Below are 57,671 nucleotides of genomic sequence, written 5' to 3'. Positions count from 1 at the left end.
GTTAAACTCGCAAAAGCCTATTATTCAAATATTGAGGTATTGAGGTGAAAATACCTCAATATTTGAATCATAAAATAGTCAATATAGTTGCAATAACTTGAATTGAAGCTCTCCATCTGAACTTCTATGAACTTATCTGCAAGAAGTTAGAGATTTATGCAAATAACAAAAACTATTTAAATTTCGTTTTGTCCTGAAGTCTGCTGTCATAAGCTGCATCCCACTTTAGTAGCGATCGCGCGTCACAAGTTAAGCCTGTATGGTAGTTGTCAAGGGGATTTTAGAAGATGCTTGAAAGAAAAATGGGTCAGAGCCTCGCTGTTTTTCAGGGAAGGGTGCAACAATTAACTTAACATTCGGTTTTCGTTGCTGTTTAACAATTACGTAGCTCACAAAGTTATCTGGGTAGCATCCACGTTTGGAATAAACATAATTGTTTGGTGCTAGAAACCCTACTATATGGGTTGTCTAAAAAAGTCTATCTGCCAAAAGTGGATGCTCCCGTTATCTGTTTAGGCTGCGTGTAGGGTGTAAGAAAACTTTGGCGTTGCTGAATCAGAGTATGAATTGACATTTTTGGATATGGCTAAAGAACGATTCTTTGCGCCTTGGTGACGGCAGTAGCTTCAAGTCGGCAAACCCGCTGTTAGCGCCTGCCTAGCCTTGACGTGAGACTAATTCATACTTTCAATCAGGAACGCCGAAACTTTTATACTTTCACGCCTTCGATGATACTAATTGGAGATTGGGTTGGAATAATATTAGTGAGTTGGAAGCCAGCAGCGTCAAAGAGTTTTTTAAATTCGCTTGCGGTGCGTTCGCGTCCACCAGAACACAACACTAACATTTCAATGTCAAGAAATTTACCAAAAGTAGGTTTATTGGTATCTGGAATCACATTTTCTAGGATTAAAATCTTGCCATTTTCAGGTAGAGCACGATGGCAGTTTTTGAGAATTACGATACCGCTTTCATCATCCCAGTCGTGAATGATGTGTTGCATAATGTAGGCATCACCACCACTAGGTACGGATTCAAAGAAGTTTCCCCCAATAACTTTACATCGTCCATCTAATCCAGATGTTTCCAGATACTGCTTTGCACCCACAACTACATGAGGCTGATCGTAAATCATACCCTTGAGTGAGGGAAATGCTTTGAGAATGGTAGCAAGTAAACTGCCATGTCCACCCCCAACGTCAACTAAAGTTTTGATTGATGAAAAGTCATACCCAGATGCTATGGAGGCATTGTATCTGAACGAAGAACTGGTCATACAGGCGTCGAAGATAGCAGCAACTTCTGGGTTTTGACCAAGGTAGGGAAATAAAGACATTCCAAAAACATGGTCAAAAGCAGCTTCGCCAGTCTTGATACTGTAAAGAATATTCCCCCACGGTTTCCAATGCCAATCTTCACCGCCGCATGTAATAGCTATTGGTCTCAATGAACCTGGTACGTCAGTGCGGAGATATTCTGCAAGTGGTGTTAGCTGAAAATGGCGATTTTCGACTTCGAGGAATATACCAATACTGGATAAGGCACGCAGAACTCGATACAGAGATGGGGCGTCTACTTCTGTAGACTTTGCTAATTCTTCACAGCTTTTGGTGCTATCTTTGAGTAAGTCGGCAATGCCTAATTTGGCCGCTACGTAAATTGATTGTGTTACCCAAGCACCAAAAATCATTTGTAGCAGTTGTTCAGTTAGTGGTATTTGGGTAGTTTGATCGGGATTGTTTTGTTGAAATATCATAATTTTACCGTATTTTTTAAAACTTTACAGGGAATGACTCAAAACCTTTAAATGCCAAACTTGTGCGTTTTGGTACAGCAAATTTATCAGTATCAAAACTTATATTTGGCATTCTTCGCAGTAAGGTATTGAAACAAATTGTTAATTCCATTCGAGCTAAAACAGCGCCTAAACAAAAATGAATACCTTTGTTAAAACCAAGGTGTTCATTGGGTGAGCGTGTAATGTCAAACACTTCTGGTAATTCAAACTTTTCAGGGTCATGATTAGCAGCACCTAGTGCTATAGCAATGACACTACCAGCTTTTATCTCTTTACCACCAATAGTTAAATCTTCTTTGGAAACTCGAAATATCACCGGGACAGGAGGATCAAAACGAATCATTTCTTCTACAGCAGAATTGATAAGTTCCGGGTTGTCTTTAAGTTTCTGTAATTGTTCAGGATGTTTTAGCAGTAGATTTAATCCATTGGGAATTAAGTCAGTAGTTGTTACATGTCCTGCGTTTAATATTAATACGCATAAAGAGGGGAGTTCTTCAAGATTAATTTCATTTTGTTCAAAAGCAGCAATCAGTAAACTAATCATGTCATTCCCAGGTTGACGTCTTCTTTCCTCAACAATTCGTTTAATCAAGTTAGTAAATGATGCTGCTCCTATATCTGCTTTACGTGCTAATTCCTCAATATTTGGACTGCTTGGTGCTCCCCAAAAAGTTGCTATATCTGCTCCCCATTGAAGGAAGTTTTGTCTGTCCTCTTCTGGTACATCAAATATTTTAGAGATGATTAATGATGGCAATTGTGAGGACAAGTCAACAACAATATCCATGTTATGTCTATCTTGTACTTTATCTAACAAGCCATCGGTTGTTTCTTGTATAATTGATCGCCAACTCTCCAAAGCACTGATGGTAAATCCTTGAAGAGCTACTTTTCGCATTCTTGTATGTTCCGGCGGATCTTTATCAATTAACATCCGCTCTATTAATTGAAGGAAATTACTAACAATACTAATGTCTAAATTTTGTAACTGTCGTGCATATAATATCTTTAAATGTGAGCTTAAGCGTAAGTCATTTACCGCAGCTTCTACATCTTTATAACGAGTTAAAAACCAAAAGCCACCCTCTTCGTAAAAATAAACTGGATCTAATGAGCGTATTTGATTATAAAGTGGGTAGGGGTTTAACAAACTTTCTTTTGCAAATAAGTCATAGACTCTTTTTTCTTGTGAGGTTGTCATCTTTTCATCCTTTTTTTGAAAGTATACTTGATTGTCTGAAGCTGAACTTTCATTGTTCTTCGTTAGAAGGCAATCCCAGCATTAACTTTTGTCAATACTAAATTTCCAACCAGTTAACTTAAGACTTTTTGTAGCTTATCTCTAGTCAAATTAGGCAGATATTTGGTATAGCCAAAAAGTTTATAATCTAAGATTAAGTAGACCTATTTTAAAAGTCTAGTTTCATCTAGATAGCATTATTACTAATTAGGGTAGTCAGGTACCAAGAGGCTTGTAGCTCCTGACTACTTTTTCAACATACAAGCTTGTTTACTTTCAAGAAACACATTTTGGAATACCTATCCAGCAAAGCTTTCAGAGCAATCACAAAAATGTGTTTCTTTTTGTACATACTGTGCTTAGACTAGTTGCTTGCGTTTGCGCTTCAACATCATAGCTGCGCCTATAGCACTAGTTGCTAATAAACCTGCTGTAGAAGTGGGTTCAGGAACAGTTTTGATATCAAGCCTTACCACTTTCCCTGCACCTGGGAGATCAGCTCCAGTGGTGATATAGAAACTGCCATCTGGGGCAATAGTGAAGGCAGCGGCTGACTCTATGCCATTGCCACTCCAGAGAGTTGTGCGAGTCCCATCAGGTGCAAGTTGGATCAGAGAACCATCTGTGCTACCTTTCCAAGGAGACTCATTATTGTACTGCAAAGCATACAAGTTTCCGGCAGCATCGAAGTCTAAGTCAGTTAATTGCGTAAAGCCATCAGCGAAAACTGTTGGTTGATTATCATCCCCAAGTTTAAAGATACGTGCTATACCTTCTTGATAAGGATAACCAGTTAACTCGCTGACATATGCAGCGCCATCAGGGCCAATTGCAATAGCTGTGGGTACTGATTGAAGAACAAGCTCATCAGGTTGCTCGGAAGAGGGAATAGAAGGTGGGAAGTCAGGATTTTCTACGGTTTGATTAGGAAACTTAATTGGTGTCAAATTACTACCATCAAGTCCCACAGTATATACAATGTTTGCACCCGCTTCTGCTATGTAAGCTAGATCGCCGTTAATCGTTACAGAATAGGGATTACTAATCAAATCACCTTGATCGGGATTATTATTGAGTTCAAAATTTGCCAGATCAGCAATACTTGTCAATGAACCTGTGTTCAAATCTATTTTGTAGAATTGCCCCATTTCAGGAGCGTTTAATAGCGAATTACGCTTTCCTGGATCACCAGCGAAACCATAAACAAGATAAGCATTGCCTTTGGAATCAAATTTGATATCCTGAACGCCACTGGCCTCACTACCGATGGGTAGATATCCAAGAGAGTTGAACCCTGTCAGTATACGCTCTTGCTTACCATCCTTAATTCTGGTAATTGAACCACTTTTGCCAATACATAAAGGAGCTAATTGGGCACTAGGTGATGGTAAGCAAGCACCATTCCCCCCAATACCTGATTCAGTAATATACAGACTACCATCAGGCCCAAAACTGAGACCTCGTGGATTATCGAGACCATCGGCAACTACTGTCAGCGATGCAGCTTCAGCAGCTTTTGCTCCGAAAATAGCGGTAATACACAATGTCAGAAAGATAATAGGAAATTGCTTAACTTTCATATGTCCAAAAAACCAAAATTCTATCCAATACTTTACCCTAAGCTAATGCAGTTTTATCAAAAGAGAGTAGACCTTTAATTATCCAGATGGTTGTCATTTACGCCGACCTAATTACCTTGTTGTGCTGGATAATTTTCTTAAAGGTCTACTTTTATTAAGCAGGTTGTGGCAGTAATCGTGTTAAACGCCTCCAGTTAAAACATTGTCGGCATTGATTCGATGAGAAAGTTTCAAATCCCCACTAAGCTTTTGGTATATAACTTCTTCCACGGGCAAATGTATCCAAGTTGCCAGCTTTGGCTTCGAGCAAACGCTTGATATTTATGCTCTCAGACATAAAATCCTCAATCTGAAGTTTGCCATGAGGCAAAGGCTGGTCTACTTTCCAGAATGTGATCCGATGCTGGATGAAACCAGAAGCAGAAGGATCGCCAAAAGCATAAGCAGCGGGGATAAGCATCACAGGGGAGCGCTGAATAAATCCGTAGTCAGGATAGAAGTAGTCTTGTTCAAGCAAGTAGTATTTGTTCAGATTATGCAATTGCAGTGTGACTTTTACTTTCTGGTCGTATTCATCAAGAAACTCACCTGATTGGGGAGAAATCTCACCATGTGAATGCAGCAGATGTGACCATTCATCCATGTTCCGCAGGTTTGATAAGTATTCGACTCCCATTTCAATAGGAGCATCAATATAGATAGTTTCACTATCGATAAAGTTGCGCCCCACTACTGCTGCGGTATGACCAGCTTTGCGCTCCAAAATACCTTTGAGAGAACGACATTCAGAAGTATGTATCGTGCCAACTGCCTCGATCATCATCGGAGTCCGTCGCTTGGGATCGACAAAGCTTACCCAGTGGAAGTATACACCCTCCTCATCTGTTCCCGGTTCGATGTAGCTTGGAGGAAACAGCAGAACAGGGTACACTTGGAAGTACTTATTATATTCAAACCCGCAGTGCCACTCAATGCCGTAAAACAGAGGGTGTTCCAGCTTTTTAACGTGATAGTAGAGCTTGTTCTGATAGGCAGATGCAGTTCCAAGCCAGGTATCTTCGTCAATTTGCTCTTTCATCCGGCTAAAGAGTGTCCAATCATCCAAATTTTTTAAATTGCAAAGGTAATCGAAGGCATTTTCTGCTGAGGTGGCGATAAAAGCAGATGTCGCAAAGGTATTTTTTTCCATTGTTAACTCCTTGAATGTATTTTAGTAAAAAGTCATGGTTTTCTTAGTGAAAATCATATTGTCTTTTGATTTTCACCCTTTTTAATTCGTGCTTCTCCCAGTTGTTTAGAAGCTTCATTGGTAGTAATTTGCTGCTTTTGGGATATGTCAAAAATCTCTAGCAGGGTATCGTAGATATTATTTAGCTGCCTGAAAGCTTTTTCTTCATTGTAGCCAATCATTTCGTTGTAAACATTGATTAATCCTCCGGCATTAATTACATAATCGGGAGCATAAATAATCCCTTTTTCGGCAAGCATTCTGCCATGCACAATCTCATTTTCTAGCTGATTATTAGCAGCACCAGCAATAATTTTAGCTTGCAACAAAGGAATTGTTTGACTGTTGAGAATTCCTCCAAAGGCACAAGGAGAAAATACATCTACATTTAAAGAGTATATTTCATCAGCTTCCACAACAGTAGCACCAAACAAACATTTTACTTCCTCTGCTTTGTCGGGATTTATATCGCTAACAAACAGTTTTACACCATGTTCAGATAATTGACGACAGAGATTTTTGCCTACATTTCCTAAACCTTGAACTGCAACTTTGAGTCCATCAAATCCTTGGTTAGGTAAATGAAACTCTACAGCAGCTTTAATTCCTAAAAATACTCCCTGTGCGGTTATAGGGGCGGGACCACCGGACTTTTCTGATACTCCAACTACATATTTGGTTTCTTGACCTATTACTCGGACATCTTGCGGGGTTATATTCATATCTTGTCCAGTAATAAAACGTCCCTTAAGACTATCCACAAAACGCCCATATGCTCGGAGAAGTTCTTCTGTTTTATGTTCAGGTTTAGCAATAATGACCGCTTTTCCCCCACCAGCAGGAATATTAGCACAGGCAGCTTTGTAGGTCATACCATGACTTAGACGAAGAGCGTCTTTTAATGCAGCTTCCTCATTGACATAAGGGAATAGTCTTGTCGCGCCCATTGCTGGGCCTAAGTTAGTGTTATGGATGGCAATAATTACCTTAATATCTGGATTGGTGTCATTAAAAAATAGAACTTGCTCATGACCCATTTCTCTAACAGTTTCAAATAGCTTCATATTCGTCTCCCAATGATTGATTTTGAATTTTAGAGCCACTGCGTTGTTTGAGTTTTTAAAGTTGTAGCAAGTGGCGTGATTTTGGATTAATGATAATGCTAGAGGTTCAAACTAATGGAAATTTGTGAGACTCTTAACTGCACTTGATTGAACTCCTGGTGCTGTTAAAGTTTGATTACGTCCTTGAGAAGGTGCACTTCGACTGGGGTCAATTACTACATCGACTACAAAAGGAACAGTGGAGGCGATCGCTTGCTCTAGTGCTGCTTGCAAATCTGACTCTTTCTCGACTCTGATACCTTCTGCTCCCATACCACGAGCAATTAAGACGAAATCTGTCTGTGGAATTGTCGCATCTGCACCCTGAAATCCCAACGATGTCATACCTTGATGGCACATATTGTAATGACCATCGTTAAGTACAATCCAGACGGCAGGAATCTTGTATCTCACAGCTGTGCTAATTTCGTTATTCATCAGCATTGCCCCATCCCCAACAATAGCTACAGCTTTACCATTCCGCGCTAGTGCTGCACCTACAACTCCGGTGACGGCTTGACCCATTGCGGCGAATCCAGTGCTGACTCGGTAACGATTTGGTTGCGAAAATTGCAGTAGATGATTTGCCCAAATAAACGAATTACCCGCCTCTGATATAACTAGGGCATCACTACCCTCAACGATTACCTTTTGAATTTCCTCTATCAAAACTTCTGACCGTACTGGATAGCCTGCACTAGGCTCCATTACTTTGCGTTCTGGACGAGGTAGCGATAATGTTCTTGGACGAGAAGAAGCCTCTGGTAATTGCTTCAAGAGTTCCTCTAGGAAGGCTTTGATATCAGACTGAATAGGGAAAGTTTCGGCATATGGATAGGATACTCCTGGTACTTCTGGGTTGATGTCCACATGTACAAAGCCTCTTGGGGGAACCATGTCTTGACGCCAGAAAGAAGTCGGTTCACCAAGACGTGTTCCTAGTACGAGTATGCGTAAAGGAGTTTGCTCTTGCATATAAGTGATTACAGAAGCTTGACCACCCCAACCGGTGACACCCACAAACTGGGGATGATCTTCGGGAAAGATGCCTTTACCACGGGGTGAGCACATAACTGCTGCACCAGTTTTTTCGGCAAGTTGGCGGATTTCTTCTGCTGCATCACGGGCACCGAACCCGACCCAAATTGCAAAGGGCCCAGAAGATAATAATTCAACAGATTTAGCGATCGCTTTCGGGGAAGGTGTAATCCGATAACTGGAAAAATCAACCTGGGGCAAGGATATACGATCAACTAAAATTGACTGCACATCGTTAGGAATGCTCAAATGTGCAACAAACCCTCCTGGTTGTGCCAAACCAATAGCAAGTTGGCGAAAAATCTGTGGGAGTTGAGCAGCAGATTCAACTATGGTTGCATAGTTGAAGGGCATTCCTGGGCTAAAAATTCCTGCGCTGGGCAATGTCTCGATGGTGGTTTCCTGAATTGCGCGGCGTCCGCGCTGTGATGCTGAGGTGCTAGCCGACAAAAGAATGACCTTTGCACCTTCATTACGGGCAGCCAATAAGCCTGTGAGGGCGTTGCTGATGCCTGGGCCTGTTGTGGTGAATACTATATTAGGACTACCACTGGCAAAGTAAGCCTCAACTGCCGCAAAAGCAGCTCCTCCTTCATGACGAAAATTCAACACCTGCATATCACTATTCGATAGCGCTTTCCAAAGGTGGGCCATACCACCTCCCATGAGGCCAAAAGCGCGACGCACACCTAAACTTTCCAGCATTTGGATAATTGCATCTGCAACTGATATTTGTTGGGCTGTTTTTGATTCAGTCGTACTGATAGATGCAAAATTCTTGTATGACTCAGTACTACTTGCGTGTAAAAGAGTTTTGGAAATAGTCATATGCTCTCTCATTTAGATTTCAATACGAGATTTTGTTTTTTTGAATACTGCTTAGTCAAATCGGTTGTGACACCCGGAAACTTCACCTGCCGATTTGAACCTTTGTACTTTTATCAGGGGAAGACGTAAGATTTATGCAACTATCGGAAAATTTTTACGTTAACGGGTTACGTTACCTACTTTGCCTATCACTTTTACAAAGGCCAAATCAGCAAATCTGATATCTTACCCAAATGCTAAAAGGGAAAGCGTACTTTTGATTGGTTTAACGCTTTTTTATTACTTTTTCCAGATAAAAAAACAATAATTCTTGCTACACAAGACTTTCATGGACAAGAGATAATTTTAGCTATAATGTTAAAAAATAAAGCTCCAAACCTAGTTTATGTCTCTTCTTTAGTCAAGGGGCTTTTAAAAAATGCTTGAAAGAAATACTGATCTGAGCCTCACTGCTACTATTAACAATAAGTTAAGAATTCTGTCTGTTAACCCCATCTGTCGATAGTAGCTCTCTTGTGCGGTTATGGCTGGTAGTTACCTGGAATCTTATTGATAATAATCATATAAAGGTATGGGGAGAGAGACAATCGTTGCTTACCTCTCTCCCCACTATTAAAATTATCATTCTTATGCAGATTGATTTCTATACTTAGAGGTTGTTTTAAAAGTCCTGACAGGTGTAATTTTTCCCTTTTGATTTGGGTCAATTGCACAGAAAAATCAAGGTTCTCACCATGCACTAAGATTTTTTACCGCGATCATTATGAAAGAAAAATACACTTTTAAAACATCCTCTTAGACATATTAACAAAATCGACTCGCTTTAAACTTGTCACTAATGACACCAAGTACAAGATATTCTTGGCGCTTACGCTTCAGCATCTTAGATGCGAAAGCAGCAACCGCTAATAAGCCCATGACAGAAATGGGTTCTGGAACTTTCGCTACTATTGGAGCGAAGATTAGGTAGCCGGGTGACTTCAACCCACCGCTGCCAGGAGGTACAAAGTCAGAGATGAACTCTCCCGTAATACCGTTATACTCTTTGATACCTTTGTCTTCTCCAAAGCCCCCTACGAAGAGGTTACCGTTGGGGCTGTAAGTCAAGCCTAGGGGTAAATTTAACCCACTACTGCCAGAAGGCACGAAGTCTTTGACGAACTCCCCGGTAATTGCGTTGTACTGTTTGACACTATCAGTACCTCCTGAAGCGACGAAGAGGCTACCGTTGCGGAAGGCAAAGCCTATGGGCAAATTTAACCCGCCACCGCCGGAAGGCACGAAGTCTTTGACGAACTCTCCCGTAATTCCGTTGTACTCTTTGACACTGCTGTCACCAAAGGAAGTGGTGAAAAAGTTACCATTGGGGCCGAAAGTCACATCATCGGTTACACTCAGACCTCCGCTGCCGGAAGGTACAAAGTCTTTGACGAACTCCCCCGTAATTCCGTCGTAACGTTTTACACTATTATTACCAGAAGAGCCAACGAAGAGGTCGCCATTAGGACCAAAAGTCAAGTTATAGGGTTGATTCAGTCCGCCACTGCCGGAAGGTACAAAGTCAGCGATGAACTCCCCCGTAATTCCGTTGTACTGTTTTACACTATTGTCAGCAAAGGAGATGACGAAGAGGTTGCCGTTAGGGCCGACGGTCAAGCCTGTAGGCCCGCCCAGCCCGCCACTACCGGAAGGCACAAAGTCCTTGACGAACTCCCCTGTAATTGCATTGTACTCTTTGACACTGTTGGTACCCTGGCTATTGACCAACAATTTGTAGTTAAGATTAATTGCTGATTTTTGGTCAATATTCATTTTTCCGTCGTAGTTAGCGCTAACTGTGTCAGTCGTCTGCGCTTTTGCCACTCCGGTATCCAGCCCGAAACCGATTGACGTAATAACTACTGGAACAAGCCATACACAATGTGAGCGGAGCATGATTTTCATTCCTTTTACAGTATAAAAAATTGACGCTTATCACGAGTAAACTACATCGGACAACTGTTTTAGGTTTATCAGGAGAAGACGCAGGATTTATGCAACTATCGGAAAATTTTTACTTGCTTTATAGTTTTTGCAATATAAGCGCTAATTCAGATTCGTAATTTACCTTTAATTGGTCAGCATACGAATGTTGTGCAAGGTCATTTAATTGCTCAAGGATAAAGACTAACTTTTGCCCCAACTCGGTTAAACCATAGGTAACTTGCGGCGGGACAGTTGGCTCATAATGGCGATAAAGAATCCCTTTCTGCTCCAAGATCCTTAAACGCTCCGTTAAGACTTTGGTCGAAACCCCCTCTACTTGACGCTTCAGTGCACCAAAACGAGTTGGGCCGTTGGTAAATAATACCCATAGAATGCACATGGTCCAAGGTCCAGACAGGACAGCAATCAAGATACTAACTGGGCAAGGGCTGGGATCTTTAGAAGGATAAGACATGGGTAATTACCTGAAGGTGCCTACTTTACTTTTAGTAAGTGTTGCTTTTACTATCTATCTCAAACAGTCAAATGCAATAATTACAGGTCAAGTTATTATGTCTACAGTAGCAATTGTATATTTTTCAGGTACTGGTCATACTCATCTCATGGCTCAAGCTATAGCTGAAGGTGCCGGGAAATTGGTGGGAACAGAGGTTGAATTACTACAAATTACAGGAGAACAAATTGTCAATGGTCGCTGGCAAGATGCCACGATTATGGAAAAACTGAATCGGGCAGATGCTATTGTGTTTGGGTCTCCAACCTATATGGGCGGGGTTGCTGCTCAGTTTAAAGCCTTCTTAGATGCGGCCAGCCAAGTTTGGTTTACACAGCAATGGAAGGATAAAATCGCTGGTGGTTTTACGCATTCTAGTTCTCTCAGTGGAGACAAGCAAGGAACGCTGCTTTACTTAGCAATTAATGCCGCTCAACACAGCATGATTTGGGTAGGTGCGGGCGATTTTCCCAGTCACTATCTGGGTAAAACCGATGGCTTGAATCGGCTAGGTTCATTTTTGGGTATTATGGGACAAAGCCCAATGGATATGAGTGGATCTGACGCAACTTTAGATCCAGGCGATCGCTTGACAGCTGAGAACTATGGACAACGCATTGGGACAACTGTAAAGCGTTGGAGCAATCAACTGGTTGCGATTTAAATCTTACATTCCAGTTAGTATCTTTAGTTTTTCCCCATTAATTTCACATGAATCACTGGCTGATTTCTCTGCCGATTTGAATGCAAACATCGGTGATCCTATAGGTAATGAAGCGAGCGCTTGCTATGGATGGTTCTATGCTCAAATGGTCTCTTTGCTAGCAGTCTATCCGTCAGCAGCGCTGGTCAAATTGCGGAGCAATTTCACATTCTTCGGAACTTGAACGTCACAGCAAAATTGGTCTACCTTAGCTAACAGAGCAGCATAATGATTAAAGAGATAGAAATCGTCTATGACTTAGTTTGTCCGTTCTGCCTGATCGGTGAACGCATTTTGACGACTGCATTGACAGAACTACCCGATCCTCCGATGGTCAAACGGCGCCCATTTATTCTCGATCCCCAGATTACAGGACAGGGTGTGCCATTCCCAACTTACCATGCAGCAAAATATGGTGAGAGATCAAAGCCAATGATGCGGCATTTGGAGCAATTTGCACAGCGTTACGGTCTCAATTTCAATTTTGATAATTTGAAGACTTATCCGCCCTCTATGGATGGTCATCGTCTGGTACTGTTCGCAGAACGTTTTGGTGCGTCCGGCAAGATTGCTACGGCACTGATGGAGGCCTATTTCTTGGAAAACCGAGAAATCCAAAAACAGTCAGTACTCTTGGAAATCGCCGTTGAACAAGGTCTGCCCAAAGACGAAACCCGTGCAATGCTTGAAAGCGGCGACTTGCGCGAGATTATCGAGCAGGAGGTACGGAATGCTCAAATGAGAGGCATTCGGAGTGTCCCTAGCTATTTTGTCGATGGTAACTATATTGGAGGCACAGAAGAGATCAAACAATACCTTGTGGCTTGACCAGAATAATTCATAATTGTGTGTACAGAGTAACTAAATTTATTGATAGATATAGTAGTTTGCAGGTGAATGAAGTAAGTCGGCACAATCAGGGACTTCCAAATAAAAAATACCCCACAAAATTGGATAATTCATTTGTTGGAAATCCCTAAAACCAAACTAGGTACAGAAAGATAAACTAGGCTAAAACCCAATACGCCAGTTTTAGTTTTTAGCCTTAACCCAAGCTTATTGGGCTAAAATCTTCTTCCCTCCTGCCTGATCTTTCTTAATATTTGTGGAAGCGATCGCAGGCACTCAAAAAACCCCTATACTTCCGTGACAAATTATTAATAAATATGAATTATTTTGATGCACATCAATGCGGCCATTGAGAAAAATTACCACTCAGACAAAGCGATCGCTATTCCTTGTTGTAAATCTGGTGTGAGTGCGGTGTTATTTGCTAACTGCTGCAATTGTTGATATGTGGCTTCACTATCCAGATTTTTCAGTGCAGCGATCGCATGTAGTCTCACCGATGCATTAGGATCAGCTAGCAGCGAAATCAATGGTTCAATAGCTTGCATTTCGCCTAACTGCCCTAAGGATAAAGCGATCGCACTTTTAAAGCTAGCAGTTTCTGTGGCTGGATGCTGCGATCGCAGTATTTGCAATAATATTTCTACAGCTGGTGTAGTTTGCGGCTTTTGCACACGCCCCAAAACTGTAACAACTTCTTGCCAAAGTGTCTCTGAAGTGATTTGATTAAATACTGTTTGCAAATATTCCAAACTCGATGGTGTCCCCACCCAAACCAAAGCGCGGATGGTTTCTAATTGCAGTGGTAGCGGTGTATGAGGTGATATTAACACCTTAAATAATTGCTGGGCTGCATCATCACAACCCATCCGGGAAAGGGAAACTGCGGCTGCACAACAAACATCAAGATTAAAGTCGTAAAGCTTGGGTTGCAGTCTTGTCACCAAATCTAATGCTTCGCGTAAGTCGGGGCGAAAACCTAAACCAAGCACTGCTGCACGCCTAACGGTGGCAGCTATATCATCCAAGGCGATTAACAATACTGGTGGCACACGTTCGTCATGAAAACTGCTGAGGGCTTCAACTGCAGCAGTGCGGATTATTGCTTGTGAATCTTGCACTACACTCAATAACGGTGTGATGGTTTCCGTTTGGGGAATATAGGAAAGCGATCGCACTGCTAAAAGCCTTGTATCTTCATCTAATAAAAGTTCAGAGAGTGCAGCGATCGCAACAGTACCCATTTGCCCTAGTGCTGTAGCTGCGATCGCTTTAATTTCTTCATCCTCATCGGTTTTCAATAATTCAACTAAGGGTGCGATCGCATCTGGGTGCTGAAATTCGCCTAAAGTCCGTGCTGCATACCAACGCAATTCTTCTTCTGCGTCTTCATCTTCTAATATCTCAATGAGTGGTGGGATGGCAATATTCCCCAAGTGAGTCAACATCTTGGTCATTTCCCAGCGCTGTTGAAAATCCCCCATCTCTAACATTGAAAATGCTAATGTCAGCAGATATTCTTGATTTTTAACTATCTCTAGATGTTCCGAATCTGTCCCTAAAATTAATTGTTGTAAATATTGAATGAGTGATGACCAATCAGCCATATCATGTGCTGTTTGGGCTTGCACTAAAAGCTGATTGATATTACTCACCATACCCTGAATTGTGAATTATATGAATACAATAAAAGTACAAATTCGTAAATAAATCGCTGCTTTTAACTGCCCTTACTCTGCATTTTAGTACATCATTATACAAATTTTGAACAGCTGCTTCATCTCTGATTTAAGCACTAAAGTGCATATTAAAAATTACGAATTACGAATTACGTTAGCGTAGCGGGGCGAAGCCCATTATGAATTACGAATTATTTTAACTTGGCTTGACTACAACTGAATTGCCCTCAATTTTGGCGGCGTAAGTTTTAAGCGCTTCTGTCGCAGGGCCTTTTTGCACTTTACCATCAATGCCAAATTCCGAACCATGACAGGGACAGGCGAATTTTTTTGCTTCAGCTTGCCATGCTACGGTGCAATTTGCGTGAGGACAGGTAGGGTTTACAGCAGTCAGATTTGCATTTTTAGATGTACCGACTACCAACACAGGCCCAGCAGGTGAGTTTTTCGCCAGCAATTGACCTGTTTTATCTAATTCTGCCGAAGTTCCTACTGTTTGCCAATCTCCAGTTGCTGAAGTTGTCCCAGAAGAACAAGCTGCGAGCGCTATAGGTAGGGAACTTGCTATCCCACCCAAACCTACCCAATTAATAAAATCACGACGTTTCATAGCTGCTGAAATAATATCTAAGTTTTAGCTAATATCTGCCACTCAATTTTGGATTCAGAATTGCTCTATGGCAATCCAAAATCCCTTCGATCATTTCAAATACTCATCATTAAGCGGTTTGCGTGGGACATTGGCTGGCTTTGATGCAAAAAATGCATCTTATTTATTCATTTTCAGCAATTTTACCAAAAAACCGTAACAATTTATACGATTTTAACATAAATCTGCCTTTAACTTATGAGTATCGAAATTGTTACATAAACACTCTTTAAACCTGCTTGACAAATTTCCAAGATGTAAATGGCGACAAGTTTTTCTTAACTAATCACGGATTTGGAGTTTAGCCTTGGAATGTTCTTAAGTAAAAATAATCAACCGTAAGCAAATATTAAGTTTTTATTCCCTCATCCTCGTAGATACAACACCTGATGAAACTACGGCTTGATTGATATTGAGCAATTATCAGCATATTCAGTAATTTTCATTGAGAGTCAGATCATGACAGACACAGCAACTACCACTACCAGCCTCAATAAGTTCGAGAAATTCAAGGCGCAAAAAGATGGACTCGCCATCAGGGGTGAGATAGAGAAATTTGCTGCCTTGGGCTGGGAAGCAATGGACGAAATCGATCGGGATCATCGACTCAAATGGGTGGGTGTGTTTTTTCGCCCAGTCACCCCAGGTAAGTTTATGATGCGGTTGCGGATGCCCAACGGTATTCTCACCAGCAGTCAGATACGTGTTTTAGCCCAAGTAGTGCAGCGTTACGGTGATGATGGCTGTGCTGACATTACTACGAGACAGAATATCCAATTACGGGGGATCAGAATTGAAGATTTACCAGATATCTTTAATAGATTTCACGCAGTTGGTTTAACCACTATCCAATCAGGGATGGATAACGTCCGCAATATCACAGGCGATCCTGTGGCGGGGTTGGATGCAGATGAGTTGTATGACACACGAGAGTTGGTACAGCAAATTCAAGATATGCTCACCAACAAAGGCGAAGGGAACCCAGAGTTTAGCAACTTACCACGGAAGTTTAATATTGCGATCGCAGGTGGAAGAGACAATTCAGTTCACGCTGAAATTAACGATTTAGCCTTTGTTCCAGCATTTCAGGAAGGGACAGAGCAAGAATTTTCGCAAGCACCAATATTCGGTTTTAACATCCTCGTAGGTGGCTTTTTCTCAGCTAAACGTTGTGAGGCGGCGATTCCTCTGAATGCTTGGGTACTTCCAGAAGATGTGGTAGCTGTATGTAGAGCGGTTTTGGAAGTCTTTCGTGATCATGGGCCGCGTGCTAATCGGCAAAAATCACGCCTGATGTGGCTAATTGATGAATGGGGTTTAGAAAAGTTTCGAGCAGAAGTAGAAAGCCGTTTGGGTAAATCATTATTACCCGCAGCAGCAAAAGACGAAATCGACTGGGAAAAACGCGACCATATCGGGGTATATAAACAAAAACAACCAGGATTAAATTACGCAGGCTTGCACATTCCCGTCGGTAGGCTGTATGCGGAAGATATGTTTGAAATAGCCCGGCTAGCGGAAGTTTACGGCAGTAGCGAAATCCGCTTTACAGTTGAGCAAAACATCGTTATCCCCAACATTTCTGATTCGCGTTTAGCAACATTTTTAACAGAACCGTTGCTGGAAAGGTTTTCTATTGATCCAGGTTTGCTGACGCGATCGCTAGTATCTTGCACAGGCGCACAATTTTGCAACTTTGCCCTCATCGAAACCAAAAACCGCGCCCTGGAAATGATTAAAGCCTTAGAAGAAGACTTAACCTTCACCAAACCAGTGCGAATTCACTGGACAGGATGCCCCAACTCTTGCGGACAACCCCAAGTTGCAGACATTGGCTTGATGGGAACTAAAACTCGCAAAAATGGCAAAACCTTGGAAGGTGTTGACATATATATGGGCGGCAAAGTTGGCAAAGATGCCCATTTAGGAACTTGCATTATTAAAGGCATACCATGCGAAGATTTGCAGCCAATATTGCAAGAATTACTAATCAAAAACTTTGGGGCAAAACTCAAACAAGAAGCTTTAGTAATTAACAGTTAGTTAGTAGGTAGGGATCATTAAACAGGAAATAAAATCCTAGTTCGTAGTGAGCAAGAATTATTAGGACTAAAGTCCTCACTACAAACTTTAATTTATTTACGCCTTGCTACTTAATTGCTAGTGCTTAACAAATGACAAAAAATCAAGGAAAAATGAAAAATATTTCGCGCAGAAAATTTATTTTAACCACCACTACTGCGGCGGCAGCTTCGATCCTGGCTCATGGTTGTTCTTCCGGTAGCAATACAGCCTCAACAGGTGGTAATGCACCCTCTGCGGCTCCGGCTGCCAATGTCTCTACAGTAGCGAATGCGCCAAAGGTAGAAACAACCAAAGCCAAATTAGGATTCATTGCTCTAACTGATGCTGCTCCCCTAATTATTGCTAAAGAAAAGGGTTTCTTTGCCAAATACGGTATGACTGATGTTGAGGTGATCAAACAAAAATCTTGGCCTGTCACCCGTGATAATTTAAAAATCGGCTCCTCTGGCGGTGGTATTGATGGCGCACACATCCTCAGCCCCATGCCTTATTTGATGACCATCAACGATAAAGTGCCAATGTATCTTTTGGCAAGATTAAATACTAATGGTCAGGCTATTTCTGTTGCAAATAAATTTAAAAACCTGAATGTAAAATTAGAAAGTAAGGCGCTGAAAGAAGCTGCGAATCTTGCCAAAGCCGAGCAAAAAGCCTTGAAATTTGGTATGACCTTTCCTGGCGGCACTCATGATTTATGGATGCGCTATTGGCTAGCGGCTGGTGGTATTAATCCAGATCAAGATGTGGTTTTATCACCTGTACCACCACCGCAAATGGTGGCAAATATGAAAGTCAGCACCATCGATTCTTTCTGTGTGGGAGAGCCTTGGAACGCTCAATTGGTCAACCAAAAATTAGGTTATTCGGCTTTAGTTACAGGCGAGTTGTGGAAAGATCACCCAGAAAAAGCTTTTGCAATGCGGAAAGATTGGGTTGATCAAAATCCTAATGCTGCACAGGCATTGTTGATGGCAGTTTTGGAAGCTCAACAATGGTGCGATCGCGCCGAAAATAAAGAGGAGATGTGCAAAATCTGTTCTGATCGTAAATACTTTAACGTTGCTGTTACAGATATTTTAGAAAGGTCTAAAGGCAATATTGACTTCGGCGATGGACGGACTGAGCAAAACTTTTCACATCCGATGAAATTCTGGGTAGATAATGCTTCCTATCCTTTCAAAAGTCACGATATTTGGTTTTTAACAGAAGAAATTCGCTGGGGCTATTTGCCAAAAGATATTAAGGTTCAAGAAATAGTTAATCAAGTAAATAAAGAAGATTTGTGGAAAAAAGCAGCTAAAGCTATTGGTGTTGCTGATTCTGAAATTCCTAAGAGTACTTCTCGTGGAGTTGAGACTTTCTTTGATGGGGTGAAATTTGACCCAGAGAAGCCAGAAGAATATTTGCAAAGTTTAAAAATCAAGAAAGTTTGATTGAGTGTTTAGGCACAATCAAGCATCCAACAAAATTATAGTTATTAGTGAGTGATAAATCGCTAATAGCACAATAAGGTTCAGTTCAGGCTTAACTCTTTGTCAAACAAAGTTAATTTAACGAACCGCAAAGAACGCAAAGGGCGCAAAGGAAGAGAAAAAAGGGAAGAAAGAAATGCTTAACTGAACTGTATTGGTTAATAGCAAGGTTTTTTAGGACTGAAGTCCTTACTACAAACTTTATTTTTTACGCTTGACTACATAAAGGCAATTGGAGAAAGAAGGTAATGGCAGCTATCCTTGGAAGTCGCACTCTCAGAAAAAATAACCGCAAAAATTTCAATAAATTAGTTTCGCAAAAAATTGTGCCGCCACTGGTAGCATTAGGTATTTTCCTAGTGATTTGGCAACTAGTTTGTTTAACTCCTAACTTCGGTTTGCCGGGCCCAATAGAAACATTTTCAGAAACTTGGAACCCTTTTATCATTGATCCATTTTTCGATAATGGTGAAAGTGATAAAGGCTTGGGCTGGCAGATACTTAGTAGTTTAGGAAGAGTTGCTTTAGGTTTTTCCCTAGCAGCAATAGTTGGCATTATATTGGGGATTTTCATTGGTGCTAATAAGTTACTTTATAATGCCGTAGATCCTATTTTCCAAGTGTTGCGGACTGTACCGCCTCTAGCATGGCTACCAATTTCTCTGGCAGCATTTCAACAAGCGAATCCTTCAGCTATTTTCGTGATTTTCATTACATCGATTTGGCCGATTGTGATCAACACCACGGTGGGCGTACAACAAATTCCTCAAGACTATGTAAACGTAGCTAGAGTTTTACGTTTGAAAGGATTAAAGTATTTCCTAAAAGTTGTGTTTCCTGCCACTGTTCCTTATATATTCACAGGGTTACGCATTGGCATTGGTTTATCTTGGCTAGCAATCGTTGCAGCAGAGATGTTAGTCGGCGGCGTGGGAATTGGCTCATTTATTTGGGATGCTTACAACACAACCACAGAAACTAACTTAAGTGAAATTATCCTCGCACTAATTTATGTTGGTTTGGTCGGATTGATCCTAGATAGAATGGTTGGCTTTATAGCCAGCAAAGTTGTACCAGACTAGGGAATAGGAAATAAGTTACTTCCTCAATTACGAATTACGAATTACGAATTAACAAATGACTACTTTTGTTGAAGTTGACCACATTGACCGTGTATTTGAACTTCCGAATGGCGGCAAATATATTGCTCTAAAAAACATTGAATTGAAAATCCAAGAAGGGGAATTTGTTTCTCTAATTGGACATTCTGGTTGTGGTAAATCTACTTTGCTCAACATCATTGCAGGTTTAGATAGAGCAAGTGTTGGAGGTGTGACTTTAGAAGGGCGAGAAGTTAGAGAACCCAGTCCAGATCGGATGGTTGTGTTTCAAAACTACTCTTTGCTGCCTTGGTTAACAGTACGGGAAAATATCGCCTTAGCTGTGGATGAAGTGTACAAGGATAAGCCCAAAGGCGATCGCAGAAGCATCATCGAAGAACATATTGATATGGTGGGGCTGCGTCTGGCGGTGAATAAACGTCCTAGCGAGTTATCTGGGGGAATGAAACAACGGGTAGCGATCGCTCGCGCCTTAGCAACTCGTCCCAAGTTATTACTGCTAGACGAACCCTTTGGAGCGTTGGATGCCCTAACACGGGGTAGTTTGCAAGAACAACTGATGAAAATCTGCAACGAACACAACGTTACTTGCGTGATGGTGACACACGACGTAGATGAAGCGCTTTTGTTGAGCGATCGCGTCGTCATGCTCACTAATGGCCCAGAAGCTCACATCGGGCAAATCCTCGAAGTGCCAATCCCTCGCCCGCGTCAACGCTTGGAAGTCGTCAAACATCCCAGCTATTACAGTCTGCGGAATGAAATGATTTACTTCCTCAACCAACAAAAGCTGGTTAAGAAACGCAAAGCACAGCAGACTTCAGCACCAGTAGCCATATCCCGCAACGGCTTAGAAAAAGTCAATTTAGAAATTGGCTTTATGCCTCTGACTGATGCTGCACCTTTAATCGTTGCTCAAGAAAAAGGCTTCTTTGCCCAGTACGGTTTAGAAAATATCACCCTCACTCGTGCAAATAGCTGGAAGGAAATAGCTCAAGGGGTTGTTACTGGCAAATTAGATGCAGCCCAAATGTTGGCGGGAATGCCCTTAGCCCTAACTTTGGGTGCTGGTGGTAAAAAACCAATTCCTATAATCAATGCCCTAAATATCTCTCGCAATGCGAACGCCATCACCTTAAGCAAAAGATTGTATAGCCAAGGTGTCAGAAATCTGGCTGACTTAAAAACAGCAATTAACGCTGCTCCAGACCAAATTCTTACTCTGGGTGTAGCTCACTCTAGTTCAATGGTGAACTTAATCCTGCGTTATTGGCTGGCGGCTGGCGGCATCGATCCCGATAGAGATGTCAGCTTAACGGTGATTCCACCAATGGAAATGGTTTCTCAACTCAAAGCCGGAAATATTGACGGTTACTGTGCTGGAGAACCTTGGAATTATATTGCTGTTCATCAAGACTTAGGCTTTGTTGCCGCCACAGCTTTGGAAATTTGGTCAGGACAGCCGAAAAAAGTTTTAGGAGTGCGGGAAGATTGGGCGCAGAAATATCCAGAAACTTATCTTGCTCTGCTTAAAGCACTGTTAGAAGCTTGTAAATACTGTGACGATTTCCGCAACCGGGAAGAAATTTTAGAAATAATCTGCCGTCCTGAGTACTTAGACATAGATCCTGTATATGTTCGTCCTGGTTTCGTCGATCGCTACGATCGCGGCGACGGTACAGAACCACAAGAATTCAAAGCGTACAACCAGTTTTATCTCAATCAAACCAATTATCCCAATCGCACTGAAATTTTGTGGATGGCCACTCAGATGGCACGTTGGGGTTTAACGCCCTTCCCAAAAAACTGGGTAGAGGTAATTGAAAGAGTCTGTCGCACAGATATATTTGGTGCTGCTGCCCGCGAACTCGGCTTACTCGATATCGGAGAAGATGACCCTGTTCACTTATTTGATGGGAAAGTTTTTAATCCATCAGAGCCGATAGAGTATCTCAAAAGCTTGGAAATCAAGCGGCAAATACGTATTGAAGAAGTATTTATTTAGTCATTGAGAAGGGAGGAGGCAGGAAAGACCGAGAAAGCAAGAAACTTCATTAATGAACCTTTGAACTCCATTAATGAGCCTTTGAACTCCATTAATGAGCCTTTGAACTCCATTAATGAACCTCTGAACTCCATTAATGAACCTCTGAACTTCATTAATGAGCCTTTGAACTCCATTAATGAGCCTCTGAACTCCATTAATGAACCTCTGAACTCCATTAATGAACCTCTGAACTCCATTAATGAGCCTTTGAACTCCATTAATGAACCTCTGAACTCCATTAATGAACCTCTGAACTCCATTAATGAACCTCTGAACTCCATTACTCTCAAATTTGTTTTGAACGATAGCTCATTCTTGAAAATCTATTTTCATCAGTTGTAATTAAAAATTGGTTGGTATAAATTCATTATGCAAACAGTAAACGGAATTAACAGCAAAACCCAAATCAATCAACTGCAAACGAAAAAAGCAGAAAATTTTTTGGTGATTGAAGGTGTAAGCAAAATTTATCCAACTTCTGAAGGCCCTTACACCGTACTGGATGGAGTTGACCTGAAAGTACGCGAAGGCGAATTTGTTTGCATAATCGGTCACTCTGGCTGTGGCAAATCAACTTTGCTTAACATGGTTTCCGGGTTTAACACTCCCACCGATGGTATTGTCCTGCTGCAAGACAAACCCATTACCGAACCAGGCCCCGACAGGATGATGGTGTTCCAAAATTATTGTCTACTGCCTTGGCTGAGTGTCTTTGATAACGTTTATCTCGCCGTTGATTCGGTGTTTCCTAAAAAACCCCAGGCAGAAAAACGGGCGATCGTCAGAGAACATTTGGCAATGGTGGGACTCACAGAAGCGGCTGACAAAAAACCCAATCAGCTTTCTGGTGGGATGAAACAGCGAGTTGCGATCGCTCGCGCCCTTTCCATCCGTCCGCAAGTCTTGATTCTCGATGAACCCTTTGGGGCATTAGATGCCATCACAAAAGAGGAATTACAAGAAGAACTCTTGCAAATCTGGCGTGAACATCAAGTCACCGTACTAATGATTACTCATGACATCGATGAGGCGCTTTTCCTCGCAGACAGAGTTGTGATGATGACTAACGGCCCATCTGCTCACATTGGTGAAATCCTGAATATTCCCTTCTCCCGCCCCCGCAATCGCCGCCGCATCATGGAAGACCCGGAATACTATAACCTGCGGAACTACGCTCTAGACTTCCTCTTCCGCCGATTTGCTCACGCTGATGAGTAACTACCGCTTCACGGAGTCATTGGTCAAGAGTAGACGCGATTAATCGCGTCTCTACAAGAACCAAGAGTCATTAATTACTGTCTTCCCTTACCTCCCCTGCCTCCCCTGCCTCCCCCTGCTCCCCCTACTCCCCCTGCTCCCTCATCTCCCCCTACTCCCCCTGCTTCCCTACCGTCCTCTTCAATTAGGAAGATTGCAATGCTTAAAGGATTATTTTCATTCAGCGATCGCTACCGCATCTTACATCAAACTTGGTTTGCCTTCTTTCTCACTTTTGTCTGTTGGTTTAACTTTGCTCCCTTCGCTACAACCATTGGCAAAGAGCTAAGTTTAGCACCAGAGCAAATCAAAACTTTGGGTATCTGTAACCTTGCTCTCACAATCCCTGCACGGCTCATTATTGGGATGCTTCTGGATCGTTTTGGCCCCAGAATCACCTACTCAATCCTGCTGATGTTTGCGGTAGTTCCTTGTTTAGCGACGGCGCTAGCGCAAGATTTTAATCAACTAGTTATCAGTCGTTTGCTGATGGGAATTGTCGGCTCTGGGTTTGTTGTGGGTATCCGCATGGTGGCGGAATGGTTCGAGCCGAAGGAGATGGGAATTGCTCAAGGCATTTATGGCGGTTGGGGTAACTTTGGGGCTTTTGGTGCAGAGTTTGCCTTACCGATACTTGCAGTTTCTACTAGCTTTTTCGCAGGTGGTGCTTCTAACTGGCGGTTTGCGATCGCACTTACAGGGATCATTGCTGCTATTTACGGCGTAATTTATTACAACAGCGTCCAAGATACACCCACTGGCAAAGTCTACAAGAAACCTAAGAAAAATGGTTCTCTAGAAGTCACGAGTATCAAAAGCTTCTGGGCGCTAATTGTCTCTAATTTTGGTTTGATTTTCGCTCTAGGTTTATTAGCTTGGCGCTTAGAACAAAAGAATATTCACTTCCTAACTTTGAGCCAAATGTATCTGGCTTGGTTGCTATTAGCAGGATTGTTTGCTTACCAAAGTTACCAAGCTTGGCAGGTAAACCGAGAACTTCTAAGTGGTAAAAAAACTTACGCTCCATCGGAACGCTTTCAATTTGGTCAAGTAGCTTTACTAGAATTCACTTACATAACTAACTTTGGTAGCGAATTGGCAGTTGTTTCCATGCTCCCGGCATTCTTTGAAAAAACCTTTGCTTTAGAGCATGTTGTCGCTGGGATGATTGCTGCTACCTATCCCTTCTTAAATTTAGTTTCTCGTCCCAGCGGTGGCTTAATTTCTGATAAATTTAGCTCGCGTAAATGGACAATGACAATAATCAGTGTCGGCATTGGTGTTAGTTATTTGATTGCCCATTTTATTAATAGTAGCTGGCCGATTCCGCTAGCGATCGCAGTTACAATGTTTGCCGCTTACTTTGCCCAAGCTGGCTGCGGTGCAACCTACAGCATCGTACCCATGATTAAGAAAGAAGCCACTGGACAAATTGCCGGCAACGTGGGAGCTTACGGTAATTTTGGCGGCGTGGTTTACCTAACAATTTTTAGCTTAACCGACGCTCCCACACTATTTACCACAATGGGTATAGCTGCACTAATCTGCGCTTTTATGTGTGCCTTCTTCCTCAAAGAACCAAAAGGCTCCTTTGCAGCTGCTTACGAAGGTGAATTACCAGAAACCGCAACTAAAAACCCTAAATTTTTAGCAGAAGAATAAACCTGTCATAAATTCTTATAGTTTGTAGCGAATAGACTCAAACAAACTTTGCGCTCGCTCCTCTGCGCTATACTCTGCGCCCCTCTGCGTTTAAATTTCACCCCTCAATTCACCACGATTTTACGCAAAGCTGTATTAACTTGCACTTTTCAAACAGTCGCTACATCTGAGGTTGCACAATCATGAGTGAATTTACCAAAACCCTTTGTCCTTACTGTGGTGTTGGCTGTGGTTTAGAAGTTTCACCCCCAGCCCAACATAACAAAGCAACTAATCGAGATAGTCAAGGTAATCCAATTTGGCGGGTGCGGGGCGATAAAGCTCATCCATCCAGTCAGGGTATGGTTTGCGTCAAAGGTGCAACGATCGCAGAATCTTTAGATAAAAATAGATTACATTACCCAATGGTGCGAGACTCGTTAGATCAAGAGTTTCGCCGCGTTAGTTGGGATGAAGCTTTTGATATCATCACGCAGCGCATTCAAACAGTACGCTTCACCCAAGGGCCAGAAGCCTTATGTATGTATGGTTCTGGTCAGTTTCAAACTGAGGATTATTACATAGCCCAGAAACTGATGAAAGGCTGTCTGGGTACTAATAATTTTGATGCCAACTCCCGTTTGTGTATGTCTAGTGCTGTGTCTGGCTATATTCAAAGCTTTGGCTCAGATGGCCCGCCCTGCTGTTACGAAGACTTGGAGTTAACTGACTGTGCATTTTTAATTGGCACTAATACCGCTGAGTGTCATCCCATCGTTTTCAATCGGCTGGCAAAATATCACAAAAAAAACCGCAAAGTCAAAATGATTGTGGTTGATCCCCGTCGCACGCCAACCGCAGAAGCCGCTGACTTGCATTTAGCCATTCGTCCCGGTACAGATATCGACCTGTTGAACGGCATTGCTCATTTGTTGATGCGCTGGGACTACATCGACACCATGTTTATGGAGGACTGCACTAGCAACTTTCCGGCTTATGCGGAAGTGATTCGCCACTATCCCCCAGAAATAGTAGCTCATCGATGTGGAATCAGCATTGAAGATTTAGAAACAGCAGCTCGCTATTGGGGTGAATCGCAGCGGGTACTATCTTTGTGGTCAATGGGTGTGAATCAATCCTCAGAAGGGACGGCTAAGGTAAGAACGATCATTAACCTGCACCTGATGACTGGACAGATTGGCAAACCTGGCGCTGGCCCTTTTTCCCTCACTGGTCAGCCAAACGCAATGGGAGGAAGAGAAGCTGGAGGTTTAGCGCATTTATTACCAGGTTATCGGGTGGTAAAAAATCCCCAGCACCGCGCAGAAGTTGAGGATTTTTGGGGACTCAAGCCAGGACAGATTTCGCCCAATCCCGGTTTGACTGCTTGGGATATGATTACTGGCTTAGAAAATGATGCTGTAGGGTTACTGTGGATTGCGGCTACTAATCCAGCTGTGAGTATGCCAGATTTAGAGCGGACGAAAAAAGCGTTATTGCGATCACCTTTCACTATTTACCAAGACGCATATTATCCTACAGAAACCTCTGCTTACGCTCACGTACTGTTACCAGCAGCCCAGTGGGGTGAAAAAACTGGTGTAATGACAAATTCTGAACGGGTGGTAACTTTGTGTCAAGCATTTCGCCAACCGCCAAGAGAAGCTAAAGCAGATTGGGAAATTTTTGCCGAAGTTGGACGGAGATTAGGTTTTGAAAAAGAATTTGCCTTTGCTAACTCTGCTGAAGTTTATGCTGAGTTTGTCAAACTAACTAAAAATCGCCCCTGCGAGATGACGGGTATCAGTCACGCGCAATTACAATCAGAAGGCCCAACTCAATGGCCCCATCCAGAAAAAAGTGATGAGTTAAGAGTTAGGAGTTATGAATTAGAATCTTCAACTCCAAACTCCTCACTCCAAACTTCAAATTCCAAAAGACTTTATACTGATTTGCGCTTTCACACCTCTGACGGACGCGCTCGATTTGGAGCATATTACTCAAAGGGATTGGCAGAACCACCCGACCCAGATTATCCTTTGGTGTTAACTACTGGAAGACTTTACGGACATTGGCATACGCAGACGCGCACCGGCCGGATTGAAAAAATTTGCAAAATGCATCCCGAACCGTTTATAGAAATTCATCCCCGTGATGCTGCTCGGTTAGGTATTGTAGATAGTATGTATGTAGAAGTGCGATCGCGTCGGGGTAAAGCTAAGTTTCCTGCTAAAGTCACAAAAGCGATCGCGCCTGGTACAGTTTTTGTCCCCATGCACTGGGGTTCGCTGTGGGCAGATAATGCCGAAGCCAACGCCCTCACCCATCCAGAATCTTGCCCCGATTCACTGCAACCAGAATTAAAAGCCTGTGCTGTGCAGCTGATACCAATCTCTGTAGAAGTTACAGCCAAAGATTATCAACTCCAGTCCTCACAATGGTAAGCTCCTAACTGTACCGCTTAAAAGGTAATTAATAATCACCAATAGGTAATTTAGTCAATAATCAATAGCCAATAGTGATTATCATTTTTTATGGCTCTCTACTATTGACCCATAGCAATTACCATATTTAAAGAGGTTAAATTTATAATAACCAGAAGTTTGACTAGCGTCGAGTTGAGCTATGGGAAAGAATAAAAATCAGATAGTATTACAAATCATCTTTTTTTAATCCTCTAGATTTATCTATAGGATTTTATTTTAAAGTTGGGTGCAGCAGATGAAAAAGTTACTGAGGCAAATTCTAGGAGCTACCAAAGATGAGAACTTCATGCACATCATTGAAAACATAGAGGTGCTAGTTTCTAAAGTTCTATCTATTTTCATGGTAATTGTAATTTTGGTAGCGATCGGGGATTTAGGAGTATTTATTCTTAAAGAATTATTTACAGCGCCCTATGCAAAGTTTAACACAACATTGTATAAAATATTTGGGCTATTTCTGAATATTTTAATTGCTTTAGAAATTTTAGAAAATATTACAGCTTATTTACGAAAACATGTTTTCCAAGTTGAATTAGTTATTGTCACATCTTTAATTGCTGTGGCCAGAAAAATTATTATTCTTGACTTAGAAAAAGTTGGAGGTATTGATATAATTGGTTTAGGAATTGCTATTCTCGCCCTGTCAATTAGTTATTTGATAATTCGTCTTAGTAATTCCAAAAATTAACTATTAAAAATAAATATTTAATAAGCTGTTGTCTGACATACAATTTAGTTAGATATAGGTTATTTTGATCACTTGGGAGATAATATATAGGAATCATATTTGATTTCTGAAAAAATCTAAGTATTTGTAGGGTGTGTTAGGCGTAAGCCGTAACGCACCAAAGCCTTAAGAATGGTGCGTTACGCTGTCGCTAACGCACCCTACGTATCTTTTCAAAAATTAAATACTAGTCCTATAGTATACTTAATACTTAACAGCAGCCTAAACTGTATTTTAGACAAATCATTAATGTGCGATCGCTAGTTAAGTCTTGTTTTTAATTCATAATTTATGTAACTTAAATATAAAAAATTATGGATGATTAAAAATCCTTAATTTAGAATGATTGAATTTTAAATACTTTCTTATGACAGAATTCTTTGAATTTGAAGCAGACTTTGTTGATTCCCTGCGCTGTATCCCCATGCAAGTGCGTTGCAATTTAGATACTTGTGGTATCAAGCTAAAATTGTCTGATTGGAATCAAATGACTACAGCCGAGCGTCAAGCTTTAGTCGAATTACCTTGCACTACAGAAACAGAAATTCAGTCTTACCGCGAACATATCCAGCAATTAATTTTACAACGCACAGGTATACCAGCTACAAAATTGCCCATCGAGCCACATCCTGCATGGCTTGACTCTGGCACTGTACCACCTAGCCTCCAGGAAAAAGCTCAAGAAATAGGTGTAACCCTGACACAGCAACATTGGGAAGCTTTAACGCCCTTACAGCGTTTTGCCTTGATTAAACTCAGCCGCCCAGGACACGAAAACAAAAACTTTAAGAGAGCGATCGCAGAATTTAATCTGCTTTAATTAGTCAATAGTCATTAACAGAAAAAATCTGTAGGGAGCATTACACTCCTCAAATGATACATTACAGCCCAGTTAGTGATGTAATGTATCAAAAATTTGCATATAGGCTAACGCCTAACATCGCTGACTCTAAATTAATATTTACTTTATACAACTATTGACTAATAGGTGAGGGTAACAAAAATATGGCTGCAAAGAAACTTTTGATGCTAGTTGGGGACTATGTAGAAGACTATGAAGTGATGGTTCCTTTCCAGGCATTGCAAATGGTGGGACACACTGTCCATGCAGTTTGCCCAGACAAAAAAGCTGGCGACAAGGTGCGGACAGCAGTTCACGATTTTGAAGGTGATCAGACTTATAGTGAAAAACCCGGTCACAACTTCACTTTAAATGCTACCTTTGCAGAAATAAAAGCCGAAACTTACGATGGCTTAGTCATTCCCGGAGGACGGGCACCAGAATATATCCGCCTGAATCAGCAGGTGCTAGAAATTACCCGTCACTTTGCCCAAACGAATAAACCGATTGCTGCCATCTGTCATGGCTTGCAGTTATTGGCAGCTGCCGATGTACTGCAAGGCAAGAGATGTACTGGCTACCCTGCTTGTAGTCCAGATGTCAAGAGTGCTGGAGGGATTTATGTCGATATCCCTGTTGATGAGGCAATAGTTGATGGTAACTTGGTGACAGCACCAGCTTGGCCTGCTCACCCTCATTGGTTGGCAGAATTCCTCACAGTACTTGGAACTAAGATTGAACACCCAGAACTGGCTACAGTTGTTTGAGGCAAGATACCGGAAATCTTTTGGTTCGATCTTCAGGGCAGTTTATTTCCCTACTCCTTGCTCCGAAGCGGCTTAGTCAATTAGCCCCTAGGGGGATCTTGCTACGCGTAGCGTCTCCTTTAGGAAAAGGGCTGTAGGGAGAAGAGCGTACTGGCTAACAACAGACCACCAAAAATTATATATTTTTGGAATAGAACTAAATGCAGTAAAAACTACTATTTTTGATAAATTGCCATAGGTTTAAGTTGTAGCTAGGATGTCAAGAGTACACCACAGATACAATCTGATTTATCCGTCTAATAAACCAAGTTTGGGACAAACTCTCAGTAAATGGAATACTTATTTACATTAGGTGAAAGAATTTAAAATTTTGCATTTAGAATTTTAAATTTCTTAGCAGTAAGTGAAGCTATAGTGGATTTAGCAATGCTGCTGTTAATGTGGCTAAGGTTAGTCCTGCTGCCAAATTATGTGAAGAATTAGTTTAGAAACGCACTTCTTATCGATGACAGGCAAACACGCAAGACATAATGCATTTCTGCGGCTAGTGTCTGGTAATGGGGCAGCTTTCGGATCAGAATCTCGCTACTCGCTGCCCCCCAGTAAAGAGATGGTAATTGGACGCGACCCCAGCTGCCAAGTTGTCTTGGATGCCATGATGTACCGAATGGTATCTCGTCGTCATGCAGTGGTTCGTCCCCTTTCTCTATCCCCAGATAGCAAATTCAGCTGGGTGCTTTGTGATTTGAATAGTGCTAATGGCACTTATTTGAATGGACAACGCTTGTATGAATGTCAGGAATTGCACCCAGGCGATCGCATTTCTCTCGGTGCTGATGGGCCGCAATACGTTTTTGAGTACGAGTTTACCTCACTCACCCCGGCAACGACACTTAACCAAGTTACACCATTACCTTCCGCGACAAATTACCACAGCCACACGCAATTAAAGCAGCCAGATTCTGTTAGCTTCACCCAGCTTTTTCCCATTATTTCCACTGGTAAAGATTTAACTCGTAAAGCTTACCTCATACCGGGAATACTGACCGTAATCTTTGTAGTGTTAATGTTTGCTACAGTCGGTCAACCCCAAGCTAATCAAGTTATCGTAGCAACTTACATTGCCTTCGCTGCCTACTATTTCGTTTACCAACTTTGCGGTAAACAGAAGCCTTGGTGGGTGCTAATGGCTGCGGCATTGAGTACAACGCTGATTTTGCTCAGTCCGCTGTTGGATCTATTTATCTTCGTGTTTCGCACCGTCCTACCTGGAAACTTGCCCTCACCCCAAGAATCTATTACGTTCACAGAGTTGCTGGTGCGGATGTTTTTTGGTGCTGGGTTGATGGAGGAATTACTCAAGGCATTACCTGTAATCGGCGCATATTTTATCGGCAGTGGATTACCTTCACCTTGGCGAGAACGTATTGGAGTCTTGGAACCTCTAGATGGTATTCTCCTGGGAACGGCTTCTGCTGTGGGCTTCACTCTATTGGAAACACTTGGACAATACGTGCCAGATATCACTCAAAATGTCACGCAACAGGTGGGTATAGGCGCTGCTGGCCAACTGGCGGGTTTACAACTACTAATTCCGCGAATTTTAGGCTCTGTAGCCGGACACATGGCTTATAGTGGCTACTTGGGTTATTTTATCGGGTTGGCTGTCCTTAAACCCAGTAGAAGTTGGCAAATTCTCTCTATTGGTTATCTTAGTGCCTCTGCTCTCCACGCTTTGTGGAATGCTACAGGATCAATCAATGCCTTACTGTTGGTAGTTGTTGGGGTATTATCTTACGCCTTTTTGATGGCGGCAATTCTCAAGGCACGGGCGCTGTCACCAACGCGATCGCAAAATTTTGCTACCCGATTTCTGGGCCCAAAATAAGAGATGGGGAGATGAAGGAGAACAACCAATGCCCAATGGCTCTTAAATATTTATCTCTTGGGATAGATGGCCTAATTAGAAAATCAGCGTACCGTAAATCTACTCTGGGTAACTATACCTAAAAAATAAAGATCATAAAACTTCTTGCAAAAGTCTTGATTTTCGACTCTTTCTTTGCCCCTCAGTGGAAGGCAAACCAACATCTTTGCAAGAGACGCCTCTGAACAGAGTGAACACAAAACGCGGGCTACGCGAACACAGCAGATAAAAATTTTAGCTTTCTCTACTTTTTCTATTTCCTGTCACCTGTCACCTGTTCCCTATTTATGATTCCGACTGAGACTTGTTGAGTTGAGTAAAAGCATAGGAAGCGATCGCTAAAGTAACCTTCGCTTTCTCTACTTCTGATAAAGCTGTCCACTCGCTATTTTTAAGATTACTGATGGCAGATGCCCCGTTTTGCGATTCGCTACTTCGCATAGCGTAAGTAAAAGGACGAGCCAAAACTAAAAGATCCTCTGTCCCCCAAGTTGGTAGTACTGTCTGAACACACTCAACCAGTTGTTCACCGATTGATTGCTGGGCAGCAAAAATTTCAGTAGCTTTGGTGGCGATGGTGTTGAGCAATGCTTGAGGCACACACGCTGCAAAAGTACTACATAATTTTTCTTGAAGGTTAAGCGCTAGTGCTTGTTGGGGATTGTGATTATAGCTCTCCCCAAGGGAGATACCAGACCAAAGTGTGTCTAGATGGCTGTAAAAATCTTGCGATCGCGTTATCAGTTCTTCCTCAAGCAAATCTTGCATTCCGAACTGTTGTTCTAATTCCTGAAAATAAGCTTCTGATTCTTCATCAGCTGGATTCCAGGGATAGGTAGCATCGTCTGGTTCCAGTAACGCTTCCAATAATTCTAAATCTACTTGAGATGGCAAAGAAGAGAAAGTGTCTGAGCCGTTAATTTTATTCGCCATTTTTTCTTACCTTATGATTATTTGGTGGTATTGACAGCTACAATTTCCAAGAAGAGATTTCCGCAAAAACATTTGATTTTTTCTTCGGGAAAAACAGATTTGAAAAGCTGATCTAAAGATTTAAATCGATTTATGCAATAGCTCTGCTAGGAGTCTTCAATCAGAAACTCCCAGGTTTCACCTCTGGCACTTCCAAACTTTAACTGCATTCCCGATTTCAATGGGACTTCCTCTCGGAGGATTTGTTGCCAACCATTAGGGCCTAAAAACCAAGTTGTCCCGTAGGTGGAAAAATCTTGCAAATAATAAGTTCGCACCAATGTAGCATCAGTAAGAGTATTGCGGCAAAAGATTTCGGCGTGACGTTTGGATACAGATGGTTCGGGAATGACAATATCATTATCTTTCGTGCGACCGATGCGGGTGACTCCATAACGCAACAACCAAGTTTTACCTTTTGGAGTGAGCGATCGTAAAGTTGCAGTAGGAAGCGGGGAACCTATATCAGGAATGGCTGTATCTGGTAGTTCCGTAATCCCTTCATCCAGATTTTTAATGAGTTCGCCATTAAAATCTGGATGCAGATAGAGAACAGGCAAAGTCCAAGCAGGTTGATTAAATTTATACAGTGTTAATAATTCTTGCCTAGCCTGGGCTACGGCTTCATCAATTGGCTTGTGCGATCGCAAAGCTTGGGTAAAAGCTTGAATAAAACTGTGGCTTTCGTGGTCTGCGATTTCATCGCGCATTCCCAAAACCGCAGGCACACCATGACGAATCAGAACTTCTGCTAAACTGCTGGCAGGTATAGCTTGATGATTGATAGCGGCTGGTTGTGCGCCCCAACAGGCATTAAAAACTGCTAGTTTCACACCTGTACGGGTCAATACTTGCGCCAATTCTATCCCATTCAGGGGCATGTTTGGCCGCAAAAACAGTAATCCTCCGTCTGGGTCTGGCAAACCATGTCCAGCGTAAAAGAAAACGTTGTATGCTTTGGTTTCTAATTCTTGAATTAACTCTTGTGGCGTTGGTTGTAGGAGTTGATTTACTATACAAGGTGCATATCTTTGGGAATTACCACCCACAGCCGTATCGGCAAGAGCTTGCTGTAATATAGCAGCTTCTTGTTCTAGTTGCAGCTTATCATCATGACCTAAAACCAGCAGGATACTTAAAGCCTGGTCAGTTCGCAAATACGGTAAGGGGTCAACTTCGCTGCTGGTGCGACTAAATAGCAAATCTTGGGAGAGAGACATAGCTGATTGACCAGGCTCACGCTGCATAATTTCCCAAGGGAGAGCGATTAGATCCGGGTCACGAATTTCCAGGCGAAAGCGCAAACGTGTATGCTGACCCATCGCAATCCCGCGACTGCGTTCTAGGCTACCAAGAATTTGCCCTTCGAATACCCAGCGCCATAAATTCATTCCCAAATATTGCATCAGACGACTGCTGTAAGGGCCAGTCGTCTGACTTGAAGGGGGTGAAATCCAATCTATGGGGAATGGGTTGGACTTTTGAGATGTTGAGCTTGGAGAAATATCTAAGCGACTATGACCAGCAAACATCTGTTGCCATTCTTGCCAGACTTGATTGAGTTCCACAGGCCATACACAGTCACGCAAAACGTAGCCACTGGGATAGGGAGCCTTGACCACCCAAATGGCGAAATTGTCAGTGCCAGTGTTTAAGAGACGGGCGATCGCCAAATTCAGGGATGGCATGGATTCATAAAAATAAAAACTAAAACAAATAATTTCAAATAACAATTCTCCAAAGTAAAAATTTTCTACTTTTTTACCTTGTAAGTTTTTTACTCTGATTGTTACTGTTATTATTCCAGGTTTTTACCAGTTTATCGAGTATTTGATTAAGTTGGACTAGTGTCAGGTGATTGATTAACTGGCGGTTGCGTGACGGTTCTACATGGACTTGGTGCATCTGGTTGTAAAACCGTTACACCAAAGCGTTTCAGTTGGGATAAGTCCAGCAATACTGTTTCCGGCAAAGGTTTTGAATTAGGTGGAACTGAGGAAATTACTGCTGGATTATTAGTATTCGCTGGAGTTTCCGTGCTTTTATTGCCACAGACTCGCATAGACACCGAAAAATTAACAGAAGCAGGGTTGGGATTTGGTTTTGTGTTGATAACTTCTAAAAAAGCTCCAGGGGGAAGTGATTGGTTGTTTCCCAAGGAGATTGGATTGTTGGTTTTAATTACCCAGCCAGGAGAAAGATTAGCAAGGGATCGCGGTGCGGGTGTCGCTTCTATGGCAGGGTTTTGAGTTTGTAATGGATTGGAAAAAACTGGCAAGGCTCCTGATGGCGATCGCAGTTGCTTGACGAATAATCCTAAAGAACCTGCTGCTACCACAAATATTAACGGAACAATCCACTGTAGCGGTAAACTGCGCGTTTTAGCAGGCTCAGTGTCTGGAATCACCTGAGTTTTGTGGTTTGGGCTGCCTAAAAGTGTCGCATCTGTCGTTCTGGATGCAAAATCAACAGTTTTGGCAGAATAACTTTCTGGAATGATGGCTTTGATGGTGATTTCTGGTTCCCAGTATTGGACTTGATAGTGGACTAAAGCGATGGTGACATTATCGTGTCCATTCTTAGTGTTAGCGATTTCGATTAATCTATCCGCAACATTCGCTATATTTGCTTCCCCAACTAAAATCGGCAAAATTTCTGTTTCCCAGTATTCCTCCACCCGATCAAAATCACTCAAACCATCGGATGTCAGCAGAAAAACAGCATCTTCGTCGAGCATAAACCGTGCTGATGTGGGATGCAATGAAGTGCTGGGCCCCATGCCCAAAGCCTGGACGAGAGAGCCAGCAGCACTTTGTTGTACAGCCTCGCGGTAAATGGCATAGCCTAGCCGCACCTCACGGGAAGCAACATCATCATCGAGGGTAACTTGATAACAGCCGTGGCGGGTAATCCAGTAAGCACGACTATCGCCAACGTGGGTAATGTACATTTCGTGAGCAACAGGCAATGCCATGACTAAAGTTGTGCCCATTCGCTGCCGCCCTTGGCGATTTTCACTGTCATTGCGCTGACTAATTTTGTCATTGGCAATTGCCACTGCCTTTTCTAGGTCATTAAGCAGCAATGAAGGGTCTATGTGGTCGTAGGGAACTTTTGTTAGTTGCTGTACCTGTTGCTGGATCGTTTCAATGGCTAAATTTGATGCGACATTGCCACCTTCGTGTCCACCGATGCCATCACAGACAATTGCTAAGGCTGTTGGCTGGGGTGGTTTGCTCACCAGAGTTCCACTGGGAGGGCTACAAGCGTCTTCGTTACGTTGGCGACTTGGCCCAGTGTCGGTTTTGGTGATAATTTTGATCGTAGGTGTTTGCGATCGCCCTAATTGTGCCAGTCCGCTATCTAAAATTCCGATTAATTGATCGGTTGAATTAATCTTCCCCTGAATTAAGGAAAGGCTAACCTGATCAACAAATTCAACTATGGCTGGTTTAGAATAACTAACTAACTGCTGCCAGAATTCACCTAATTGGGTCAATTCTGGTGATTTTGCAGCGTCGAAACGCAATTCCAATAAACGTACTAATGATCCTTCTACCCGTAATACAGATGAGTCAAGCAAGCTAGAGGCAACACCTTCACTCACAAGAGGTTGCCATAGATGAGCTATTTGCCATAACCAATTTAGTTGGCGCATCGATGTCGCATCACGCCAAGCGACCGTTAACTCGCTGCCCAAATGCACTTGTTGGATGCTGTCATCTACTAATAGTGGCGGTTTTTCTAAGAGTAATATTTCTCGCTGGGAGGGACCATCAGCGAGAAAAAGTATTCCATATACCTGCGGTACGTGTAAACGGTAGGGAATCAGTCGCAGGTAAGCTTTTAGAGGTTGTAAATTATCTAACTCAGGTGTTAGCGCTAATAAACCAGGCTTCGTATCTAAGAGAACAAATTTATCAAGGACTAAATAGCGATCGGCTAATATTTCTCCAGGACTACCCACACTCGGGCCATCTACCACAGCCCAGAGGTAATTTTTGGGTAAGGGCGTGGAACATCGCTGGCAAAACTTGTGAGTCAGGGGGTTGGCAGCCTGACAATTTTCATTTGGACAGTAGAGCGTTGCCGCGTCATTTTCCATAGTTTTCGCACCGATCAGCGATTGGCAATTTCTTTAACAGCATTATTAGGGACAATCTAGACCGCTCATCTTTCTTAAACTTGACATACCCAGACTTTAGATGATGATTTTAGCTGGCGGATATCAGCAGGTGCTAATACTTACTTATCCAAAGAATACGCTCCTAAGTCAACCCTACAGCCTCATCATAGCCTCTATTGCTCTGTGACTCTTCATCGCCAAAGCAACGAACTCCAACCCTGTTACCAAAGCATAACCCAAGCGTAGTGCGCTATTTGCTTTTACTGAATTACCCCATCATCAAGAGACAGATAATCTTGGTATTTATTTAGTTTATAAGTAGGATAGCAACAATTAACTTTAATTAAGAATTAAGATAACTAAATACACTTTTAGCAAAAGTACCTGACGCATGAAGTGGCTTTAAAAATCTCGTAATCTCGTTTCCAGGCTCTAAGAAGGAAATGCTCTTTGAGGAGGTCGCAAAGCCTCACAGAGGGCATTTACAGCCTCTTGCTGGGAACGAGATACTAATCAAAATAGCTGTAAGTTGGCACAGAAAGGTTCATCTGACTTTTCACGATATCTGGAAACCTTTCTCCGACAAAGAGCAAGACTTGAATTTTCTCCCTTCCCGATGCGGGAAGGGGGTTAGATTTTTCGTGGACTTTTCCAGATGACCTGAATTGTCAGAAAGGTTCAGCCAGATCGCTTCGCTACTAACTCATTTGCTTATTGTTTGTCGTCAATTGCAACTTGGGGAACTCCCATGCTGTAGTTGGTAACGCGGGCAGAGAGATTGTAGCTGATTTCGCCGACTTGCAGGAGCGATCGCAGATAATGCTCTAAGTCTGACCCAACACGGCGTAAGTTATAGTCTGTGAGGTCTGCGCCACTAGATGCTTCTACTAGTTCATCAAATTTTCGATAAACTTTTTGCAGCGCATCTTCATTCCAGTTAAATTCGTTATCTGGGTCAATATCTAACGTTAAGACCTGTTCACTAGGAACCAGTTCGCCATCCCGGTTAATTTCACCTGCAAAAATGCGGACATGCCGGGTTGTGGACTTGAGCAGCATCGGGTTATCCATAAAAGGGTGTAAGATTTGGGTGGATTACACTGAAATTATTGTAAACGCTATATCTGAGCTTGAATGCTCTCAATTTACAAGCTTTGAACGCAATTTCAAAAGGGTATATTGAATGGGCATAAGTAAAAATATCATCTGTACTGTTTAACTTACTACTTCTGTTAGGAGTTGAAGACAAAACGATCTACTAGTACTGACAGTAGTCCAAATATTTTTCTGTAAAAATTGCTGACTAGGTGTTTTCATTTGGGGTATATAAACAAGTCAAAGCGGTGTACTAATCTTACCTACGGCTAAAATTTTTGTACTCAATCAAGCGCAAAACGCAGTAGGGTGAAGCACTTGGTAGGAATAATTTGATCTGTGTACATTTTGTTATGAGGAACATAAATTTTTACCTTAATAATTATGCCGATCAATTTCTCCAGAATTTTCTATTGAAAAAAACGTACACCAAGTAATTTTACTGAATACCGCTACATCTACCTCTGGCTTTAATAAACTGAAAAAAATTAAGCGGTTTTACTTACGTATAAACACCAAATTTAAAGTAACAAGTCAAACTGTTCTTGACGTTAACATAAAGTTGATGTAAAAACCTTTAAAAAGGTCGAACAACTTCTTACAGAAACTTTATTGTGTAGAATCTTAAAAACTGAATAATAGTTATGGCTTACCATAAGCTACATCTGGCACAGGAACACCAAAATCTAGACAGTGAAAATCTAGCTTGAAAATAAAACACAGGAGAGTGAAATGGAATACAAAGGTGATTGATGAAGAAAAATTCTTAATTCAAGCACTTTGGATTCAAAAAAGATATAAAGAATTTTGCTGGACATCTACCTCCTTACCCTCATGACCACCAAGTAAAGGAATCTCAATAGCTATGAACTCCAAAGCATTACCACGCCAGATAAATAATCTCGAAGTAGGTGTTTATGAGTGCGAAATCCATCTCAAATTTCGGTTGATTGAGGAAAAGAGTCTACTGGGCGATCGCGAGCAACTCTTACAGGTGCTACTTGATGCTTTAACTGAGGGTTCTGATGACTTTCTAGAGACGCTGCAAGCGTCCGTGAAAGCGCAGGAAGTATCTGAGTTTAAAGCCTCACCTCAAATGCGACGCCAGCTAATGCGCTTGCGTAATGCTGCTGAAAATCCACAAGCTTAAAGGTATGATTTAAGTAGTGAAAAAACATGAATTGGGCATCAAATCAAATGTTGATCCCATGCATCGTTGCAATAAAAACTAAGCAGCAAGTAGAATTCATAAAATATTGTGATTTCTACTTTGTGAAAGTCTTATTTAGCAGCACAAAGTCCCAGGAATTGTTTCCTCTATTAAAAACTTTGTAGCAAAGGGTACTGGTAGAATCTAAGAGCAAATTCAGCCGGGTGCATTTTACCGAGTTTTTATCAAAACATTACAGGAAGAACAAAACCCTGTGTCTTTACAGATGGGGAATTGGACAACAGGCGCGAATCCAATGAAAACCTAAAAGACCAAAGTAAAAATAAATAACCTTACTTTTAGCTTTTTGCTTTAGCTAAGTGCCTGATTTGCTGAAATACTTATGTTTTATCTATTACTGGTAATAGGTTATGGTTTAGCAGCCACTTACCTATTACCACTTACCCACAATCAAAAGAAGATTTATTTGACGAAGAGGACGCAAAGAGTGGGAAAGGCGGGGAGAGAAGAGGCAGGGAGAGCATCAAAGACAAGTGGACAAGGGGACAAGGTGAATAACCATGCCCAATGCCCCGCAGCCCAAAGACTCTCTATTTAGCTAGACCGTGTTCTAAAGCAAAACGAACTAACTCTGTACGGCTATTGGTGCCAGTTTTACTAAACAAACGGCTGACGTACTTTTCTACATTGCGGACACTGGTTTCTAAGCGACGGGCGATTTCTTTGTTCATCAATCCTTCAGCGACCAAATTTAGAACACTTTGTTCTCTGGGAGTCAAATCAATTTTGAAAGGGGCTGGCGATTGGGAAATAGCATTTCTTTGAGTTAACAATGCCTTAATTTGGGCAATCTGATTGGCCAATTCAGCAAGATCAGGGGTTTCAACCTCATCTCCCGTAGTTGGAGTTTTAGCGGCGCGGCGGGCTAGCAAATTTTCGACTATAGCCACTAACTCATCTGGGTCAAAGGGTTTGGGAAGATAGGCATCAACACCAGCATGATAGCCTTGGATGCGATCGCCTGTCATACCTTTAGCAGTTAAAAACACTACCGGCAGTGCTTGAAATCGGGGGTCTTCTCGCAGTTGCTTGAGGAACTGATAGCCATCCACCTGGGGCATCATGACATCGGAAATCACTAAGTCAGGTGTATTCATCTGCATCCATTCCCAACCTTCAACGGCGTTACTGGCGACTTGAACGCTGAAACCGCTCTCTTGCAAATAGTCTTTCACGGCTTCCCGTATTCCTGGTTCATCATCCACCAGTAACAATTGTGCTGACATTTAAAATTCCCTTGAGTTTTCCTTTTTCCAATTTAGCGAAAGTTGGTAGGCATTGAACAACCTGAATTCGCCTCTACCGTCCCGAAAGCTTTTATGATGGGCTGCTATTAACGCAGCGTCTCGTTAGAGAAAGACACATAGACACGTTCGCGGAGCGTCTCGTAGAGAAGTGGCTTCCCGCAGGGTAGGACACAATTTTTTTTAAATAACCCTTACCACCGAGGATTTGCCATAATTAATGCTTCCGCTGCTGAACTATTTAATGGGACAGAGAAAAAATTTCCCTGAGCATATTCACAGTTCAACTTTCTTAGAAGTCCTAGTTGCTCTTTTGTCTCTACTCCTTCGGCGAGCACATCCACACCCAGCTTATGCGCCAATGTGACAATTATCTCAATGATTTCTAAATTTTGACTATTAGCGCCCATCGGGCTGATGAAAGAACGGTCAATCTTCAACACACTAATCGGAAAGTTATAAAGACGACTTAATGAGGAGTAGCCCGTACCAAAGTCATCAATTGATAACTCAATGCCCATCTCTCGAAGTTTTAAGAGTGCGGCATTTGCCTTATCGCCATTTTCCTCAATTACACTTTCAGTAATCTCTAGCACTAGAGTGCCAGCATCAAGACCAGTTGAATGCAAAATTTGCCCAATCTGCTCAATCAAATCCGACTGGGAAAATTGCTTGAGGGAGAGATTAACACTGATTTTTTCTAAGAAGTTGGAATGATGGCACATTCGCCAAGCTTGCATCTGGTGACAGGCTTCATGCAATACCCAGTTGCCAATGGAGAAAATTAGTCCAGTTTCTTCTGCCAGGGGAATAAAATCTGCTGGATTAAGCAAACCACGCTCTGGATGCTGCCAGCGTAACAGAGCCTCAAAACCTAAAATAGAGCCTTTGGTGAGCGAAACAATTGGTTGGTAATAAACTTGAAACTCAAGGCGTTCAATTGCTCGGCGCAACTCTGACTCTAGCTGCAATTTTGCCAGAACATTAGCATACATATCTGAGTTGAATAGCTCATAACGCGCTCTGCCCAACATCTTGGCTTGGTACATTGCCGTATCAGCATCCCTCAACAGGTCTTCTGGCTGTTCATAGTCTACTGTTGAACTCAACGCAATACCAATACTTGCTGTTGTGAACACTTCTTGTCCGTCAAGCTCAAAGGGTAACGCCAGTTCCTGTTGAATCCGCTCAACCGCTTTGATTGCATCTGACACATCTTGGATTCCTTCAAGCAGGATTGTAAATTCATCTCCCCCAAGCCGTGCGGCTGTATCTATGGAGCGTACACATACTTCTAGCTTATTTGCAATAGCAAGCAAAAATTGGTCTCCTTTGATGTGTCCCAGACTGTCATTGATCAGCTTAAATCGATCGAGGTCGATAAATAGTACAGCAAATAGATAATCTGAATGCCGTTTTGAATAATCGATTGCACGTCTTAGGCGGTTCATAAATGCAGCGCGGTTCGGTAAACCTGTCAGTGCATCGTGAAACGCAAGGTGCAGCAGTTGTGATTCGACTCGTTTACGCTCTGTAATTTCAGTTAGCAATTTCTGATTTGTTTTTACCAGTTCCGCTGTCCGTTCTGCTACTCGTATTTCTAACTCACTGTAAGCTTGGTGCAACATTTCTTCAGTTTGTTTGCGTTCACTGATGTTGAACAGAAGCCAACGCCAGCCAACCGGCTTGCCCTGTAAATCGTACACTGTAGACGCTTTAACACTAGCAGGGAAAGGCTCTCCTCCCCGTGGTTGTAGGTTAATTTCCCAATTCCGTAGCTCCTGGAAATTGTTTATCTGAAAGCTAAAGGACTGGCGGTCTTGTTGAGCAATAAAAAGAATTAATGGTTTACCTACTAGATACTTTTGGTGTACACCAAGCAAGGTTGCTGCTACATGGTTAGCCTCTTGGATTGTCCCAGTAGTATTAGTTACCAAGTAACCATCTGGAGCGAACTCAAACAAATCTTGGTAACGCTGGCGTTCTTTCTCTACTGCCGCTCGTGTTATTTGTAACTCTTCGGAGGCTGTCAATAGTTCTTCCATTGCAGTGTGAAGTTCCTCGAAAGCCTCTTTTATGATCTCCTGTTGTGAGTTTAGATTAGTTACATTGCATTGCAATAGTTCCTGTATCTGTGAGCATAATTTTTCTATCTGTTGGCTAAATCCATCCACGTTCATGTTGCTCAACTCACAAAACTATGAAGCGTAGCTGTGAATGAAGAGATTAGGAGAGACAAACCCTATTCCTTCCTCGGAGCAGGCAAGGAGCGGGTTAATTGCAAGAGCGGACGCGTTGTCAATAAATATGGCAGAACTTGTTTTCTTGATTTACTAACTTATCTATCAATGATGAGGGAACAATCAAATTTGTGCACGCTCAAATCAACTCTTCACCCTATTCATTACTACAAACTTGTCCATTAATGACCAAAGTACAAACTTGGAGCAAGCCCTACCTGCTGAAATTTTTACTTTATTAAATACAACTGCTCAACTTTAAAACTTTATCATAACAGTATATTTGCTGTGCCTAGTTTTTTAAATACTTATTAAGATATATTCACTTTTGTGATCTTAACGAAAAATAAGGGTTTCAGGCGATGCTTTTGGGCTGACAAGAGCGTTTGTTTTTTGTTACTTAGCTGCCTAGTAAACTTTGGCGGAAGTTTGCCTACCTTTAACAAGGAGATTTTGCCTCAAGTCTTATTAATATTTTTACAGTCGATCAATTATCTTGGCATTTTCTGGCAGCTTGGCCTCTCTTTGCCCAGCAGCACGCGCCCTAGCAGTGAACAAACCAATGGGAGTATTAAATAAATCTACAAGGGTAGCTTTACCCGCGATGCCTGCGGCGGGCTGCGCCAACGCCTTTTTAATATCTCTTGGTACTTCCTTGAATAACCAACGAGCCAATCGATAGCCGTATTCTTTGGCTGTCATCTCTCGCATTAAATCGACACCATGCAGTTCGTGCAGATAGCGATTTGAGCGTCCATAGCGCCGCCATTGACTTTGAAGTTCTTGAAGTGTACCGCGGTGGCGGTGTTGAACGATCGCATTTGGGGCAAATTCCAAACACCCGATATTTTCCCCCAAAATTCGCCAGCAAATGTCGGCATCGCCACCAGTAGTAAGATAGGGACGAAATAAACCTGCTTTTTCTAAGGCAATGCGTCGAATCGCTAAATTAGCAGTTTGACCATAGGGACGAAAGGAATGTTTAAGGGTATGCTTTTGCGACAAAGTTTCTTGACGGTCTGCGTGTTGTTCTAGCAGAGTTGTGCCTGGTAGTGCCAAAATTTCACCAGCGACAATCACCACTTCTTGGTTGACAAAAGGCTGGATTAATGCGTTTAACCATTGTGGTTGTGGACGACAATCTGCATCAGTAAAAACTATGATTTCACCCGTAGCGACGCGAATCCCGGTATTACGAGCAGCATAGGAGCTTTGAATTTGATTTTCGCTCAACGGGCGGATTCTGATGGGATAATTTTCGGCAGATGTTTTGAGGATGATGAGAGTGCGATCGCTACTATTATTGTCCACCAACAAGTACTCTACCCGTTCTTTTGGGTAGGTTTGAGACAACAGACAATTGATTAACTCTGGTAAATCCGCCTCACCGTTATAAATAGGAACAACCACCGACACCATTGGTAAAAAGCTGGTGGCGGTGGTTGTATCAACTGGCTGATGATTCATAAATCTGAGATTTTGGTTTGGGATTAGTAGCTAGTATTCCCAAACCAAAACCCTATAACGGTAATATCAGGCAGTTTTTATAACTCCAAAAATCTGGATTTGGGAATACTACTATATCACTCGCATCAATCTAAAATTTCAGGTTATCGGCGCGGCTCATCGGTCGAGTCGGCTGATTTGCCGGTGGTTGGGCAAAGTTGTTATTTGATAGAATTGCGATCGCACGGGCATATTGCGGATCGCTCTTAGTTCCGATTAAATCTGGATTAGAAGCCAACTGGCGCTCTTGTGCCTCTGTCAAGTCTAGCTTGATATCTGGCGTAATCCCTTTATGGTTAATATCGGTTCCTGCCGGGGTGTAGTAATGGGCAATGGTAACTGCCAAGCCGGAACCATCTGCGAGTTGATGAACTGACTGCACTAAGGCTTTGCCAAAGGTTTGACCACCTACGACTACCGCCCGCTTATTATCTTTGAGTGCCCCTGTGAGGATTTCGCTAGCACTCGCTGAATTACCATCCACTAAGACCGCCAAAGGACGACTTGTTAAAGCAGTGCGATTGGCTTTAGTTTCCTCAGTGCCGCCTACACGGTCTACTGTCTTGACAATTCCGCCGTTATCGTACCACATGCGGGCAATTTCAATGCTGGCCTGCAACAAACCGCCAGGATTTCCCCGCAAATCCAAGACATAAGAATCAACTTTCTTACTGTTCAAATCGCGGATAGCTCGTTGCATTTGCTCTGCGGCGTGGGCGCTAAATTCCCGCAAACGGATATAGCCAACGCGGCGATTCCCTTCTTGCTTGAGGGTATAAAGTACCGTTGGCACTTCAATATTTGCTCTCGTCAGCTTCAAATCAAAGGCATTTTGCCCTTTCCGTCCCAGCCGTAGCTTGATGGGAGTACCTGCTTTGCCGCGAATCAGCTTGGAAGCATCATCCACTTTCATTTTAAGAGTGGGTTTGCCATCAATGGCTAAAATTTCATCGCCTGCTTTGATCCCAGATTTCAGCGCCGGAGAATTTTCTATGGCTTCGACAACAGTCAGCCGCTGAGTTTTTTCATTTACTTCCATCCGAATGCCAATGCCTGAGACTTCCCCGGATGTTTGGCTAGTCAGGGCTTCAAACTGTTGGGGGTCCATGAACCGAGTGTAAGGATCTCCCAAGGTTTGCAAAGCTACGCGGATTGCAGCATAAGCTTCTTCACGAGAAGAGTAGTCTTTGCTCAACAGGCTTTGTCTGGTTGCTTGCCAATTTTGTTGATTAAATTTGCCATCAACATATTCATGATTCACCAGTTGCCAAACTTGGTCAACTATCGCTTTTGGGCTGTCTTGTAGGGCTAGAGCGGCACGGACACCACGAGTCCAAGCGGGGCCGAACACAGACATAGTAGCAGTAGTGGCGATCGCTCCACCAATCAAGGCTACTTGGAGCGGTGAGTAACTTTTCGCAGATTGGTTCATGTATATTAGCTGAAATAATTGTGTTGTTGACAGTTTAGCAATCAGGCTTTCAAAAAAATTTTAAGTTTTTATACCCCAAACTCGGCTATTCTCTCTTCATCATTTTTATTGTTTAATGATGCCGAAATTACTGCATTATTAACAACCATTTCTTAGTTTGTTAGCCTTCTCCGGAAGGCTATACTGAATATGTGACACTTTGATTAGCGTCATGTTTGCATTCTAGATTACTTTTATAAGATAGCACTTTGTTCACTGAATTGCAGTACTGTTAGACAGCCATTAAATCAGCTTTTATTACCTAAGTCATGAAACGCAAATTTACCATCAAATCATTAATTTCTATTAAAAAAAAATTTGCTAATCTGTGGCAATTGTTACAAAAACTAAGTGGTGGATTGTATGTTGTCCTGGGTGTTTGGCTGATTTTTACTACTATAACCCTAGTTTTTGCTTCCTCGCAGCCTGTAGATGCCTTCTTTGTGCTTGGTGGCAGTATTAGTCGAGAAACTTATGTTGCCCAACAAGCAAAACAATACCCACAAACCCCAATTTTAATTTCTCATGGTTCCCCAGACCCCTGTATATGGTTAATTTTTCAGTCGAAATTAGCAGGTTTACAAAACGTTTGGTTAGAAAAGTGCGCGAATTCTACTTTTGAAAATTTTTATTATGGTATTCCAATTCTGCGGCGTTGGGGAGTGCATAAAGTCATGTTGATTACCTCACCAAGTCATTTACCCAGAGCTAAATGGATGGCACAGATTCTTTTAGGTGCTCATGGTATTTGGGTAGAGCCAAAGATTGTTCAGGAGTTAGGTATTCCTGGTAATCGTGAATCTTGGGTCAAAACTGGATTAGATGTAACACGCAGCTTATTTTGGGCGATTTTAAGTCAAATTATTCAACCGCAGTGCTCAAATGTAACAAGGCTTACCCAAGTAGATATGCAAGCTTGGGAGAATCGAGGTTTTCATTGTGAACACCAAGGGGGGTTGAGGAGATAAGGGAGATGAGGATTTATCTTTATATGGACACTCCAGGGTGCATCAGAACTCTTGGGTGAACAGAATAGAGATGTAGTATCTACCATCTGCATTTTTGGATATAGTTACAGTCGTGAATTTTGCATTTGGTCATTCTTTGTGAAACACAGTTTTAACTATCCCCAAATTACCAGGAAACTTAATCACATAATCAATAGGTACAAGTTTCACGTTGTCCACTGACCTCATGAGAGCTTACACTCAATATCGGTCAGAAGACTGTCGTCAACTCACGCGCAATTCATCTCAACACTGAACCCGTAGGGTCAGTGTGAGCCTTCTTGCTGCTTAATGTAAAAGTTCCCAATTTTGCAGCATTAAAATAGCATCTTTATACAAAGATAAATCCACTTGGTGAACTTCTATACCCTGCCCAATTCCTTGGAGAAGGGTGATTGTCAATTTTCCTCCCAAGTGTTCACGGAACTCGGTAAGCCCCCTAAATAGACAATGCGGATGATCTAGTTGATCTAATTGTTCTGTCAGTGCTGATACGTACAAGGTAAAACCTAATTTCTTGAGTGTGCTCATAACCCTGTGCCACTCAGATTGCAACAGTTTTCCTGTTAAATATGAATAGGTCGTATCCAAAGCAATGCCGATTGCTACAGCTTCACCATGACGTAGGCTGTAATTGGTTAAATGCTCTAGTTTGTGAGCAGCCCAGTGTCCGAAATCCAAAGGACGCGATGAACCCATTTCAAAGGGGTCGCCGCTACCAGCAATATGCTCTAAGTGCAATTGGGAACAGCGATAGATCAGCCTTTCCATTATGTCCATGTCTCGATTAGCCAATTTCTCGGCATTAGTCATAATGAAATCGAAGAAATCTGCATCTTTAATCAGCGCCACTTTCACCGCTTCTGCAATACCCGATCGCCAATCTCGATCATCAAGGCTAGTAATAAAATCAAAGTCATTCAAGACAGCATAAGGTGGCATGAATGTACCCAAAAAGTTTTTCTTGCCGAAGGCATTGATTCCGTTCTTTACCCCTACACCCGAATCGTTTTGCCCTAATACTGTTGTCGGTACTCGTAGCAGCCGAATTCCTCGGTGAGCCGTTGTTGCTGCGTATCCTGCCATGTCTAGCACGGCTCCACCTCCAATCGCTAAGACGTAGGAGTGACGGCATAATCCAGCTGCATTAATCTGCTGATGAATTTGATCTATAAATCTAGAATCGTTCTTGACTGCTTCTCCACCCGGAACTACTATCGGCTCACCACTCAGCCTTAGTACATCTTCATAATATTGGGCATAGACTGATAATTTTTTTAGCAACCCATCCTGGTACTGTAACAACCCTGCATCTACCACTGCTAGCACTTGTTTTGGGGTTGTCTCCCCATCTGTAGCAATCACTTGTGCGAGTAAAGGATTATCTAACTGAAACAAGCCTTTAGTGAAGTGAACATCATAGTTGAAGCTTACGCGGACACATTGGTTAATTGGTTGCAGATTAAGAGCGGTTTTTTGTTTAATAGCCATTTAAATATTATTACTTTTAAAGTAACTGTAAATAGAACTAATACTGCAATTAAGATTGACAGTAAAATTATCAGGGTAAATACATTTAACACTTCAATTTAAAATGATTGTTTAGATAATTTTATCTACTCAAACCATCATACTTTTGAAGTGATTTTACCCTCAAACAGGAGGATTAAAATAACATTAATTTACAATTTTATTGATGCCTAGATTTTATATCTTAAGGTTGCAATAAATATCATCATTACATAAGATTTTAAATTTTTACGTAAGATAATTTTAGGATTTGTCTAATGAAAATGGTATCTTTACAGTATCTTCTTTAAAATCGGGAGAATTTTATAGATTCAGTAAAGTTATGAACTCAGTAGTACGTTATGTAGCTGCTTTAATCACAAAGTATCAAGTTTAGTGCTAGATTTTATACTTAGTTGTCACAAAAAAGTTGGGCAACTTCTCCTGAAATTCATCATGAGTAAAGTAAACAAGTTACTGCATCACTGGCTGTTAAAGTCTCTTTCAGAGAAAGCTTTTGCTTGGCTGGAACAAAAGCAGGCACAGATTGCTAGCGGCGCTGCTGAACGAGTGTTTTTTACGGCTTTTAGTGCTGTACCGCGTTATCTAGGTAAACAGGATTTGCAGCTAACATTCCAAGACTTGGAAGCAGCGCAGGATGTGATTCCCGGTTGGTATCCTGGTCATTGGAGTGTAGATCAAGCAGGTCGCACACTCTTGCTTCTAGCTTTGCCTCACGATGATGCTGAGGGCTATGTGCGATCGCTTGATAAATTCTTCTCCACTGCCGATATGGGGGAGTTAGTTGTCCTTTATCAAAGTTTGCCGCTACTACCACATCCAGAGTTACATCGCCATCGTGCTGCTGAGGGAATTCGCAGCAATATGAGTAATGTATTTCAAGCCATAGCACTACGTAACCCTTATCCAGCAGATTATTTAGACAATGCTGCTTGGAATCAGATGGTGCTGAAGGCTGTGTTTGTTGGCAGTCCGTTGCATCTAATTTGGGGACTGGATCGACGTGCTAACCCAGAATTGGCGAGGATGTTAGCAGACTATGCCCATGAACGTTGGGCAGCTAAACGCTCAGTTACGCCAGAACTTTGGCGATCGGTAGGGCGGTTTGCGGATAACGCAATCATCACAGATTTAGAAAAAGTACTGGCTAATGGGGATATACACGAGCAAGAAGCAGCAGCGTTAGCTTGTGCTGAGTCTCCTTTACCCCAAGCACAAGAATTACTTTCTCGTTACCCAGATTTACAGTCATCCATTCAACAAGGTAATCTGACTTGGAGCAGTTTTAGCCGCGATGCCTGCGGCGAGCTACGCTAACGCCTGTCAGTCTGCAAATGAAATTATCCATCATTCAGCAACAGCAAGCCATTCCACATTGAAACCGTATACAGTCAACAGCCAGGATATTTGCTGATACCGGGTTTTTCATTTTGAATTTTGAATTTTGAATTACTTATGATGTTTATTGATCCTCACATTCACATGTGTTCGCGCACTACTTACGATTACTTAGTAATGCGAGAATATGGCATTGTCGCCGTTATTGAACCAGCCTTTTGGTTAGGACAACCGCGAACCAACGCTGGCACTTTTAAAGACTACTTCAGTAGCCTTGTGGGCTGGGAACGGTTTCGTGCTAGTCAGTTTGGCATCCAACATTACTGCACAATTGGTCTAAATCCGAAAGAAGCTAACAATGAAGCACTAGCAGCAGAAGTTATAGAACTGCTACCACTTTATGCGTGTAAAGAGGGAGTTGTTGCCATTGGCGAAATTGGCTATGACGACATGACAGAAGCAGAAGATAAGTACTTTTGTCAACAGTTAGCATTAGCCAAAGAACTCGATATGTTGGTGCTAATTCATACCCCTCATCGGAATAAGAAGGCGGGTGCTAGTCGAAGTATGGATCGCTGCATTGAATATGGGTTAGATCCCTCACAAGTAGTTATTGATCACAACAACGAAGAAACCGTTGAGGAAGTATTAGGAAGGGGTTTTTGGGCAGCTTTTACGATTTACCCACAGACGAAGATGGGTAACGCCAGGATGGTAGAAGTTGTCCGCAAGTATGGGCAAGATCGCATCATTGTAGATAGTAGTGCTGATTGGGGTATCAGCGATCCTTTGGCAGTCCCGAAAACGGCTCAGTTGATGTTAGATAGAGGCATCCCTGAAGAACATGTACGCGCAGTTTGTTATGAAAACGCCCTAGCTGCTTACAGTCAAACTGGGCAGATGCAAGCATCAGACTGGCTTAATCCTCAATCTGTTGATCAGCGTCAGTTGTTCAATGGTAATTCTGTGTTGCGTGGACAAGAACCAGGAATCAAATCAGCTTCAGATTATGTGTTGATTGAGTAGAAAATTGGGGAGAGACGCGATTATTCGCGTCTGTACTGGAGAGTGGAGAAGACGAATTGCATAAATATCTGATTCATTTTTAATATGCGGTTTATTTTGATAAATTACTAGGCACGGAGGCAGATAAGTGAATGTTGCAAGCTTAAATTTTCAAAGCTGGCGGGGTTATCTAGAATTGATGCGTCCTGCTAATATTGTTACTGCTTGGGCAGATATTCTTGTTGGTTTTGCTGCTTCTGGCGCTGGGATTATTTTTGCACAATTAATCAATGGAGAAGCGAGTTTTGCCATACTAATTCCATTAGCTTGGTTGTTATTGGCTACAACTGGTTTATACGGCGGCGGTATAGTTTTTAATGATGTTTTCGATGCTGAATTAGATGCAAAAGAGCGACCAAATAGAGCAATTCCCAGTGGTCGTGTGTCTCGTCAAAATGCTACTTTATTGGGGAGCATACTATTTGCGATCGGGATTATAGCTGCTTTTCAAGTATCGTTGTTGAGTGGTGCGATCGCTATATTTATCACTCTTTCATCCCTACTGTACGACTCACTCGCCAAACATCATCCTTTTTTTGGCCCTTTAAATATGGGTTTGTGTCGTGGCAGTAACTTATTGTTAGGTGTAAGTGCTGTACCTGCAATAATAGGAGAACGTTGGTATTTAGCTCTCATTCCTGTTATTTACATTGCTGCTATCACCGCAATTAGCCAAGGTGAAGTTCACGGAGGTAAGAAGATTACGGGAGTACTAGCATTACTACTAATCGCAATAGTTTTAACGGCAGTTTTAGCTTTAGGATTATTAGGAGAGTATACAGCGATCGCAGCATTACCATTCGCTATTTTATTAGCTATCCGAGTGCTGCCTAATTTCGTCAAAGCTGCGCGTGAACCAGTAGCCGAAAATATCCGAAATGCTGTGAAAATAGGTGTTTTATCTCTAATTGTTTTAGATGCAACAGTTGCATCTGGTTTTGCTGGTTTGTATTACGGTTTATTAGTTCTAATCTTGCTACCATTTTCGATGAAGTTAGCAAAAGTATTTGCTGTTACTTAAATTTGAATGTATACACCCAGTAATACTATAAATCGGCTGTATGGGCGCATTGATATGCGCCCATAGCCATGAATATGTTGCAAGTCTTTTGTGGAATAGTATAAGTCAAAGAAAATAGATTACATATACAAGGAATAAAGCTAGAAAATGGAAATTACAAAAAACAATAATTTTCACTTAACTTATTGCACCAATATTCATCCTGGTGAAAGTTGGCTAGAAGTTTTCGCCAATTTAGAAAAATATGTTCTCAATCTCAAATCACGTTTATCACCAACAGAACCTTTTGGTATTGGTTTAAGGTTAGCAGATGCAGCAGCCAAAGAACTATTACAAAATAATAACTTAGCTCAATTCCAAGCTTGGTTGACTCAACAAGATTTGTACATTTTTACCTTAAACGGATTCCCTTATGGCGGATTTCATCGACAGGTGGTAAAAGACCAAGTTTATGCACCAGATTGGTCTACACAAGAACGCGTGAATTACACATTAAACTTGACACATATTTTAGCAAATCTATTACCAAAAGAACTTGATGGCGGAATTTCTACATTACCATTATCCTATAAACCTTGGTGGGAAAAAGACCAAGCAACTTTTGAGACAGTTCTGAAAAAGAGTTGTTTGAACATAGCATCAGTTGTTGTAGAAATGATTCGTCTCCATGAAGAAACAGGTAAGATACTACATATTGATTTAGAACCTGAGCCTGATGGATTAATTGAAAATACCTCAGAATTAATTGACTTCTACCAAAATTGGTTATTGCCAATTGGCGGTAATTACTTATCAGAAAAATTGAATATCGAGCAGAATTTAGCAGAAAGCAAATTACTAGAACACGTTCGGGTTTGCTATGACACCTGCCATTTTTCAGTTGAGTATGAGGAACCACAATCTGTATTCGAGCGTTTGCACTCGGCAGGAATTAAGATTGGTAAGATTCAAATCAGCGCCGCGATTAAAGTAAAAATTCCTGCTGATGTTGAAAAACGTAGTTTGATAGTTGAACGCTTACGTCCTTTTGCTGAATCTACTTATCTTCACCAGGTAATAGAACGTCGCAGTGATGGTACACTCCATCACTATCCTGACTTAATAAATGCCTTACCACATTTAGAGCAATCTCTCGCTGAAGAATGGCGCACTCACTTCCATGTACCGATTTTTATTCATGATTATCAAATTTTGCAATCTACCCAAGATGACATTGCTACTGTTTTACATCTACTTAAAACCAACAATGCTTGCTCTCATTTAGAAATTGAAACTTACACTTGGGATGTATTGCCATCAGAAATGAAGATAGATTTGCTGACTTCTATTCAGCGGGAATATGAGTGGGTATTAAAAGAATTCGTCGCAAATTAAGAAGAAACTAAGTTTATGAAAAAAACAGTTGTTATAAATGTCGTAGGATTAACGCCCAGTTTACTAGGAGAAAATACGCCTTTTTTATCTTCTTGGGCTGATAAAGGGCAAGTGGCTCCCATTAAAAAAGTTCTACCTGCTGTAACTTGTTCGGTTCAAGCTACTTATTTAACAGGAAAATTGCCTGATGAACATGGAATTGTCGCTAATGGTTGGTACTTCCGGGATGAATGTGAAGTGAAGTTTTGGCGACAATCTAATAAACTAGTACAGGCTCCCAAACTTTGGGAAATAGCTAAATCAATAGATCCAAATTTTACTTGTGCCAACCTTTTTTGGTGGTACAACATGTATTCTTCTGTAGATTATGCCATTACGCCGCGCCCGATGTATCCCGCAGATGGGAGAAAATTACCTGATATTTATACCCATCCTAGTGATGTGCGATCGCAAATTCAATCTGATTTAGGAAACTTCCCTCTGTTCGATTTTTGGGGTCCAAAAACTACCATTAGTTCTAGTCAATGGATTGCCAATTCAGCAAAATGGATTGAGGAACGTTACAGCCCGACATTATCATTAGTCTATTTACCACATTTAGATTACTGTCTACAAAAATTTGGTAACAATCAAACACAGATACAAGCTGATTTACGAGAAATTGATGCTGTTTGTGGCGATTTGGTTGAATATTTTGAAGCACGCAACACTCAGATAATTATTCTTTCTGAGTATGGCATTACCCCAGTTTCTAAAGCTGTGGATTTGAACCGCGTATTACGGCAAAACGGTTTAATTGCTGTGCGAGAAGAATTAGGGCGAGAACTGCTCGATTTTGGTGCTAGCATTGCCTTTGCCGTTGCCGATCACCAAATTGCTCATGTATATGTGAACGATCCGGCGTATATCCCGAAGGTGCGATCGCTTTTAGAAGCGACTGAAGGCGTAGCCCAGGTATTGGATGAAGAGGGGAAACAAGCCTACCATCTCAATCATCCTAGATCGGGTGAGTTGGTAGCGATCGCACAATCTGACGCTTGGTTTACCTATTATTATTGGCTTGATGATGCAAAAGCGCCTGATTTTGCTAGAACTGTAGATATCCACCGCAAACCGGGTTACGATCCTGTAGAACTTTTCCTCGATCCGCAAATCAAATTTCCTCAAGGAAAAATTGCTCTCAAGTTACTTAAGAAACAACTAGGTTTTCGCTACTTAATGGATGTAATTCCTTTGGATGCTTCCCTGGTGCGTGGCTCTCACGGTAATATCACCACTTCCCCAGATGAAGGGCCTCTATTTATCACCCATCAAACTCACCTAATTGATAAACATCAAATTGAGGCGACAGATGTTTGTTCGTTGATTCTCAAACATTTAAATACCTGAAAGGCAGCATAGAGGCTGTATATTGCCTCTATATCCTCCCAAAATACAAAAAAATTTATGGTAATTCATAATCATATCGAGTATGATTTATATATAAACTCGTTATGACTATGAATTAGATCGTTCTATCAGTAGGTATACATCTACTGACTAAAATGTACTGTGGGCAATCTGAGTAACTTACATGGAGAGCTTCTTTAACCCATGACTGAACCCCAAAATTTGACAACTGCTGATGGTATTCCTGTTAGCGATAACCAGAACTCACTTACAGCTGGAGCGCGTGGCCCTGTATTAATGCAGGATTTCCACCTCATAGAAAAGCTGGCTCATTTCAACAGAGAACGTATTCCTGAAAGAGTTGTTCACGCTAAAGGTGCGGCTGCTCATGGTACTTTGACTATTACCAATGACATTACCCGCTACAGTAAAGCCAAACTTTTTTCTGAAATTGGCAAGAAAACGGAAGTTCTCTTGCGCTTTTCGACAGTTGGTGGAGAAAAGGGTTCAGCAGATGCCGAGCGCGACCCTAGAGGTTTTTCCCTCAAGTTTTATACTGAAGAGGGTAACTGGGATCTTGTAGGTAACAATACCCCTATTTTCTTCATCCGCGACCCTTTGAAGTTTCCTGATTTTATCCATACCCAAAAGCGCAATCCCCAAACCAATTGCAAAGACCAGAATGCAAAGTGGGATTTTTGGTCACTCAGCCCAGAATCGCTTCACCAGGTGACGATCCTCTTTTCAGATCGGGGAATTCCCAAAACCCATCGACACATGGATGGCTTTGGTAGCCACACTTTTAGTTTAATTAATGCTGAAGGCGATCGCGTTTGGTGTAAATTTCACTTTAAGACTCTGCAAGGGCATCAAACCTTGACAGAGGAAGAATCCGCTAAGATTAAGGGCGAAGATCCTGATCATGCGACTCACGATCTGTTTGAAGCGATCGCTAACAAAGACTATCCTAAGTGGCGGATGTGTATTCAGGTGATGACTGAAGAGCAAGCGGAAAAACATCCAGATAATCCTTTTGACTTGACCAAAGTTTGGAAACAAGGAGAATATCCTTTAATTGAAGTCGGGATATTAGAGCTAAATCGGAACCCTGAGAATTATTTCGCCGAAGTAGAGCAAGCCGCTTTTAGCCCTAGTGCAGTGGTTCCTGGCGTTAGTTTCTCTCCAGACAAAATGCTGCAAGCTCGAATTTTTTCTTACCCAGATGCTCAACGGTATCGCTTGGGTGGTAACTATCAGCAACTACCCGTTAACCAGCCCAAATGTCCAGTGATGCATTATCAGCGAGATGGCTTTATGGCATCGGGGAACAACGGCGGTAGCGTTCCTAACTATGAACCGAATAGTGCTGAGGGTACGCCTAAAGAAAATCCAGCTTATGCAGAACCACCTAGTCATTTGGGCGATGTCACAGTTGATCGTTACAGTCATCGTGAAGGAAACGACGATTACACCCAAGCAGGTAATTTGTATCGGTTACTAACTCCTGAACAGCAAGAGCGTCTTGCTAAAAATATTGTCGGTAGTCTCTCTCAAGCAAGGGAAGACATCCAAATGCGCCAACTTTGCCACTTCTTCCGGGCAGATATTTCTTATGGTCGTCGTGTAGCTGAAGGATTGGGCATTTCAATCGATCCTTCAATGTTTTCTCATGATGCTCAACCTGTAGGTAACTGGTAGCCTTATCCAATTTTGTGGGGTGGGCATCTTGCCTGCCTTAGAGGATGTTTGAAAAGTTCTTTTCTTGGTAGCAAAACGTTTTAGATCCCCCTAAATCCCCCTTAAAAAGGGGGACTTTTATTCCGGTTCCCCCCTTTTTAAGGGGAGTTAGGGGGGATCAATAAGTGCCTATAATCACAGCCAACCACTTTTAAAACAACCTATTAAAGCAAATTCATTTGATTAATTTACAAAATAAATCGAGGTAATTAAACATGAAATTAACAGCAACGGAGAACGGATTATTAATCCCTAAAGAACTATTAGGGGAAAACCAAGAGTTTGAGATTATTCAAGAAAATGGAAAAATTATTATTACTAGTATTAAACATACATCTTCTATTTGGGATTTAGGTTCAAATCCTGTGGAATGTGATGTAAAAGATGGTGCAATTAACCACGATCGCTATCTCTATAACCCGTTAACGGAGCTAAAATACTCGTGAACGGAGCTAAAAGCCTCGTTAACGGAGCTAAAAGCCTCGTTAACGGAGATAAAAGCCTCGTTAACGGAGCTAAAATACTCGTGAACGGAGCTAAAAGCCTCGTTAACGGAGATAAAAGCCTCGTTAACAGAGATAAAAGCCTCGTTAACGGAGCTAAAATACTCGTTAACGAAGATAAAATACTCGTGAACGGAGCTAAAAGCCTCGTGAACGGAGATAAAAGCCTCGTGAACGGAGATAAAAGCCTCGTGAACGGAGATAAAAGCCTCGTGAACGGAGATAAAAGCCTCGTTGACGGAGTTCAGAGGCTCATTAAATAGATAAATAAAAATATTTACAGTAATTGCGATCGCACCCTACGCAAAGCATATCGTAGAGAAGTAGTTCTAGGGGTTGCGATCGCACTATTTTGCTTCACTGCATTTGTAATGACATTGTGTAATTAATTATGTTGCCTACTTATTAGACTAGGATTTGAATCCCAGGCGGGTAATACAGCCGGTGCAGATTACCTAAATTACTGAAACCAACGCCAGACAAAAGCAACCATTCTCCTGAATCAAGACTGACGATTCCGCCGCAAGTATTCCAGATTTTCACGAATGTTTATTGTATCAGGATGATTTACCCCCAACTGTTGTTCAGCGATTTCCAAAGCTTGGATGTACAAAGGTTCGGCTTCGCTGTACCTTCCCTGTGAATCGTAGAGTAATGCCAAATTGTTCAGGCTAGTTGCCACAAAGGGGTGTTCATCCCCTAGCAGACGTTTTCTCATCGCCAAAGCTTCGATGTACAAAAGTTCGGCATCGCTGTACCTTCCTTGTGAATCGTAGAGTAATGCCAAATTGTTCAGGCAAGTTGCCACTGAGGGGTGTTCATCCCCCAGCAAACGTTTTGTCATCTCCAAAGCTTGGATTAACAAAGATTCGGCATCGCTGTACCTTCCTTGTGAATCGTAGAGTAATGCCAAATTGTTCAGGCTAGTTGCCACTGAGGGGTGTTCATCCCCCAGCAAACGTTTTGTCATCTCCAAAGCTTGGATTAACAAAGATTCGGCATCGCTGTACCTTCCCTGTGAATCGTAGAGTAATGCCAAATTGTTCAGGCAAGTTGCCACATCCGGGTGTTCATCCCCCAGCAGGCGTTTTCTCATCGCCAAAGCTTCGATGTACAAAGGTTCGGCTTCGCTGTACCTTCCCTGTGAACCGTAGAGTAATGCCAAATTGTTCAGGCTAGTTGCCACATCCGGGTGTTCATCCCCCAGCAGACGTTTTATCATCGCCAAAGCTTCAATATACAAAGGTTCGGCATCGCTGTACCTTCCCTGTGAA

The 57,671-nt window shown here is 42.0% G+C and carries 45 protein-coding genes; 24 read left to right on the top strand and 21 right to left on the bottom strand.

The window, feature by feature from the left end; genetic code table 11:
• Nucleotides 1–709 precede the first annotated feature (709 nt).
• The 8 genes from H6G92_RS27055 to H6G92_RS27020 form a co-directional block, all read right to left on the bottom strand.
• A complete protein-coding gene (locus H6G92_RS27055) occupies nt 710–1,756 on the bottom strand; it encodes a methyltransferase (RefSeq protein ID WP_190898037.1) in 1,047 nt (348 codons plus the stop codon).
• A gap of 16 nt (nt 1,757–1,772) precedes the next feature.
• Nucleotides 1,773–3,002, bottom strand: a complete 1,230-nt coding sequence (locus H6G92_RS27050) for a cytochrome P450 (protein WP_190898032.1) — start codon at nt 3,000–3,002, stop codon at nt 1,773–1,775.
• A 398-nt stretch (nt 3,003–3,400) separates the two neighbouring features.
• Nucleotides 3,401–4,621: a ScyD/ScyE family protein gene (locus tag H6G92_RS27045; RefSeq protein WP_190898026.1), complete on the bottom strand. Its 1,221-nt coding sequence runs from the start codon at nt 4,619–4,621 to the stop codon at nt 3,401–3,403.
• A 241-nt stretch (nt 4,622–4,862) separates the two neighbouring features.
• Nucleotides 4,863–5,810 carry a scytonemin biosynthesis cyclase/decarboxylase ScyC gene (scyC, locus tag H6G92_RS27040; protein ID WP_190898020.1) on the bottom strand — a complete coding sequence of 316 codons (948 nt, stop codon included), beginning with the start codon at nt 5,808–5,810 and terminating at the stop codon, nt 4,863–4,865.
• Between the two features lie 53 nt (nt 5,811–5,863).
• Nucleotides 5,864–6,913 carry a tryptophan dehydrogenase ScyB gene (scyB, locus tag H6G92_RS27035; RefSeq protein ID WP_190898014.1) on the bottom strand — a complete coding sequence of 350 codons (1,050 nt, stop codon included), beginning with the start codon at nt 6,911–6,913 and terminating at the stop codon, nt 5,864–5,866.
• A 111-nt stretch (nt 6,914–7,024) separates the two neighbouring features.
• Nucleotides 7,025–8,818 carry a thiamine pyrophosphate-dependent enzyme gene (locus H6G92_RS27030; RefSeq protein WP_242059322.1) on the bottom strand — a complete coding sequence of 598 codons (1,794 nt, stop codon included), beginning with the start codon at nt 8,816–8,818 and terminating at the stop codon, nt 7,025–7,027.
• Nucleotides 8,819–9,622: 804 nt separating this feature from the next.
• Nucleotides 9,623–10,474, bottom strand: a complete 852-nt coding sequence (locus tag H6G92_RS27025) for a Vgb family protein (RefSeq protein WP_190897998.1) — start codon at nt 10,472–10,474, stop codon at nt 9,623–9,625.
• A 406-nt stretch (nt 10,475–10,880) separates the two neighbouring features.
• Nucleotides 10,881–11,258 carry a winged helix-turn-helix transcriptional regulator gene (locus H6G92_RS27020; protein WP_190897993.1) on the bottom strand — a complete coding sequence of 126 codons (378 nt, stop codon included), beginning with the start codon at nt 11,256–11,258 and terminating at the stop codon, nt 10,881–10,883.
• Between H6G92_RS27020 and H6G92_RS27015 the strand changes: the two genes are divergently transcribed.
• On the top strand, nt 11,257–11,961 hold the full coding sequence (locus H6G92_RS27015; protein ID WP_242059321.1) for a flavodoxin family protein: 705 nt from the start codon (nt 11,257–11,259) through the stop codon (nt 11,959–11,961). The genes H6G92_RS27020 and H6G92_RS27015 overlap by 2 nt on opposite strands.
• A gap of 267 nt (nt 11,962–12,228) precedes the next feature.
• Complete coding sequence (locus H6G92_RS27010) at nt 12,229–12,828, top strand: DsbA family oxidoreductase (RefSeq protein WP_190897983.1); 600 nt, start codon at nt 12,229–12,231, stop codon at nt 12,826–12,828.
• 380 nt (nt 12,829–13,208) lie between these two features.
• Here the strand turns inward: H6G92_RS27010 and H6G92_RS27005 are convergent, their stop codons facing one another.
• Nucleotides 13,209–14,507 carry a HEAT repeat domain-containing protein gene (locus H6G92_RS27005; protein WP_190897970.1) on the bottom strand — a complete coding sequence of 433 codons (1,299 nt, stop codon included), beginning with the start codon at nt 14,505–14,507 and terminating at the stop codon, nt 13,209–13,211.
• A gap of 217 nt (nt 14,508–14,724) precedes the next feature.
• On the bottom strand, nt 14,725–15,138 hold the full coding sequence (locus H6G92_RS27000; protein WP_190897964.1) for a QcrA and Rieske domain-containing protein: 414 nt from the start codon (nt 15,136–15,138) through the stop codon (nt 14,725–14,727).
• A gap of 498 nt (nt 15,139–15,636) precedes the next feature.
• Here H6G92_RS27000 and H6G92_RS26995 point away from each other — a divergent pair, with 498 nt between their 5' ends.
• From H6G92_RS26995 to H6G92_RS26980, 4 genes are all read left to right on the top strand, one after another.
• Nucleotides 15,637–17,220, top strand: a complete 1,584-nt coding sequence (locus H6G92_RS26995) for a ferredoxin--nitrite reductase (protein ID WP_190897959.1) — start codon at nt 15,637–15,639, stop codon at nt 17,218–17,220.
• A gap of 152 nt (nt 17,221–17,372) precedes the next feature.
• Entirely contained in the window at nt 17,373–18,695 is a 1,323-nt protein-coding gene (locus tag H6G92_RS26990; RefSeq protein WP_190897956.1) for a CmpA/NrtA family ABC transporter substrate-binding protein, read from the top strand.
• A 287-nt stretch (nt 18,696–18,982) separates the two neighbouring features.
• The gene (ntrB, locus tag H6G92_RS26985; protein WP_190897954.1) at nt 18,983–19,816 is read left to right on the top strand and encodes a nitrate ABC transporter permease; all 834 of its coding nucleotides are present in this window, start codon (nt 18,983–18,985) and stop codon (nt 19,814–19,816) included.
• Between the two features lie 55 nt (nt 19,817–19,871).
• The gene (locus H6G92_RS26980; protein ID WP_190897952.1) at nt 19,872–21,860 is read left to right on the top strand and encodes an ABC transporter ATP-binding/substrate-binding protein; all 1,989 of its coding nucleotides are present in this window, start codon (nt 19,872–19,874) and stop codon (nt 21,858–21,860) included.
• Here the strand turns inward: H6G92_RS26980 and H6G92_RS26975 are convergent.
• On the bottom strand, nt 21,857–22,192 hold the full coding sequence (locus H6G92_RS26975; RefSeq protein ID WP_242059320.1) for a hypothetical protein: 336 nt from the start codon (nt 22,190–22,192) through the stop codon (nt 21,857–21,859). The genes H6G92_RS26980 and H6G92_RS26975 overlap by 4 nt on opposite strands.
• A 79-nt stretch (nt 22,193–22,271) precedes the next feature.
• Here H6G92_RS26975 and H6G92_RS26970 point away from each other — a divergent pair, with 79 nt between their 5' ends.
• The 7 genes from H6G92_RS26970 (at nt 22,272) to H6G92_RS26940 (ending at nt 31,509) form a co-directional block, all read left to right on the top strand.
• A complete protein-coding gene (locus tag H6G92_RS26970; protein ID WP_190897949.1) occupies nt 22,272–23,120 on the top strand; it encodes a nitrate ABC transporter ATP-binding protein in 849 nt (282 codons plus the stop codon).
• A 198-nt stretch (nt 23,121–23,318) separates the two neighbouring features.
• Entirely contained in the window at nt 23,319–24,821 is a 1,503-nt protein-coding gene (locus tag H6G92_RS26965; RefSeq protein WP_190897947.1) for a NarK family nitrate/nitrite MFS transporter, read from the top strand.
• A gap of 182 nt (nt 24,822–25,003) precedes the next feature.
• Complete coding sequence (locus H6G92_RS26960) at nt 25,004–27,244, top strand: molybdopterin oxidoreductase family protein (RefSeq protein WP_190897943.1); 2,241 nt, start codon at nt 25,004–25,006, stop codon at nt 27,242–27,244.
• A 277-nt stretch (nt 27,245–27,521) separates the two neighbouring features.
• A complete protein-coding gene (locus H6G92_RS26955; protein WP_190897940.1) occupies nt 27,522–27,974 on the top strand; it encodes a phosphate-starvation-inducible PsiE family protein in 453 nt (150 codons plus the stop codon).
• A gap of 406 nt (nt 27,975–28,380) precedes the next feature.
• Nucleotides 28,381–28,833, top strand: a complete 453-nt coding sequence (locus H6G92_RS26950) for a nitrate reductase associated protein (RefSeq protein WP_190897937.1) — start codon at nt 28,381–28,383, stop codon at nt 28,831–28,833.
• Between the two features lie 185 nt (nt 28,834–29,018).
• The gene (locus tag H6G92_RS26945) at nt 29,019–29,621 is read left to right on the top strand and encodes a DJ-1/PfpI family protein (RefSeq protein ID WP_190897935.1); all 603 of its coding nucleotides are present in this window, start codon (nt 29,019–29,021) and stop codon (nt 29,619–29,621) included.
• Nucleotides 29,622–30,126: 505 nt separating this feature from the next.
• Nucleotides 30,127–31,509: a PrsW family glutamic-type intramembrane protease gene (locus H6G92_RS26940; RefSeq protein WP_190897933.1), complete on the top strand. Its 1,383-nt coding sequence runs from the start codon at nt 30,127–30,129 to the stop codon at nt 31,507–31,509.
• A 324-nt stretch (nt 31,510–31,833) separates the two neighbouring features.
• Here the strand turns inward: H6G92_RS26940 and H6G92_RS26935 are convergent, their stop codons facing one another.
• From H6G92_RS26935 to ndhM, 4 genes are all read right to left on the bottom strand, one after another.
• Entirely contained in the window at nt 31,834–32,481 is a 648-nt protein-coding gene (locus H6G92_RS26935; RefSeq protein ID WP_190897931.1) for a hypothetical protein, read from the bottom strand.
• Nucleotides 32,482–32,627: 146 nt separating this feature from the next.
• Nucleotides 32,628–34,208: a CHAT domain-containing protein gene (locus H6G92_RS26930; RefSeq protein ID WP_190897928.1), complete on the bottom strand. Its 1,581-nt coding sequence runs from the start codon at nt 34,206–34,208 to the stop codon at nt 32,628–32,630.
• 146 nt (nt 34,209–34,354) lie between these two features.
• On the bottom strand, nt 34,355–36,625 hold the full coding sequence (locus tag H6G92_RS26925) for a protein phosphatase 2C domain-containing protein (RefSeq protein WP_190897925.1): 2,271 nt from the start codon (nt 36,623–36,625) through the stop codon (nt 34,355–34,357).
• 732 nt (nt 36,626–37,357) lie between these two features.
• Entirely contained in the window at nt 37,358–37,717 is a 360-nt protein-coding gene (gene ndhM / locus H6G92_RS26920; RefSeq protein ID WP_190897922.1) for an NAD(P)H-quinone oxidoreductase subunit M, read from the bottom strand.
• Between the two features lie 889 nt (nt 37,718–38,606).
• Here ndhM and H6G92_RS26915 point away from each other — a divergent pair.
• Both H6G92_RS26915 and H6G92_RS26910 read left to right on the top strand, forming a co-directional pair.
• Complete coding sequence (locus tag H6G92_RS26915; protein ID WP_190897918.1) at nt 38,607–38,891, top strand: Npun_R1517 family heterocyst differentiation transcriptional regulator; 285 nt, start codon at nt 38,607–38,609, stop codon at nt 38,889–38,891.
• 403 nt (nt 38,892–39,294) lie between these two features.
• A complete protein-coding gene (locus H6G92_RS26910) occupies nt 39,295–39,510 on the top strand; it encodes a hypothetical protein (protein ID WP_190897916.1) in 216 nt (71 codons plus the stop codon).
• Here the strand turns inward: H6G92_RS26910 and H6G92_RS26905 are convergent.
• The 4 genes from H6G92_RS26905 to ctpB form a co-directional block, all read right to left on the bottom strand.
• Nucleotides 39,503–40,198 carry a response regulator transcription factor gene (locus H6G92_RS26905; protein WP_190897914.1) on the bottom strand — a complete coding sequence of 232 codons (696 nt, stop codon included), beginning with the start codon at nt 40,196–40,198 and terminating at the stop codon, nt 39,503–39,505. The genes H6G92_RS26910 and H6G92_RS26905 overlap by 8 nt on opposite strands.
• 212 nt (nt 40,199–40,410) lie before the next feature.
• A complete protein-coding gene (locus H6G92_RS26900) occupies nt 40,411–42,261 on the bottom strand; it encodes a putative bifunctional diguanylate cyclase/phosphodiesterase (protein WP_190971447.1) in 1,851 nt (616 codons plus the stop codon).
• A gap of 672 nt (nt 42,262–42,933) precedes the next feature.
• Complete coding sequence (locus tag H6G92_RS26895; protein WP_190897902.1) at nt 42,934–43,923, bottom strand: glycosyltransferase; 990 nt, start codon at nt 43,921–43,923, stop codon at nt 42,934–42,936.
• Nucleotides 43,924–44,053: 130 nt separating this feature from the next.
• Nucleotides 44,054–45,394 carry a carboxyl-terminal processing protease CtpB gene (ctpB, locus tag H6G92_RS26890; protein WP_190897897.1) on the bottom strand — a complete coding sequence of 447 codons (1,341 nt, stop codon included), beginning with the start codon at nt 45,392–45,394 and terminating at the stop codon, nt 44,054–44,056.
• Nucleotides 45,395–45,702: 308 nt separating this feature from the next.
• On the opposite strand from ctpB, the gene H6G92_RS26885 reads away from it, so the two are divergent.
• Complete coding sequence (locus H6G92_RS26885; RefSeq protein ID WP_190897894.1) at nt 45,703–46,401, top strand: YdcF family protein; 699 nt, start codon at nt 45,703–45,705, stop codon at nt 46,399–46,401.
• Nucleotides 46,402–46,728: 327 nt separating this feature from the next.
• Here H6G92_RS26885 and H6G92_RS26880 read toward each other — a convergent pair whose 3' ends face one another.
• Nucleotides 46,729–47,931 carry a 3-dehydroquinate synthase gene (locus H6G92_RS26880; protein ID WP_190897892.1) on the bottom strand — a complete coding sequence of 401 codons (1,203 nt, stop codon included), beginning with the start codon at nt 47,929–47,931 and terminating at the stop codon, nt 46,729–46,731.
• Nucleotides 47,932–48,405: 474 nt separating this feature from the next.
• Between H6G92_RS26880 and H6G92_RS26875 the strand changes: the two genes are divergently transcribed.
• The 8 genes from H6G92_RS26875 (at nt 48,406) to H6G92_RS26840 (ending at nt 56,660) form a co-directional block, all read left to right on the top strand.
• Nucleotides 48,406–49,287, top strand: a complete 882-nt coding sequence (locus tag H6G92_RS26875) for an EboA family metabolite traffic protein (RefSeq protein ID WP_190897889.1) — start codon at nt 48,406–48,408, stop codon at nt 49,285–49,287.
• A gap of 138 nt (nt 49,288–49,425) precedes the next feature.
• Nucleotides 49,426–50,334, top strand: coding sequence for a TatD family hydrolase (locus tag H6G92_RS26870; RefSeq protein WP_190897887.1), 909 nt, complete (start codon nt 49,426–49,428; stop codon nt 50,332–50,334).
• 127 nt (nt 50,335–50,461) lie between these two features.
• Nucleotides 50,462–51,394 carry a UbiA-like protein EboC gene (gene eboC, locus H6G92_RS26865; RefSeq protein ID WP_313889998.1) on the top strand — a complete coding sequence of 311 codons (933 nt, stop codon included), beginning with the start codon at nt 50,462–50,464 and terminating at the stop codon, nt 51,392–51,394.
• Nucleotides 51,395–51,541: 147 nt separating this feature from the next.
• Nucleotides 51,542–52,768 (top strand): metabolite traffic protein EboE, encoded by a 1,227-nt coding sequence (gene eboE / locus H6G92_RS26860; protein ID WP_190897885.1) that lies wholly within the window; start codon nt 51,542–51,544, stop codon nt 52,766–52,768.
• A gap of 15 nt (nt 52,769–52,783) precedes the next feature.
• On the top strand, nt 52,784–54,157 hold the full coding sequence (locus H6G92_RS26855; protein ID WP_190897883.1) for an alkaline phosphatase family protein: 1,374 nt from the start codon (nt 52,784–52,786) through the stop codon (nt 54,155–54,157).
• 204 nt (nt 54,158–54,361) lie between these two features.
• Nucleotides 54,362–55,855, top strand: a complete 1,494-nt coding sequence (locus H6G92_RS26850; protein ID WP_190897881.1) for a catalase — start codon at nt 54,362–54,364, stop codon at nt 55,853–55,855.
• 254 nt (nt 55,856–56,109) lie between these two features.
• A complete protein-coding gene (locus tag H6G92_RS26845; protein WP_190897879.1) occupies nt 56,110–56,340 on the top strand; it encodes a hypothetical protein in 231 nt (76 codons plus the stop codon).
• Complete coding sequence (locus tag H6G92_RS26840) at nt 56,337–56,660, top strand: hypothetical protein (protein WP_190897874.1); 324 nt, start codon at nt 56,337–56,339, stop codon at nt 56,658–56,660. Before H6G92_RS26845 ends, H6G92_RS26840 begins: the two co-directional genes overlap by 4 nt.
• A gap of 239 nt (nt 56,661–56,899) precedes the next feature.
• Here the strand turns inward: H6G92_RS26840 and H6G92_RS26835 are convergent.
• Nucleotides 56,900–57,671, bottom strand: a 772-nt coding sequence (locus H6G92_RS26835) for a tetratricopeptide repeat-containing protein (RefSeq protein WP_190897869.1), incomplete at its 5' end; no start/stop codon positions are given.

This window comes from Nostoc foliaceum FACHB-393, from assembly GCF_014698505.1.
Lineage (GTDB): Bacteria > Cyanobacteriota > Cyanobacteriia > Cyanobacteriales > Nostocaceae > Nostoc > Nostoc foliaceum_A.
Note: the sequence above shows the minus strand (reverse complement) of the source record. Positions and strands in the feature narration are given on the sequence as shown.

What these genes read in the sequence shown, in the direction of transcription:
- H6G92_RS26935 (WP_190897931.1), bottom strand. Translation starts at nt 32,481, where the DNA reads ATGGCGAATAAAATTAACGGCTCAGACACTTTCTCTTCTTTGCCATCT.
- H6G92_RS26955 (WP_190897940.1), top strand. Translation starts at nt 27,522, where the DNA reads ATGAAAAAGTTACTGAGGCAAATTCTAGGAGCTACCAAAGATGAGAAC.
- H6G92_RS27005 (WP_190897970.1), bottom strand. Translation starts at nt 14,507, where the DNA reads ATGGTGAGTAATATCAATCAGCTTTTAGTGCAAGCCCAAACAGCACAT.
- ntrB (WP_190897954.1), top strand. Translation starts at nt 18,983, where the DNA reads ATGGCAGCTATCCTTGGAAGTCGCACTCTCAGAAAAAATAACCGCAAA.
- H6G92_RS27015 (WP_242059321.1), top strand. Translation starts at nt 11,257, where the DNA reads ATGGGTAATTACCTGAAGGTGCCTACTTTACTTTTAGTAAGTGTTGCT.
- H6G92_RS26980 (WP_190897952.1), top strand. Translation starts at nt 19,872, where the DNA reads ATGACTACTTTTGTTGAAGTTGACCACATTGACCGTGTATTTGAACTT.
- H6G92_RS26910 (WP_190897916.1), top strand. Translation starts at nt 39,295, where the DNA reads ATGTTTTATCTATTACTGGTAATAGGTTATGGTTTAGCAGCCACTTAC.
- H6G92_RS27010 (WP_190897983.1), top strand. Translation starts at nt 12,229, where the DNA reads ATGATTAAAGAGATAGAAATCGTCTATGACTTAGTTTGTCCGTTCTGC.
- H6G92_RS27030 (WP_242059322.1), bottom strand. Translation starts at nt 8,818, where the DNA reads ATGACTATTTCCAAAACTCTTTTACACGCAAGTAGTACTGAGTCATAC.
- ctpB (WP_190897897.1), bottom strand. Translation starts at nt 45,394, where the DNA reads ATGAACCAATCTGCGAAAAGTTACTCACCGCTCCAAGTAGCCTTGATT.
- H6G92_RS27055 (WP_190898037.1), bottom strand. Translation starts at nt 1,756, where the DNA reads ATGATATTTCAACAAAACAATCCCGATCAAACTACCCAAATACCACTA.
- H6G92_RS26945 (WP_190897935.1), top strand. Translation starts at nt 29,019, where the DNA reads ATGGCTGCAAAGAAACTTTTGATGCTAGTTGGGGACTATGTAGAAGAC.
- H6G92_RS26970 (WP_190897949.1), top strand. Translation starts at nt 22,272, where the DNA reads ATGCAAACAGTAAACGGAATTAACAGCAAAACCCAAATCAATCAACTG.
- H6G92_RS26880 (WP_190897892.1), bottom strand. Translation starts at nt 47,931, where the DNA reads ATGGCTATTAAACAAAAAACCGCTCTTAATCTGCAACCAATTAACCAA.
- scyB (WP_190898014.1), bottom strand. Translation starts at nt 6,913, where the DNA reads ATGAAGCTATTTGAAACTGTTAGAGAAATGGGTCATGAGCAAGTTCTA.
- H6G92_RS26930 (WP_190897928.1), bottom strand. Translation starts at nt 34,208, where the DNA reads ATGCCATCCCTGAATTTGGCGATCGCCCGTCTCTTAAACACTGGCACT.
- H6G92_RS26885 (WP_190897894.1), top strand. Translation starts at nt 45,703, where the DNA reads ATGAAACGCAAATTTACCATCAAATCATTAATTTCTATTAAAAAAAAA.
- H6G92_RS26850 (WP_190897881.1), top strand. Translation starts at nt 54,362, where the DNA reads ATGACTGAACCCCAAAATTTGACAACTGCTGATGGTATTCCTGTTAGC.
- H6G92_RS27020 (WP_190897993.1), bottom strand. Translation starts at nt 11,258, where the DNA reads ATGTCTTATCCTTCTAAAGATCCCAGCCCTTGCCCAGTTAGTATCTTG.
- H6G92_RS26995 (WP_190897959.1), top strand. Translation starts at nt 15,637, where the DNA reads ATGACAGACACAGCAACTACCACTACCAGCCTCAATAAGTTCGAGAAA.
- H6G92_RS26855 (WP_190897883.1), top strand. Translation starts at nt 52,784, where the DNA reads ATGAAAAAAACAGTTGTTATAAATGTCGTAGGATTAACGCCCAGTTTA.
- H6G92_RS26895 (WP_190897902.1), bottom strand. Translation starts at nt 43,923, where the DNA reads ATGAATCATCAGCCAGTTGATACAACCACCGCCACCAGCTTTTTACCA.
- ndhM (WP_190897922.1), bottom strand. Translation starts at nt 37,717, where the DNA reads ATGGATAACCCGATGCTGCTCAAGTCCACAACCCGGCATGTCCGCATT.
- scyC (WP_190898020.1), bottom strand. Translation starts at nt 5,810, where the DNA reads ATGGAAAAAAATACCTTTGCGACATCTGCTTTTATCGCCACCTCAGCA.
- H6G92_RS27050 (WP_190898032.1), bottom strand. Translation starts at nt 3,002, where the DNA reads ATGACAACCTCACAAGAAAAAAGAGTCTATGACTTATTTGCAAAAGAA.
- H6G92_RS26925 (WP_190897925.1), bottom strand. Translation starts at nt 36,625, where the DNA reads ATGGAAAATGACGCGGCAACGCTCTACTGTCCAAATGAAAATTGTCAG.
- H6G92_RS26845 (WP_190897879.1), top strand. Translation starts at nt 56,110, where the DNA reads ATGAAATTAACAGCAACGGAGAACGGATTATTAATCCCTAAAGAACTA.
- H6G92_RS26990 (WP_190897956.1), top strand. Translation starts at nt 17,373, where the DNA reads ATGAAAAATATTTCGCGCAGAAAATTTATTTTAACCACCACTACTGCG.
- H6G92_RS26950 (WP_190897937.1), top strand. Translation starts at nt 28,381, where the DNA reads ATGACAGAATTCTTTGAATTTGAAGCAGACTTTGTTGATTCCCTGCGC.
- H6G92_RS26875 (WP_190897889.1), top strand. Translation starts at nt 48,406, where the DNA reads ATGAGTAAAGTAAACAAGTTACTGCATCACTGGCTGTTAAAGTCTCTT.
- H6G92_RS26960 (WP_190897943.1), top strand. Translation starts at nt 25,004, where the DNA reads ATGAGTGAATTTACCAAAACCCTTTGTCCTTACTGTGGTGTTGGCTGT.
- H6G92_RS26915 (WP_190897918.1), top strand. Translation starts at nt 38,607, where the DNA reads ATGAACTCCAAAGCATTACCACGCCAGATAAATAATCTCGAAGTAGGT.
- H6G92_RS26940 (WP_190897933.1), top strand. Translation starts at nt 30,127, where the DNA reads ATGACAGGCAAACACGCAAGACATAATGCATTTCTGCGGCTAGTGTCT.
- H6G92_RS27045 (WP_190898026.1), bottom strand. Translation starts at nt 4,621, where the DNA reads ATGAAAGTTAAGCAATTTCCTATTATCTTTCTGACATTGTGTATTACC.
- eboE (WP_190897885.1), top strand. Translation starts at nt 51,542, where the DNA reads ATGGAAATTACAAAAAACAATAATTTTCACTTAACTTATTGCACCAAT.
- H6G92_RS26965 (WP_190897947.1), top strand. Translation starts at nt 23,319, where the DNA reads ATGCTTAAAGGATTATTTTCATTCAGCGATCGCTACCGCATCTTACAT.
- H6G92_RS26870 (WP_190897887.1), top strand. Translation starts at nt 49,426, where the DNA reads ATGATGTTTATTGATCCTCACATTCACATGTGTTCGCGCACTACTTAC.
- H6G92_RS26905 (WP_190897914.1), bottom strand. Translation starts at nt 40,198, where the DNA reads ATGTCAGCACAATTGTTACTGGTGGATGATGAACCAGGAATACGGGAA.
- H6G92_RS27000 (WP_190897964.1), bottom strand. Translation starts at nt 15,138, where the DNA reads ATGAAACGTCGTGATTTTATTAATTGGGTAGGTTTGGGTGGGATAGCA.
- H6G92_RS26900 (WP_190971447.1), bottom strand. Translation starts at nt 42,261, where the DNA reads ATGGAAGAACTATTGACAGCCTCCGAAGAGTTACAAATAACACGAGCG.